Consider the following 57,671-nt stretch of genomic DNA (forward strand, 5'->3'; position numbering starts at 1 on the left):
AGCTTGGGCTGTCGCCACCAATTACTGCTAATTCTAGGGAGATATATTAGATTTATTTATAATATTTTAACATAACTACTCTGAGAGAGCCTTTTTTATTATTAATTTTTTGGTAGGGCAGCTTACCGTCGATACTGACTATTTTAGATTGGTTTACTGTATCGTTATGGCTTGGATTACCTTTCCTAAGAATAAGATACAGAATAGATATATTTTTATTGTTTGTGGGTTTTTGTTCGGTATCTTGGTAGGAATAATTTAATTAAGTAGAAAGCAGAAGGCAGAAGGGAAAAGGGAAAAGGCTTATCCTATCTACTTTCTTAGCGTGTGCATTTTATGTTTAATTATGTCTATCTACTTAATTATTCAAGCTCTTTCTCAGAATCCTGAGTTTGTTGCTGAACTTGTTTATGGCGGTTTTGCTTTTCAAAGAGTAACTTAAACCGCTCAAACTCTTCTTGAGTAATATTATTTACTATGATACTATAACTAGGATCATTATGACTTTTAGAAGCTACTAGCGCTTCTTGATTTTCTAAATCTGAATTTCTATCAAGAAAGAGGGTATTTGAATTATCTTCCAGTTTGATGCTAGCTGTGTACTTGTCACCCTGATAAACTATCGACCTATTTTCTGGCTTTCCTTCATTACTTAATACTTCTAAAAGTTTAGGAATTATTATTTGCTGAACATCTGAATGGTTAGCAATTACTACTTTTTTATCCTTAGTAATGGCTTCATTTTTACCATTTTTGTCATCATCTTTTTTATCGGTGCTGGAGGTTTGGCTTTCTATAGCAGTAGTTGTACCTTGGGCTTGATTTTGCTTTCCAGATTCAAAATTCTGGAAATTAATTGGCTCCATACTTTCGATACTGACTTGGAAAAGCATTACTTTTTCATCATGCATTGCGCTTGCTTTTTGAAAAAGTGCTTGTTTGGCTTTTTCTTCTTGCTCTGGGGTAACTAACCCAATTTCTTGTGCTTTTTTAGAAACACTTTCGTCTGTAATGCCGTATTTATTGATTAATTCCTGTAGGTTAGCATATGTCATTGCTTTTGTCATTTTTGTCATTATTTACCTCTCTATTAGTTCTTTTTTAACGTCTTGGAGACTATTTTCAATTTGGAAGTACATAAACCTAAAGTCGTTTATAACTTCTTCATTTAGATTATTTACTTGGATTTTATTTTCTCGAATATATAACAGCACATTATTATCTTTGTCTTTAATTAAATATGTTTGTTCTTGTGCTTTAGTTGCTATTTGATAATTTTTATAACTTTCAGTTTTAACACTCATTATACCGTTAACATCTTCTTGACCCAAGGTTTTAGCAACTTTTTGGGCAAGCTTTGTAATTTCATTAATTTGCTGTAGTTCCCTAATATCACGTGACATAGCTTTGAAAGCTTTTTCAAGATTGTAACTACTGTCAGTTTTATACTGGTTAGTTACTTCTTGAATTCGATTGATGTATTTTTCTGTTCTACCTAATTTTTTGGCAGCTTCATACCAATTCTGGAGGTTTTGAATAGTACTTTGTTTAATGGTATTAAGAGTCTTATCTATTGAGCTAGTGTGACTATTAACTGGTGTTAGTGACAATGATTGTTGAATATCCGCGTTTAGAGTTTGCGGACTCTGAGTTTGATTTTTAAGAGTGAAACTTGTTTGTTCTGTTTCCTTTGGCGTTGGCTGTGGTGCTTGGTTGGAAGTAAGCTGTATTGCTTCTGCTGATTGGTTTTCTACTACCTGTGAATTAATATTTTCTAGTGCTTTGGTATATCCTTGAGTTAATGCGCGGATGTAGGCTGATTCTAATTCCTTTCCTTCCCAGAAATTTTTTGTCTCACTGGATACTAAATAACTGCACTGTTTTAGCCATTCGACACCTCCCCTTTGGGTTACAGCTTCCGTAAGTTCGGGGTATTGTTCAAATCTTGTTTGCAGTATTTCTGCCATTAGCTGTACTCTTGGTTCGCCTAAAGGCAGAGTTTCCTTGTAGGCATAAAAAGCTTGCTCTGCTGATAGGAAAGGTTGTCCCTCCTCTTTAGATTTGGTGTAAGTTTCTAGCCCGTAGTTGCCGACGGGCATTGCTTTATTGTCCCGGAAGGATACCGGATACTCCTTATCTGTAGTGCCGATTTGTTTTGACTTGACCGTGGTGCTGGTGAGCGCTCCTCCCAAAGGATCGGGACTGCGGGAGGATAAGTTAATGCCGGGGGCTATTGTTTTGGATTGCAGGATAGTGGGAGTAGGGCAGGTAGGTACATCCTGACTGTTATCTTGGTTTTTCTGGTAGGCAAGTCCTATTTGTACGATTTCAGCTACCGCAGCTTGCAGCCCTGGGGCTTTGCTTTCCCGGTTGCCGGAGATATTAAGTGTTTGAATGTTGTTTTTCTCAACAAAATCACGCAGTTGTCGTGCGGCGGTGGGCTTGTCGTTAAGTGCAGTTTCTGTAGGTACGTGCAGTATGGGTTTGCCCATATCCTGTACAACTTTGGCTGTAAACCTGCTCCCAGGACTGTTGATATTGCCGAAGATTGCAGTACCATCAGAGTTGCGAATATTTTTGATAGTGCGCTTGTTGTATGTTTCGACAGCCGAACTCCCTTTTTCTCCCTCAATAAGTCCGTACTTTTGGAGGTTGGGATTTGCGCCGTTTTCCGTTACCCATTCTGCAGCAGCTGTACCTCCAGTGGGCAATCCCAATAATGCAGCACCAATAAGACCGCCCATATCAGCGCCTGTCTGCCCACCACTGATAACCGTAATGGGTTTTTTACCACGTTCGGCGATTGTATTTACTTCTGGTTGTATTTCTTTTGGTGTAACTGTACTAGCAATGCTTTCCTGGGTTGGTTGTGTTGCAGTTTGTACGTTAAATTTTTCGATAATGTTGGCATAAGCTTCCGAGAGCGCCCTGATAAATGCTGATTCCTTACCCTTACCCTCCCACTGTTTATCCTGGGCGTTAGTTATACTGGTGAGGCAGTGCGTTGCGGGGGTTTCCCCCGTTGTAGGCGGAACGCCTTCCCGTAGGGTAGGAACTGCCGAACCCGTAAGGGGGGTTTCCCCCCAACCCCACTCCGTGGGGGCCCCAAAGCCCCCCGTTGTAGCAACTGCCGTACAGTTTTCCAACCACTTAGTTCCTCCGCGTTTGGCGATCGCCTCAATTAGCCGGGGGTGTTGTTCGAGTTTGGCTTGAAGTACCTCCACCATTAGCTTGTATTCATCGGCTGATGGATTCAACTGCTTTTGGTGGTTAAATGCGTGTTCTGCGGATGCGTATGCTAGCCCTTCAGGTTTTTGGAAATGGGTTTCTACTCCATAACGTCCAGCTGCTGCTTCTGGGTTGTTATTAAATGAAACTTGGTAGTCGTTTTGCAGTTTCCCTTGTTCTTTGGCTAGTGCAGTGGCGTTGGCAAGTGCTGCTCCTAGCCCATCGTTGGAGTCAGGACTAACATTAATAGGTGTTGCAGTTTGCTTCTGGACGGTTGGGAACGGAACAATCTTGTCGTTGACATAATCCCCCAGGGGTTCCATGAACAACCCATATATTTTGCTTTTACTTGCTTGGGTTTGGGTAAGTTCTTTGACTGAATGTTTCTCCCAATTTGCCCAGGCTTTGGTATACGCTGGATTTTGAATCATTTGGGGGGTAATTTCGTATTGTTTGCCCACACGGAATGCTACCTGTTCACCATTCTTACCAAGGGCGATCGCAATATCTCCTTCCTTGATGCCATAGGTTTTTTGGTAGTCTACACCTCTGGTGGTGTGTATCCTACCGTACCCGCGCATGGCATCAATGGTTGTGTTGACTGGTACTTTGTCAGGTTCGCCGTGCGTGTGTAGCGAGTAAACCATTGGTACTGGTTTACCTGATATAGTAGGATTTTCTGGAATCTGGGGGTTTTGAGCGCGTGCTGCGGTTTGATTACCAATGGCAATAAGTTCTTCAACGATTGGTTGCTTTGGGGTATTGGGAAGGGGTGCGTTTCGAGTAGCATCTTTGAGGTCAGTATAGCTACGCTCTACTTTTATTTCGCCGCCAGGTATCCACTCGTTACTCTTGATAGTCAGGTCATCGTTACTGTTAATTACTGCACGAGGGGGTTGGTTTGAGGCGAGGAAATTCTCAAACTTTTGGCGAACACTATTCTCCCTACCGAGGTCATTTTTAATTGACCAGATGTTGATAGACCATCTCTTAGCTTCAGTATTGATAGCGGCGTGTTCGTTTTTGCAGTTAAACCGAGTGACTGTACCAGATTCAAGTTTAAACTCTTGGTAAGTCGCGTTTTTATTTTCTTCCCTAGTCCATGCCATTTGCTCCTTGGCAGCGCGATATCCCCACTCGGAGTTACCAATATTAATGCTGCGGGCTTCTGTTGCGGCGTAGGAGTCATCGCGGTGATAATTAATGCCAGCACCGGGTTGCTCTGAGTAAGTTACCAGTACAATATCTGCATCGGGGTAAACCTGCTTGACAAGTTGCATCAAGTTGTCGTCTTGTACCCCACTTTTGAAATCCTTGTCTTTTAAGTCCCACTTGGCACCAACCCAGGCTACTTGTCTACCAGGTGCATAGTTTGATTTATCGGTTTCAAGTACTGGTTTGATGTAGGTTTCGAGATGCGATCGCAATTGTTCGACTTTTTCGCTCGTGATGACACCCATAATTTCGATAGGCTTAGTATGGTCTGCTTCTTGAGTTGAAGGGAGTACAATTGGTTGTGCAGCAACTTTGCCTTCAATAGATTCTTGTCTAATAGGCTGGGCAGTCCAGGTTTGAGTATTTTGTGTTGATTGTGTTAATGGAGAATTGGGATTGCTGGCGCTGGCGATCGCATTCCTTATATTGCTTGCAGTTGCTTGTTTATCCAGATTGTAATTGAATGATTTATCTACTGGTAATTGCAGATTTTGAGTGTTATTTTCTTCTATACCAGCAGGTTTTGCAGGTGCAATTGGCAGGGGTATCTCTTCCTGACTTAATAACTTGGGACGATTCGGGAGTGATTGAAGTACCTGTCTGTACTCGCTTTGTTGTGGTGTAGAGCTTATTTCTAATAGACTACCTTGTTCTTTTACCTTTTGATAAAGCTCATTACTTAATTGTTCATATTGGTCAAATCCATCTACTTCACCAATATTGATAGCTTCTCCTAAGAGGGTGTTTAAATTTTCTTCCAATTCACTACTGACTGTATCTTTCTCAAGAATAAATATAGCTATACTGCTATCTTCTTCAATAATGTAATTACTATTTGCTCCTTTAGACTCCAACCAATAGTTGATAGCACCAACATCTTGGACTGGTGCTACTAATCCTATCGCTTCTTTGATAACTTGTGAGTTATCTTCTAGAGTATACTGCTGGTTGGGGTTGCTAAAATATATGGTTTGTTCTGGAATGATTGGAGCAGTTAGTGGTGGAGTAACATTACTCTTGATACCGCCAACTCTTTCTATAAATTGTTCTTTTATTTCGGGAGGAATTGTACTTTCATCTAGCATGAATACTGTCATGCCTTTTTTGATTTCCAATCGGCTTTCTGATTTGGGAAGTTGCTCGTATGTTATTCCTACTCTTTGTAAAAATTCTTTTGTTACTTCGGCTTTTTTACTATCAACAGCTAACCCGATTAATCCTACTAATTTATCTTCTTGGCTCTGAAACATAAGAGTAGGACGTTCAATAATTTTATCAAATAATTGGCTATTTTTTTGTTCTACTGGTGATACTTCTTTTTGTTGTTCAACTAATTGATAACGTTTAATCCAGTTTTCGGGATATTGTACTGATTCGGGGTTAATAGTTAATTTGCAGGTAGTTGCATTACTTGTGATAACAACCGGTATGGTTGTTTGAACTTTGTTTTCATTAATTATACCTGCTCTAATTAACTGTTCTGGTACGCTAGGTGTTTTATTGTATTTACTTTTTCCTTTATATACCCGCTCGCTATATTGTCCGATGATTCCTAATGATTTATCGCCGATTTTAGCAGTGTAATAGCAGAGTTTATCATAAGCCTTAATATTTATAGATAGTTCTTGACTTATGAATTCTTTATCTTTAAACTTATCATCTATTTCTATTCTTACAAGCTTTCCTTCTGGTGTTTCTCCAATCGCAAATGCATTTTTACCTGTAGTAATACTGGTAATTTTTAACTTTAATTGCTGTCCCTTCTGACCGGGCTTTTCTGCCAGCCATCCTGCTTCTATTCCTACCTTTACTGATTCTTTAGAAAGAGTACCTAATTTCTCTTCTTTACTGCCATTTTGAAAAGTGATAACATAATCTTCTCGCTCAAGTTTACCTTGAACTATGGTTAAATTTACTTGCTCGCCATTAAACCTTTGGTCTTTATATTGAAATTTTTGTAATTCTTTTACCTCGAAACTTACTTCGGGTAGTCCAGGTATTTTTGCTGTAACCGTTGCTGTATATACTTCACCCTTTTCAATAGTACCAGTTGCTGTTGTACCGATGTGGAGCTTACCATCGGTGGCGTTGATGTTAGCGAAGGTTTCATAATCCCCTGTTTCTGGATTTTTGACCTCAATGACATCTTTAATGACAGTATTACCTTTATTGTCTACTTGTTCGCTAATATTAAATCTAATTTCTTGAAGTTGACCCTGGTTTTCTGGCTTGATTATTTCACTTGTACGGTTATAACCCGTAAGGGTAAATCCAGTAAATTGCAGTGTATATATTTGTTTAATAATTTTATCAATGAAGGTAGCAAATACAAAATTTGATACTTTCTTTTGTCTTTCCACTTCTTGTTCAATTTCACTTTGACCTCTGGAATTAGAAGTTTCACGAGTTGTTGATACTGCCCAAGTTGCAGCAGCCATTCTTAGCTTTTGGTCATCAGGAATCGAATTATAGAAATCTTCGGCTATTTGGTAAGCTTTTTGGTACATCAACTTAATTTGTCCTTCACTCAATTCAGGTTGGAAGGATATCTTGGTTGATGTAATTTCTTGGTTGGGCGTAATTCCCAACTCTTGAAGTTTGGCTTCTTGCTCTTTGGATACTGTACCTAACGTTCTAAACTTGGGTTTACCATTTTCAGTTTCATCATTAATTTGAGCGTAGACTCGATACCGATGGGGCTTATCTTTCGAGCATTTCTCGGCTGGTATTTCTGATACTTTTAAGGTAATTTTTTGTGCATTCCAGATCAGAGGATGGTCATATCTGAGGAGGTTTGTAACATCGAGTTTCTTACCATTCCCGATATCGATACTTGCTGATGGCCCTTTTTCTACCTTTTTGCGCTGGCTGTAACGTGTAGCGTTGTTGAACTCCCTATCAAATTCTCTTTTGGCAAGGTTAGCTTGCAGGCGTTGTTCGTAGGTAAATTCTACTCCTTTGAATAGGTTTGAAAATTGAGCTAGTTCACGTGATTCAAGTTGTGCTTTCTCAAAGTACTGGTTAACCTTACTGATGAGGATTTCAACTGGCGAGTTACCAGTTGGTTTAATAGTACTGTCGAGGTAAAAATCTTTTTTCTTATCCCGAATATAGTTGACTTCTCGGTGGAGAATCTGACTGTTGTTGCGGATAATCTCTATTTCGGGTTTATTGGCACTTTTGAAGAGGTCAACCGCAATTTGGTTTTGAAATGCAGCTTCGGCAATCATTTCCCGATACATTCGGGTGTTGATGCCCATTGCAAAGAGTGCAGTTGCCTGGGTTAGGGGTTCTTGCCGAACGGTTTGGACAAACTCTTCCAAGGAAGCGCGATACTTATCGGGAACTTCTTTACCTTCGATACCCTTGGATTTTGCCCAGGCTTCTGTCTTGAACAAATCTTCGTAGTGTTTGGCTACTTGCTGTACGTACTCTATTTGCTCTTTTTCGCTACCAAATTTTTTCAGAATCGTAATTTCTGACTCTAACGCTTCAATTGACGTAAGGTGATTGTTGATAATACCGACGCTAATGCCATCACTCATGTGGATGGCGATTTCCTCAAACTCTGGCTGGCTACCATCTTCCTGATAAAATGACTGTTTCTTGAGTTTGACAGTTGGGTCGTAAGCGTTTTCGGGTAGGTTGCGCTCAAGAGCCTCTGCTGTAAGGTTTGGGTATTTACTTGCTTGCTCGAAGCCGATGCAATCACCATCATAGTCACGTGCCTGCCTCTCTTGTTCGGACTCTTGAGGAAGAATTTCTAGTTCATAACCAGCAGACTGAAGTTTTTGAATATACTCATTAAACTTGTTAATAAACTCTATTTTGTCTTTGGTTCCGAGCTTACCAATATTTTTATCTAAGTAATTTTCAATACCTTCTAACTGAATATTTTTACCTTGGGCTTCTAGAAGGATAGATAAAAGTTGTTTGTTGAGGCGGTTGTAAATGCGATCGCTTGTTTCATCAGAGACGGCGATAACACCTGCAAGGGGTTTGCCATCGGGTCCAAGGATGTCTTCTACTATTTTGTTGGTTGAGACGCACAGGCCATTAGAGTTTAGGAAGGGTGAGCGGAAATTGAGTACCTCCTCACCATCTTGGTAATGAGGAATGCAGACTTCACCATCTCTTAGGTTTTTTGACGGGATGACCATCGCCCGCTCAAAAGTGAGGGTTTTTCCAACGGAGATATCTTGCCACTCGCCTTGGACAAATCGAGCTAGTTCTCTTTGGATTTTCTCAGTTTCTAATAGTTGTCCCGACCCTTCGAGGTCTTTTTTGATGAGCTTGTAAATGCTTGTGTCAGTTGCTAACCGTTCTTGCAGCTTTTCAAATTCTTCGGTTACTTCTGGGTTGATGGTTGCTTCTTCCTCCAATTGGGCGGCTTGTTGTTCCAGGAAGGCTTTACGTTTTTCGTATTTCTCGCAATAGAGTTGGGCTATCTTGCGCGGGTCAGCCAACGCTTCTTTGAGTTTTGCTGCTTCGAGTTCTACCGTTTCAGCAAAATCCTTTAACCCATTGGGAAAGGATGCAATCATTTGAGAGATAGCAGTTTTACCTAACTCAGACTGAGATTTTTCCCCCAGCCAGATTTTTTGGCGATACAGCCCAGTTTTTATTTGGGGTTTGCTTGGCCCGTTGAGGTTATCTTTATCGGTTCCCTTGAAAGCTGATAAGGGAAGAATTAGGTCAACTTTAGCTTGGTTATTGGGGTCTTGATAATTGAGGATATGGTCGAGGTTAGCCGGGCGTAGAGTACCCTTTCCAAACCTAAATTTGCCATCTTCACCATCTTTATCCGTCCAACCAAAGCGGTGCTGGATAACCCGGTACTGGTTGCCTTCTTGGTGTCCGGTTAGCTGGTGGTATAACTCTGTGGAGATTTGTCCGTAGCAGTCCCCAGTGAGGCGATAGGCTTGGTTATTGTCGATAATGCCACCATTCTCCCCGGTGCTATCATCCACGACGAGGACATTTAATTCTGCGGCGATCGCATTTTTGCACGAACCGAGGAATATCGATCCATAAGCACCCCTGTCTTTGCTATCAGGACATAACTTGCTTATAGTTTCAAGACATTCCTCTGGGCCGTATAATAGTCGGCTTTTTGATGATAGTAATAGTTTGTGTCCTTCTGGGTGATTTTTTAATTGGTCGGCGGTAGCTTTCTCGTCCATATGTCCGAACGAGAACTCCACATTTGGGAAAAAGTATTCTAGCAGGCTATTTGTCAACTCCTCTTTCAACAGGGAGTCTGGATTGCTTGGGTTGTTATCGGTATGAATCCACTGATTTAGACGAGTGTCGAAATGCTTTGCCTCGATAACCATACCTACGTCTGAAAGCTTTCCCACTCGATTTTATTTTTTATAAACTGAGTTTACATCCAACTAGAATTTGATAATTATTACAATTACTTTATTTAACATGATATTATTATAAGTTTTTATTACTTTATGGTTTTAATTTAATATTTAGAAAATCTACCACTTATAGAATTAGCTTTTATGCTGAACTTTGGTAAGATACCTGAGTAGTTAATTCCAAATTGATGGTGGGGTAAAATTGGATTAACTTGGACTGAATATAAACCATGATGCTGTGGTAAAAAATAATTAAGACAAAAATTCTATATCTTTATTTTGAGTAAATGTTGATTGTTTATGAGTTAGTTTTTCCCAGTACTGTTTATCTTCATCTGTAGGATTGGCAGCTAATACTGTATTTTTTTCTAGGTTATATTTTGCTATTTCTCTATCATCTTGAAGTGACGAGATAGTTAATTCTTCACCCTTGATAGTAATTTTGTAATTTTTTCCTTTTAAGAGTTTAATTCCTCCATCCATTAACTTGATTTTTCCTGTTTGGTTTGCCAGATCCCAAATTTTACCGATGGTTGGTAATATACTCTCTGCCCAAGATTTATTCTCTGCTGATAGCTGGTTCTCTAAGTCGCTTGTTACTTCTGGTAAAGTGAGATTATCTCTGCGGTTAATTGCCTTTGTCTTAGCTTGTTCGAGTACGGCTATATCCCTTTTGTAATCATATGTTAATCCGTACTCGGACTGGAGTTTGTTCCAACTGTAGGGTTTGTATACCTGATAACCAGCAATTTTAATATTATTGTGGATGTAGGTAAAGCCGAGTAATTCCAAACCCCGCATCTTCGGTAATACCCTAATATTGTTTTCCTCTAGGCGTTGGATAAAGGTAGAGACGGTAGGGCTATTTTGAATGGCCTCTTCTATCTTCGAGCGAATAATCTCCTTACTTGTGGGGTTTTTGTGCTTGCTATTGATTTGTCTGATACTTTTACTGCGATTGGGACTTATAGGTGCAATAATTCCATACTCTTGTTTCAATCTAGAGGCGATCACCTCTGAAGTTGTTGGTGTAACCTCCAATCCCAGTTCTGCTGCGATGCGTCTGGTTGATACCTGACAGTTGAAATAGTCGTAGGAATCATTAACCAAACTGCCATCTAACCTAATACGGGAAGCTATTATATGTAAGTGTTCGTGGTCGCGGTCGTGATGGCGAACGACGACATACTGGGAAGGCGGAAGGTTTGTTTGTTCCCCTGGCAAGTATCCCATGTCTGCTAGATATTCTCTTGCCACATAGTTATACTGACTATCGGATAAATGCTCGTGATAACCTTCACGGTGTGCGATCGCAATAATTAAGTGGGCACATTGCCGCTTAACAGCCTTATTGGTATATTTGGTTGTGAGAAACTGCCTGTTAAATTCTTCTGGAGTTTTTCCCATCATGTTAGTATCTATAACTACAGCATTATCTTTTCCCAACACGTATTCTAAAGTGTCAAGGAAGCCAGCTTTTTTGTAGATGACGGGTATCACTTTACTAATTATGCTTGATGTCGGTTGGCTAATGCTGTGTGTATAGTTTTCCTCATCGGATCTGTATACTAACGTGCTGCAACTCCTCGGTCATTATTAACAGATACCATCTGTTTTGTTTTTGGTTTCTTCTTAGATTTAATTAACATGGGTGCTGGTTTCTGCTTTGGAGGCTTCGACGGTTTGCACCTAGAGCAATAGAGGGGATGTGAGGGATAGCATATCCGTTCCACTACTTGGTTACACTGTTTACAGACGAAGCGATAAACTCGTTGCTTGATGATGCGAACGTGAGCCTTAACAAAAACTTCCTTTGTGTCTAAGTGTTTATCCATTGCGATTCTATGATTACTATGCCTGATTATCTATTCGATTCTAAGGTTCCTAGAAGTAGAACGCTTGAGTTACCTTCCAAAGTGAGGCTGCCTTCTGATTTTGAGCTAGTCTAGTGGCATATTGAATGCAACCGCAATAGTTTTATCCACTTGAGCGATCGCCTTCTCGACTGGTTGGGCTAGTTGGGGATGACCTGTTTCTTTTACTAAATGTAATAGCATCATCAGTTCGCTTTTAGCCATACCTGCGGCGCTACGAATAGTTACTAAATCAGCTGGTGGTAAGTAAGCCAGTACTCGTTTCAACCCACAGGAGCGCAGGTACTCAGAGGCGGTTACTCCTGTAGCAGCAGCTTTCTCTTTAATGGTAGCTTTCTCATCCTCAAACAGGTACACTTTAATAGATTTGGTTCTCTTTGTAAGAATATTTATACTTTCCATTTAGTAAATTAATTTAAAATTCTATTCTTGAATGACCCTATTGGGCATACCTTGCCTTAGTGGTCTTAGTGGAAGAACAGTACTGTATGGGAATGTCATTCTGGGGAATGGAGGATACTGTGGTTATGCGAGAGTATGGTGGGAGTAGGCACAACCATACTATACCCATCGACAGTACTCTTGTACTAGGGATATTTGTACTATGTAGGAGGCTAGCTTGGGGCTAGTGTGGGATAGTTGGAGATGACATTTTCTCAGTATAGGTTTAAGGTATAGATGAATACTTTTTATTACTGATAATTTTTCCTTTATCGGTAAGGACATCGTACTTTGTAACTCAATCTTTTAATTAATGGTTTGGAGTTTGGATAATTTGGATGGGTGAGAAAGAATTTGCGGTGATCCCGCAGATTAAAAGGAGTGTAAACACACTTACGGGTAAGATGTTTGAGTACTTGGCATCTAGCCCAATTGAGATGGGGTTAGTGGAGACGGTGGTACATACCCTCAAGGCATTTTGGTTGCCCCTGGCGATGCATTCAGTTGGGGTGAGAGGTGAAGAGTTAAGAAAAGTTGCTATCTGGGCAATTGGGGTATTGGAGAGTCAGATATTATTGATTAAGCGCACTTGTGGCTTAGAGGAGATATCGCAGTTGGTACTAGTTACCCCAATAGTCGGTCAATCTTTTGCTGGGGTTGTACCTCCTACTTCCACACAGACACAACAGCAACCAAATGATAGTATTAATGCTTCTTCTTCTGTTATTGCACCTACCCAAGAAGATGAGTTAGGTGAAGATAACTTTTTCGATGTGGATGAGGATGACCCGATAGCTAAAGCAGAGATAGTAGCGGATGCTGGATTTTACTGGACTTTAGACTAAGAAACGACAAAACAGCGCAACAGAAAGAATTTGATGCGTATTAGTGTACAGATTAAAAAAACAAACTTTTTAAGCGGGCTTGGGTTGTTGCGGAGTAGGAGTTTTAGTTTGTTTTTTAACCACAGGGTAGTTAATTCTACGATGGAGTGTTGTTTCTGGTTTCCAACCAGGGGATTTTCCGCGTGGTTTTGGGGATTGAGCTGGTGTGTGAATCAGCGTTAAAATTGCACCCATAGATTGTGCAACCCTTCCCGGAGTTAGCTTTGGAGAGGTTTTTTGCCAAGGTAAAGGGTTATCTTTAACGATATCCCGTGCTAACCACAATTGCCAAGTTATCATCGGCATTAGGTCACTCCATCTATCAGATTGCTCCGGAGTTGAGAGTTTTGGCAATGTCCAATGTAGCCTTTGTTTAGCAAAACGATACCAATGGTCAACACCGAAGCGTCGTAAGTAAAATCGGAAAATTTTTGTACAAGGGAGCATGGACTTGCCAATAAAAGCCAACCACATTGGTTTTTGTACTCGTCTACTACCATTGGACTTCAAGCGTTCGACTAATATCACCGACATTGGGTGTAGTGGAGATTTACGTAGGTGTAGCTCATGCCACAAGCGAATTCTTAATCTCCCTAGTTGTGCATCTTCTAACTCTATTGTTTCTACAGGCTCATCCCAAGTAGATCCATCCAAAAGTTTAAATTTACTCCCGTGAATTCGTCTTCTGCCTCTGCCACCGTATGCTGGTGGTGCTGTCCACAAACACAAATTCGACCGTAAACGGATAATTTTATCAACTTCTATATCTGCTGTTTTGATTACGAATGGGGCACATCCATACTCAATATCCCAACATGAAATTGCCCTATGTGGTAGGTGTGGGCATACTTTTTTGAGTTGCCAGACTGCTTTGTCTATCGGTGTTTCCCAACTGGTTATCCTCTCATGTCTTAGAGGTAATGCCCAGCTCCCTTCTGCTTCCGGAATTAACGCTAGGGTACTGTACCCATAGCCAACAGTGACTGGTTTTCCTCCAAATCCTCCTTGGGTATAATGCTCGTAGGTTCTTTCCTTCACAGTAGGTGCATTTGGTCTTGACCATGCAGTATGGTCACCAGCTAGTAAAATATGTTCTTCTTGTTCTATTTGTTGAATATACAATTTCATCAACTTATTTCGTTGTGGTCGTGTATCTTGAAGCGATTCATAGGCACTTGACCATTTGCGGCGAAATACCGGGCATAATGATAAATCTGCTAAACTATCGGCTTTTCGGCTCAACATCATCGCATCCATTAGTTCAAATGTGGCATCCTTTGCTCGACCCAGATACGAGTACGCCTCTTGACGGAATGCTTTCAGTTTCGATACAAGTTCCATAGCGAAAGTTGAGGATTGGTAGTGCTTTTCTCATCTTCCGTCGGGAGATGCTTGTTTTTCACACAAGGATCTCTCTATTTTTGGCGTTGCTGATTTAAAGTATGAATTTGTCTCACGCAAAACCGCACAGTCGCAGAGAGTAAGAGTTTTAAATGTCTGATTTTTTAAATTTCATACCTCTATTCAGCAACGCCCTATTTTTTGATACAAGCTTTTTGTCCGCCGTGACCGCTATGCGCTCACGCGCTTTAGTCTAAAGTCCAGATTTTACGTTGATTGAAAAAATTAAACCCCACTTGGGAGTGGAGTTCGTATGAGGAGAGATTATTCTTTTGGCGGCGTCACCTCAATAACCCTCTTTTGTCACTATGATGAGAGAATAATAAGATAAAAACGACGAAACCGTTGCTGTGAGCATGATACAGTCTCGTTCCGCTGCACCAACAGTAAAATTTGTGGACGAATATTGCCAGTGGTATAAAAACCTGTTTTCAGATGTTAGGAATTTCGAGGCTTTTAAGTACCTTCATGTGGGTTGTGTTTCAGATATAAAACGTAAAACCCTACCAGCGAGCGCTAAGATTGTTGGGTTAGATAATCATCAAGGATTACATCATCTTTTAACTTCAGCACATTGGGAAGTAGAAAAGTTAAGAACCTTGCGGTTAGAACTAATTTTACAAGTGTTAAAGGGAAGACCGATCATTTTAATTATTGACGAAACAGGAGATAAGAAAAAAGGAACATCAACAGATTATGTCAAACGGTAGTACATAGGAAATTTGGGAAAAACCGAGAATGGGATTGTGGTGGTGACAGCATATGGTGTGTTCTATGGTTTAAAACAAAGTAAGAATGAATTAGGTTGGGCAGATTATCGTTTGACTCACTATCCAGATATTGAGCGATGGTGAGCCAGCGCGTTGCGGGGGTTCCCCCCGTTGTAGCGACTGGCGAACCCGAAGGGTGGGAGATTGTTTGTAGTAGCTATTTGATGGTTAGTCTTCATTCAGACCAAATGCGCTCTTCTCCGTCACAATCTCAATCAAAATTGGCTTCTCATCCCTGGTGGAATAATGGTAAAGGCTGGAAGAATATTCTGAACAATCTCCGTTTAATAGTTCAACCTTTTATCCTATTTAATTTAATTCAACCTTGGCTTACAGTTTTCCTTATCCCCCAATTATCTTTGGGATTTGCGCTCACTTCAATCCATTGTTAATTACCTTACTTATCCCATTTTTATCTTCCTGTCTCACCCTGATTTCTTTTTTTCCTCTGCCTAAAGTGACAAAAGAGCGATAAACAGCGTAAACGGGTAGAGGGTCACGGTTATCAAAGCGATAAGGTGTACGGAGGTTAATCTGACAAAACCTTATCGCCAGTTTTGTTTGCCGAGCAGGTCGCTGGCTCGTGGATGGTAATTCAATTTCCTGTTCAAAACTGATAGGTTGTGCTTCTAATTTCGACCAGAGACGCTCACTATCACGATCCAAACTACGGTTATGCGCCGCACGAATCAGAACTCCAGTGTGCTGAAGTTGACGAGTTTTATCAAAAACTTCTGTGATATCGCCTTCGCGGTCAAAAACATGAATTACCCGCGTATGCGGCTTACAAGGTTTTCGATAGTGGTGAGTGCTTCCACCCATTTATAAGATTCTTTTTGCTCAAAGGGTCGGTTTCGGGCTTCTTTACGGGCTGCTGCCTGTCGCTGTTTCTTCTGTGTTGGAGTTTCATCTAGCGGCGGTTTCAATTTTGGCTCCCGATTCCATAATTTTTGCCACAACAACCCAACAGATTGACCACTCTCAGGTTTTATAGAAGACAGCACTGTGCAATATTAAGCCGTTACCGCCTTTGCCAATTGGGCCATAACCTTCTTTTTTAGCTGTAATACTGCCATAACCCTTGAAAAGTCGTGTCTCCCACACACAGCACTACATCCTGTTCTGCAACAGTCTCCGCCGTCATCTGACAGTGCGGCTCAATCATGCTTGAAAATTGCACTTTTGGATTGGCAAAAACTCGTAAGCTCTTTTGAGTACTGTTCCATTGCTGAAGATTTCTGACAGTCCTTTGCCAAATCCAAGGCTTAGAGCATAGCCTATCGACATTGCACGCTCATTTAATCGGCGATCGCCCAGTTCTAGGGTTGCAAAATTCTTCTCCCACCAGTCCAGCATTGCTTATCACCTTTAGCACCCGATTTCAATTACCGTACCGTATATGTTGTGCTGTTTCTCAAATCCTTTACCACTAAGCCTTTCAAGACTTAACGGCAAAAGTCAGAACGCCTGTCTCCTTTTGCTGTTTGGCAAGCGCTCAGAACGAGTAATTCAAGTGCAGAATGCTGATTGTCCTTTTTTAATAGGAAGCTTAACTCCTGAACATTTATAGGACGATCCCAAGCTAAGATGAAGGTTCGCTCAGGATCGGAACTGAATTGTCCATGAGTAGACAGATGAATCACTGGAAGCAGATTGTCTTTAATTTTATCCTGAAAGCGACTGCTGGTGAATTCAGCGTTGAGTACTTGTGATACAGAAGCAGCGTTTCTTTTAATATTTTGAATCTCTACTTTTACTTCCGGTAAAGGATTTAAGTTTTTTGGAACTAAGGGATTTTTAAAACTAGGGCTTACTTCAGAGATTCCGGCGGCAAGTACCTTTAACTTTTCTGGTGTTAAAGCTTGGCTTTGCAAAAAATATGAATTTAATGTTATCGAAATACTATATGACTTAATTAGATAATTATTTCCATCATGTAACATACCAAGAGGTAGATTCTGAAAATAGCTATCTAAGACAAATACTAAATTTCCTGAGTCTGGAAGAAACTTTTTGATTGGGGTGAATAGCAATTGATATAAATCTTTAGAATAAATAAGATATTTATTTTCTTGAAAATCTATAAAATTTTGGTCTTGGATAAGTTTGATTAAATTATTAATAGAACTCTCAATTAACTTGAAGTTTAATGAGTGATGGTGAAGTGTTCCCTGCAAGTCTCTTACAATTACTTCAACTTTATTTCTAATCTTAATCAAATAAATAATAGGTGGTAATTTGGTTAAATTTTGATTATCGGTTAAAGAAAAGATAGGTAACTTACCGCATTTCAAAAAATTTTCTAATTCTGCTAATCTTAGCTGCTCGTGAATTTTGATTACTTGCTTCAAATCTGGCTGTCCTTGAGATAAAAGCATCTCCATATAGTCTTGATAAATAGGCTCAACTTTCTCCTTAAAAGAGAATTGAACTTCAGGATCAACTGATAAAAGATTTCCTCGCACTTGGTCAAGGCTGCTAATAGCAGCAGCATATGCTTCCAGTGATTTGTCAAACCTTCCTTCGTGCTGATATCTGCGTCCTAGCTGCCATTGCCATTGATATGCTAAATCCCAAGCTTGTACTGATTGAGCTAGTGCCATTGCTTGCTCTAAATATTGTTTTGATTGAACTGTTTCACCAAGAGCACCATAAATACTACTGATAGTTCCCATTGCATCAGATTTTGTTCGCTTATTGTCTATTTGTTGAGCTAGTAATAGAGCTTTTTGAGCAATTGAGAGCGCCGCTGATAATGCAGATTTACTGTCAGAGAAAATCAGTTTATCTAATTCATTATTTTGGGAAATTTGTACTAGAGACTGAGCAAAGCTAAGTCGAGCATTAATAGATTCAATCTCTGGTAGTTGCTGAAATTGTTGAGGTGAAGCTAATAATTGTTTTACTAAGTTTTGAAGAAGTTGCCTTCTAGCTTTAATCTCTTTGTCTAGTGGTAACCATTTCTCTCCATCTATCAACAAACCGATTTGGCTCAGTTGTGCTAAGAGCGTACTTTCATTTTGTTTTTCTGCTTCCACTGTTTGATAAAGTTGCAAAGCAGAATTAAATTTAGATTGGGCTGTAGAAAGTGCTTCTTGCTTGGCTATAGGCTCGTCTGTTAGCTGATATTCATTTTTAGCTTGCCTGTAAAAGTATCGTTCTGTATTAGCTAAACTCCTCAATAATTGATTATGGAAGTTTGAATCTTGTTCAAAAGACAAACTTTTAGCCATAGCAATAGCTTTGTGTAAAACAACTCTAGACGCTTCAGGCTTACCAATCAAACGTAGTAGCTCACCCAAGCTGCCAAGCCCGATCGCTCTAACTTTAAGTAGCGGCTGCTTGTGCACAGCAGCTTCCAAGTACTTTTGAGATTCATCAATAGACTGCGGCAATTGAATCTGATTTTTGCAAATCCAGTCTTCTAGCTCTAAGACTTCAGTGAGAGATAAGCAAGCGCGAAGATACAGCCCGCGCTCTCGAAGTGCCAGGCTTTGATTAATGCGGCTGCCAGTCATGCCTTCTTTATTTTTTAATTTGCGGTAGATCTGGTATGCCTTTTCCCATGTCTGGTAAGCAACTTCTGGATGACCTTGATTTAGTTGTGCAAATCCCTTTTGAGTAAGGCTTTGCGCTTGGGATTGTCCGGAAGTTTGGGTAACTTGAGATTTCGCTGCCTCTTGAAACAGAATTATCAGCAATGTCAAAGATAGTCCCAAAACAAGATGTTTTAAAACAATCGCTAGTTGCCGTTTTCTTGCCATGTTTAAGTCTGCGTTTGTCTCAAGGTTTATTGCTGACCTTGCTTGGTAAGCGACAAGGCTGTTTAGATAAAGATTCAGAAGAAGTTGTTTGTATTGGTGTAGTCGTTAAAATTACATTGCCGTCAGCATCGTACTTCCAGCCTTGTGCTTCTACAATTTCTTGTGTTGATTCGGTCTTAAGTTCCTGTGATTGTTCGATTGAGGAATAAGTGGAGTTTTCAGCCCATCTAAAAGTTACGTTGTCAGGTTCGCTCGATTTTCGGGGGCTTCCCCCAGTTCCAACGAGAGCAAATTCAGCAGTTGTCCCTTTTTTCGACGATGCGTTGCAGACTTGCGATAATTTGGGTTCGGCGACGGTCGGTGTGATTAATGCAGGTCTAGCAGGATCTGATTGAGTTGTATTGATTTGGACTGTTCCGTTTATTCCTTTCTGGGAACTTGCTGTAATTGTACTGTTGGGAGAAACAAACAGACCTTTGGTATTAATTCTAATATTGCCACCCCTCCCCTCAAATGCATTGGCGGTGATGCTGCTGTTTTCTACAGCAGTTAGGATATCTGTGTTGATAGTGATGTTGCCGCCGTCGCCATTACCTCCAGCAGTCGAAGTCATGACACTGTCACGTAACCGTAAGTCACCAGAATGTAAGAAAATGTCGCCTCCTTCGCCCTTTGTGCCGCCCTCTGTGCCAGCTGTGATAGTACCTCTGTCTAGATTGATACTGTCTGCGTTGATTTGGAGGCTTCCGGCATTTCCTTGTCCTGGCTGAAAGATAAGATTTTTTGCAGTTTTTTCACCACCAATATTTACTCTTCCACCATCAGTGACAGTTAATCTTCCTGTTTCGATGGCGTTGCATAATAGAGGGATGATATGTCCTCACTGTAAATCTAGCAAAATAAGTAAGAACGGTCACAGGCGTGGTAAACAAAACTACATCTGTCGTGACTGCGAGCGCCATTTCGTGGAATACTATTCCTCTGTAGGATATTCCGATGAAATAAAAGAGCGATGCTTAAAAATGTACGTTAATGGTACAGGTTTTCGTGCAATTGAACGACAGACTGGAGTGAATCATAACACGATAATTAATTGGGTGAGAAAAGCAGTAAAATCTTTGCCAGATGCTCCTGAATCTTCAGAGATACCAGAAATTACTCAAGTTGACGAACTTGAGACATTTATAGGTAAAAAAAACAAAAAATGGCTATGGACAGCAGCCAATAAGGACTATCCCGGAATTTTAGCTTGGGTTCTGGGCGACCGTAGTGCCGAAACATTTCAAAAATTATGGCAAGTGATTAAGTGTTGGCATAGTTTCTTTTATGTGACAGATGGTTATCCAGTTTATCCATGTTTTATTGACGATTGTGACCACATTGTTAAGAAAACTTACATGACACGAATAGAAGGGGAAAATACAAGACTAAGGCATTATTTGGCTCGGCTTCATCGCAAAACACTTTGCTATTCCAAAAGCGAGAATATGCTGAAAGCATCAATAAAATTGCTACTGCATTACCTTCATTATCGAGTTGTAGCCCTTCCTGCCTGATTCATCCCGCAAATATGCTACGCCAAATTTCTAGGTGCAAGTTGTTAAGTATATGTAAACCTGTTGCATGAACATTGCATAAAACGTATGTTCTTACTATCTTAGTTTATGACAATTTGCAATCATAGTAACCTGATACTAACCTGAGAATATAGTGGTATGTCCATACTTTTCCAATTAGGTGATAGTAAGTTTGCTACCGATGAAGTTGTATCAATGATGGCACAATACCAACTGGTTCCGCAGCTGGTAAAAGAAATGATTATTGATAAAGCGATCGCAGATATTGAGTATACGCCAGAGGAAGCGCAAATAGCTTGTCAACAATTAGCGAAAGACTATCAACTCTCCTCTGAAGTCATGCTTAAAGAGTGGTTGCAGAGAAATGCTATGGAATTTAAGCAGTTTGAAAGCATTGCTATTCGGCAACTCAAACTGGAAAAATTTAAACGCATTCAATGGGGAGGAGATATAGAATCTTATTTTCTGCAACGCAAGCCAATGTTAAATCGGGTTGTTTATTCACTAATTAGAACCTCTAATATTGGTATTGCTCAAGAACTTTGCTTTCGCATTCAAGAAGGAGAAGAATCTTTTGCTGAATTAGCAAGGAAATATACTGAAGGACCTGAAGCTGAAACAGATGGTTTAGTTGGGCCTGTGGAGTTACAAAAAATTTATCCAGGTTTAGCAAAAATTTTATCTTGCATTCAACCACAACAACTTTCACCACCGGTAAAAATAGGTGACTGGATAGTTATCGTTCGTCTAGAAAAATTTTTAGTAGCTAAGTTGGATCGCCCCATGCGTTATCGACTCTTGAACGAACGTTTTAATCATTGGCTACAAGAGCAAGTAGCAGCGCTAAACTGGCAAGTTTATCAAGAATGTCAGGAAGAATAGATAAGTAAGAGCAAAGGATTGTTAGAGAAATCTGAACGAAGGAAGTCATTAGCTATCAACAAGGAATAACCCTGTTATGTCACTCTCGAAAAACAATAATTGAAGCAAGACTCTAAAACTTTGATTTAATCAAGTCTTCAGCCTTTATTTTCTAAAAGTAACTAAAATTTATAGCCAAAATCCGAAAATTAAATCTCTGAAAGGCTTCCAGCGATTGGGTTCTCCTAAAATGACAGAACAGGGAGAATCAGGCAATTGAAACTAGGCGATCCCTGACTCCCGAAGAATATTAACAGATTATAGAATACTCTCTTGCAATAGAAAGATACTGTCTAAAAACACGAATAATGACTAACTTACAAGTTTGGTAAAAATAGAGGACTTTGCAATTTATTTGTCATGACTCATATCATTCAAAACTCTTTTCAAGAATTTCTTAGTACAACCAAGGAACTTGAGCAACTTCCAACAGAGGCGATCGCTGATTTACTACAACACATCCAACCTTGGCGTTATCATGTAGGTCAGAAAATTATTGGCAAAGAAAAAGATCCTGATAGCGTAACTATTGTTTATCAAGGTAAAGTCAGGCTTTTAGGCCATGACCAGCGTACTCCAATGCCCATTACTTTAAAATTATTGGAACCAGGAGCAATTCTGGGTGAAATTAGTTTGTTCCGAAACGTGCCCTGCGAGACTGCGATCGCTTCTAGCGAAGTAATATGTTTAAAGATCAATGCAACAGAGTATTTGCGTTTACTCGAACAATACTCAGCCTTTGCCAATGCCCGTAAAGGTCTTTGCCATCTCATAGAAGTTTTCGATGTTTTGGCTGTGCAAAAAGAGGTGCAAGTTCAAGGGAGTACAAATCTCAAACAACTCACTCAAACAGCACTACCACAAGCAAAGGTACATTATCTTCCACCAGGGAAAACACCATTCCAGCAGTTAGATGGGGAATACATCTGGTTTGTGAGTGGCGGTGGAATACTAACTGATTTTTCGCCTGGTTCTCGCTTGGAATTGAACGACGGTAAGAATATGCTTGAGGTCATCGGTCAAACTCCAGTGCGTTTGCTCGGTTTATGTCCATCCGATTTATCACTGCTCAATAGCGAGTGTATCCGATTGCAGACAAATGAAAGCATATCTAAAATCGGGGAAGATTTGGAAATCCCCTACGCACTAGAAGCGGAACCGGAAATACCCAACTATACTACTACCAATCAAGAAGGAAAAAGTAAAAAGTACTCATTTGTAAGCGGTAGGGGGCAATTAAAAACTATCATCGCTTGTTTGCAAATGCTATCTCAGCATTTGCAAATACCATTTCGACGGGAGGTAATTAGCCGCATCCTAACAGACCAAATAAAACGTCAAGGTAGTATATCTTTTCAGCTTTGTGCTTACTTGGCAGAGTTAATTGGACTCAAGGCACAATTAACAGATATACCTACCGCTAAGATAACGCGCATTCCTACTCCGGCACTGATTCGCTATGGTGAAAGTTTTGCAGTTATCTATGAAGCAGGAATAAGCACTGTAGTTTTAGGAATTCCAGAAAAAGGAATTGTACGCTATAAACCTGCAGAACTCATTTCCAAACTAGATGTTGAAGAAAGCTGTTATCCACCGCGAATCAAGGTATTGCTGCTGTCTGCTACTAATATCACACCTAAGCAGCGCTTCGGTTTGCAATCGTTTCTTCCCTATCTATCGCGCTATCGCCGCGTACTTTTAGAAGTCTTTATTGCTTCTTTTTTTGTACAGTTAGCAGCACTGGCAAATCCACTAGTTATTCAGTTAATCATCGATAAAGTTATAGCCCAAAATAGTATTAGCACCCTGCATATTTTGGGAGTCTTGCTATTAGCTATAAGTCTTTTTGAAGCTGTACTTACCACATTACGTACTTACTTATTTGTTGATACCACTAATCGCATTGATATGGGTTTGGGGTCAGAAATTATTGACCACTTACTACGCCTACCACTGCGCTATTTTGAGCGCCGCTCGGTGGGAGAACTTTCCACCCGTATTAATGAATTAGAAAATATCCGTAAGTTTCTCACAGGCACTGCTTTAACAGTAGGGTTAGATGCCTTATTTTCAGTAGTTTATATCATCGTCATGCTGATTTACAGCTGGCAACTTACCCTAGTTGGTTTAGCAACGATTCCGATATTTATAGTTATTACTTTGCTTGCCTCTCCTACAGTCGGCAAACAATTACGCACCCAAGCTGAACGCAACTCGCAAACCCAGTCTTATCTAGTTGAGGTAATGACCGGAATACAAACCGTAAAAGCACAAAATATTGAGTTGCGATCGCGCTTTTCTTGGCAAGAACGCTATGCTCGTTATGTCGTAGCTGGCTTTAAAACAGTAGTTACCTCTACTCTTGCTAATTCTACTAGTAACTTTCTCAACAAACTTAGTAGCTTATTAATCTTGTGGGTAGGAGCTTATTTAGTACTAAAAGGAGAATTAACTTTAGGAGAATTAATTGCCTTTAGAATTATCTCAGGTTACGCCACCAGTCCCATATTGCGGTTGGCACAACTATGGCAAAGCTTTCAACAAACTGCTTTATCTCTAGAGCGTTTAAGTGATATTATTGATACGCCACAAGAAGCCGAACAAGACCGCTGCAATATTCCCTTACCCGCTATTCAGGGATCGGTAAAATATGAAAATATTACTTTCCGTTTTAATACAGGAGGAGCATTGCAACTTTGCAATGTTAGTCTCGATATTCCGGCTGGTAAATTTATCGGAATTGTCGGACAAAGTGGTGCAGGTAAAAGCACTTTAACAAAGTTGTTAATCAGGCTATATGAACCAGAAGTAGGTAGAATTTTAATTGATGGTTATGACATTAGCAAAGTAGAACTTTATTCTTTACGAAGACAAATTGGTGTAGTTCCTCAAGATACACTTCTGTTTGATGGTACAGTACAAGAAAATATTGCTTTAACAAATCCAGAAGCAACAACAGAGGAAATAATTGAAGCTGCAAAAGTAGCAGTCGCTCATGAATTTATTATGAAATTGTCTAATGGTTACAATACTCAAGTAGGCGAACGAGGAGCTGCACTTTCGGGCGGACAAAGACAAAGAATAGCGATCGCGCGTTCAGTTTTACAAAAACCAAAACTACTAGTACTAGACGAAGCAACTAGTGCCTTAGATTATCCTACTGAACGGCAAGTTTGTCTGAATTTAGCGAAAGCATTTCAAGGAACTACCATCTTTTTTATCACCCACCGCATCAATACTGTTATGAATGCAGACATGATTGTAGTCATGGATAGTGGTAGGGTAATAGAGCAAGGAAATCATCATGAATTAATAGCATTAAAAGGTCATTATTACTACCTATATCAGCAACAAGAAGTGAATTTGTAGTTAGTCATTAATTACTAATTATTCCCTTCCATATCTCACTCTTCTCATTTTCCACTCTGATTACACTTCCTCACTCACTATCATCCCATTTAGGAACTAATATGAATCAAATAAATGGCACTAGTTCTAACGGTCATTATCGTAATGGCAATCACGCCAATGGAGCCAAATTAGAAAATACACAGGTATTAACACTTACAGAAATCACAGAAATCAAAGCTTCTCAACCTCCTTTAAATACTGCAAAATATCAGCAAGAACATAACTTTGAACAATCAGAAATTGTACTGCGCCAATCTCCATTTTGGTCACGTGCTATTATGCTGTCCTTAATTGGGATAGCCTCTTTTGGAATTACTTGGGCAAACTTTGCTAAAATGGAACAAGTAATTCCAGCAACAGGTCAATTAAAGCCGGAAGGAACTGTCAAAGAAATTCAAGCACCAGTCAATGGAGTAGTGAAAGCAGTTTATATTAAAGATGGGCAATCAGTAAAACCAGGAGATTTGTTGCTGATTTTTGATACTACTGCTAACAATGCTGAATTATTATCTTTAAAAAAGATTCGCGCTTCTTTATTTAAAGAGAATCAGATTTATCTCAGATTAATGAATTCGACTTCTGATTTAGCTGATATAATAGATTTGATGCAGGGTAAGTTACCAAAAGAAGTTGAATTCCTACTAAAAAATCGTATAGCGCTAATTGCAGAAAATGAATTGTTACGAACTGAATTTAAAAAAGGTAACGCCATTGGTTTGGCTGTTGATGAAAAACAGCGTTTAGAAGTATCTCAAAGAGAATCATATTCTCGAACACAGGCAGCGCGTTTGGCAGTTGAACAGATCAAAAAACAACTTGCTCAAAATCAAGTCAAAATTAACCAGAGTGAAGAAAATTTAAGTATTGAAAATCAAATTTTAAGTAAAATGAAAAACTTGGCTGAAGAAGGAGCAATCGCTCAACTTCAGTATCTCCAACAGCAACAAAATGTACAAGAAATCAAGGCGCAAATAGCACAATTAAATGAGGAGCAGCAACGTCTAAAATTTAATATTGAGCAAGGACAACAAGAAGTAAACAACACTATAGCAGTTATCGAGAAAAATATTTTGGATAAGATAGCTGAAAACAACAAACACATTGCACAGATAGACAGCCAATTTACTAAAATTTTACTAGATAACGAAAAGAAATTGGCTGAAATTAATAGTAAAATTTCTCAAACCCAACAAAACCTTAAATATCAAGAAGTTCGCGCACCTGTGAACGGCACAGTTTTTGATTTACAAGCTAAAAGCCCTGGTTTTGTAGTCAACACTACTCAAAATTTACTCAAGATTGTACCAAATGAAAGCTATGTTGCTGAGGTTTTCATCACTAATAAAGATATTGGTTTTATTCGAGAAGGAATGAAAGTTGATGTCCGTATTGACTCCTTTCCTTATAGTGAATTTGGTGATATCAAAGGAACAATTTCTTGGGTAGGATCGGATGCATTGCCACCGGATAATATCCATTCATATTATCGTTTCCCTGTTAAAGTTCGTTTAGAGAGTCAATCGCTAGATATTAAGGGTAAAACTCTCTCGTTGCAATCAGGAATGTCTATTAGCACTAATATTAAAGTGCGTGAAAAACGAACAGTAATCAGCTTATTCACAGAGTTATTTACCAAACAAATAGAGACTTTGAAAGAGGTTCGTTAAACTGTTGTGTTGCAAAGCAAAACAGATGGAATAGTTAAAGTAATGAAAATCATTACCTATTCTCTAAAATCCGGCAACACATTCAAACCTCGAAATCCACACCATATCTGAATTTCTTAATTGCGAATTACGAATTGATAATCATTTACTATGGTTTGAGGTATATTGACGCCAAAGGTAGCTTTGGTATTAGGTTTCACTTTTTTCAATCCAATTTACGCATCTATTGCATTATTTTCTTGAATTGGTATTCGTCAAGCTGATTGAATATGCATTCTTGGTTTTGTCAGTCAAAGTAATTTGCCTGCAATTCCTGTTAAATCGTTTTGTCTAAGAGGAAGTCATAGTCTTCAAGCAATCAGATTGTTGAAACGAAAGGACTCAAAAACAATGAATAAATTTGAACTCACTGTCTCATCATTTCTACTTGGCATCAATTTCGGCGAAGGCTCTTCTGACTCTAAATCAGCTAGTGCCATTGCCATAGACAAAAACGATAACTTTTACCTAACACAATTAGAGGAAATATGCCTTCAACTAACCACTCAGCATTTTCCGATGCTTCATTAATTGAGCATGACAGTAATGGCAATCTCTTGTCGGGTAAGCGCAAGCTCTTCTGACTCTAAATTAGCTAGTGCCATTGCCATAGACAACAACGTTAACTTTTACCTAACACAATTAGAGGAAATATGACAACTACCATCACATTAGGGACACCAGGCAGCGACCTACAATTAGGATTTCCTGCAAATATAGAATTGATTTTTGCCCGCGCTGGAAACGATCTGATTTACGGTTACGATCCTGTTAGTAGCAAAACTCAAACTCCAAATATTGATATATTGGCTGGTGACATATTTGACAGTTCGCCAGGAGAGTTCACACTTCTCAATCAGAATATATTATCCATTTTCCGAGGAAATATACCAGCATCAGCGTCGATATGGAAAGACACATTTGTTCTTGGAGATAACAATCAGGCTTACTATACCGATCAGGGTTTCTTGGGTATATTAAAGTTTGCCATCATTTTAGATTTCGATCCCAATCAAGATACCATACGACTGAACGGTAAACCGGAAGACTACAGATTAGTAGAAAATTTCTTAGGTTTTCCAGGAGAGGCTATATTTCGGGTAAAAGATGGATCTCGTGACCTCATTGCTTATGTGAATAAGCGTCCCAGTGAAAATTTAAATCTAACTGACACATATTTTCAGTATGTGAATGACACCCAAGAGAACCAGCCAGCGCAAAACGAAATTAAGCAATTCGGAACTGAGGGTATCGACTTCAGTACTGGTGTTGCTACAGATCCTTCGGGCAATTTCTATTTAACAGGATTTACAACTGGGGATTTGCAAGGAAGCAATCAAGGGCTTTTTGATGCCTGGATAGCAAAATATGATAGTGATGGCTATGAGTTGTGGGGTAAGCAGATTGGCACTTCTGCTAACGATAGAGCCTTTGCCATTGTCACAGATAATGATGGTAACTTCTACGTAACGGGAGCTACACAAGGAGATCTATTTTCCACTAACCAGTCAGAAGGTAATGATGCTTGGGTTGCTAAGTATAATACTAATGGCGACCTATTGTGGAGCAGGCAGTTTGCAGTTACAGGTGCTATTACTACTGAATCTAACAGCATTAATCTTAATATAGATGAAGGAGGCAACGTCTACTTATCAGGAACAGCAACTAAGCCTAATCAAAGACCAGACATTTTCCCTTTAGCCAATCAAGTTGATTCTTGGGTAAGTAAATTTGACTCTAATGGCAACCAGCAGTGGTTGACAGAATATGGGAACTTCGCTTTTGACGAAGCTTTTGATCTTGCCATCGATAATAATGGCAATACCTATACTACAGGATGGACTCAGGGATTATTAGAACCGGCAGATCCATCTCGAACTTTTTTGAATTACGATGCCTTCTTAGTAAAGACGGATACTAATAGTGATATACAGTGGATTAGACAATTTGGAAGTAACAACGATGGTCTTGAATTTCCATGGGGTGTTGAAACTGACAGCAAAAATAATGTCTATGTTACAGGATGGACTACAGGCTCTTTTGAGACAGGCGCTCCAAATACTAATCAACCGACAATTGGCAGTCAATCTTACGATATGTGGCTTGCAAAATATCTTCCGGATGGAACTCAGCAATGGGTTCAACAGTTTGGCACCCAAGGTGATGATGGCACCTACCTATCAGGCATGGAGATTGATGCAAACGATAATATCTTCTTGATAGGATACACTAATGCTCAGTTAGGAGAAGGTAGTCAAGATGAAGCTTATAACGCGTGGGTAGCAAAGTTCGACACTAATGGCAACGAGAAGTGGATTCGACAATTCGGAAGCCCAGAAAGATTGGATAACCCTACAGATATTATCGTTGGTAATGATGGTCATCTTTACGTGACTGGAATTACTGATGGCTCTTTAGGAAGTGAAAATGCCGGAGCTGTAGATGTCTGGGTGGCTAAATTAAATGCAAATATGGGAGATCTGCAAGAATTTAATTACGATTCAAAGGATAACGTCAGAATAGCCCATGCAAACGTCACTCCAACACTAGATGTAAGTGATGATATTATTACCACCGCTAATGTTGCTCCAACACTAGATGTAAGTGATGATATTATTACCACCGCTAATGTTGCTCCAACACTAGATGTAAGTGATGATATTATTACCACTGCTAATATCATTCCAACACTGAATGTAAGTCTAGTTGAGGGTATCAGTACAAGTAGTGATTTCTCAGATTATGGACAATTAGTTTCTACCCTTACTGGTATCCTCGAATCTTATGCCCAAAACTCTTTTTCTACAGCCCTAAGTGAGGAAACTCATAACTGTACTGTATAGCAATCCTAAATGGTTCGTGAAAATGAATCATATATAAACATTTTCTGAACATCCTGTGTGTCGTCATAGTTAAGCGCGGCAAAAATATACATCTTTTGCCGCTTTTTTAGTGTAGCTAATTCAATTGTTTTAGTCAATTTTTTCCCAAATTTCAGGCTTTTATAGCTGAAATAATAAGTGCCAATTTTCTGCTACTGCTCTGTATCTAACTCAATTAATTTTATCCCTCCTTGATTGTAAATTTCCTTGCCACAATTATTCACTTTATTGTTATTTTGATGAGCTAAAAGGTATCGAATTTTATAATGCTTAGTAATCTCGGAAGGACAGCCTTCTTTAAACAAATTATTCTTTAAGTTTAATAATTTATACCATCTCATGATTTCACTATTAGTACTTGGCATAAATTTATCTAAAACTAATGTTGGCCTGTTATATTTTCTTTCAAATGATAAAATTTTTATATTCCAGATTAGATCGGGATCTTTTTCTAAATTAGGATCGATGAGAAAAATATCAGTTGGATGGCTCTTTTTAATTATTTGCTCCAAATCAAAGTTATTTTTATGCTGAGATATCTTAAAAGAATTTAATGACTGAGCTTGTTTACTCAAGAACTTATAAGCAGTATGACCAGATAAAGATGGAATCGTTAAACAACTAATTAAAACCAAAGTGACGAAACTGAACTGTAGAGATATTTTTGATGATATGCTAAATTTACTAAATTTTTTTGATATTATATTTTGGAGAAATAATGCATATAAGCATAAGGTTAAAAATAAAGTGATACTTGCAGGTCTAAAGATGTAAAATTTTCCTAAAACTCCTTGCTTATCAAAGTAAGAAATAAATAAACTCAAAAACAAATAAATATTTAAAGTTAAAACAAGTTTAGAAAATTCTTTTTCAATTCTATTCTGGGAATACCGATATATAATAGCTGAAATAATGGTTAGACCTAACAATAAAATCACACCCTGATACCAGAACTCCATAAATACAGCTTTACTTGCAAAAGGAGCAACATGGTGAGGTGCTCGAAAGTGTGAATAAATCCAACTTACAGGTGGAGTTGAATTTATACTATCTTGAGTTTGTAGCTGACCAACTACAATTATAAAAAAGAGTGGTATACAAGGAATTAAGTACTTGAGAGAATTCATGAAAGTTTGCTTGAGATTCTTTGTCCAGTAAAGCTGAACTAACCATGTAATAAAAAACCAAAATCCTCCTACTAAAAAATGAAAGTATGTTGCAAGTGCAAGTAACAAGTAAGAACTACCAAATCTTTTTTTCAGCGAAGTAGAAAAACTAAAGAATACAAAGGGATAGGCTAGAGTTTTTGGTTCAAAACCTCTAAATAACCACTCCATACCTAATATGCTTTCACCGAGCCAAAAAAATATCAAAATAATTGTGCAGAAAGCTGTAGTTGATATTTTTAGATTTTTAAATAAAGAAACAAGTGATGCAGAGTAAAGTAAAGCAACAATGATACGTCCGAGTGCTTGTGTCCACTCAAATCCTATATTTTTAATACTAAAACCAGTTAAATACTCAAAGATAAAACGATGATTAGCCGTATCTCTTAAAGCACTGATTCTAGCTAAAGCTTCAGGACTGGACTTTCTCCATGCATATCCTAAATATTGTTCTTCATTACCATTCCAGATACCTGGTGTCATCATGAGCATAATCAGGGTAAATATTAGGAAAAAATTGAATATATAATTTTGCTTTTTCCATAAAATATCTTTGATGTTTAGCCATTTAGTGTGCATAAACTATCCTCTAATATAATTTGAGCCTTTTATACTTTAAACTCAAGATACTTAGTTAATGAATAAGTATCTATTTAAATCACAAGGGTAAAGGTTAGAAAGGTCAATCTTTTTGACAGTTTAGCTAGCACGCTCAGGAAATATAATTACACCTAATAATAATGTAAGTTGGCTACCGAAAATTATTTTGAGAAATTTTACTAACATCTTTTTCTCCCAACTAAAAGAATTGACTTACCAAATCTATACCCTAGAAGAGAATCAAGTCTTCTAGATATGGCAACCATAAATTTATCCCACAGTTTGACTTGCTTTGAAGTTGGCTTACTTTGCCTGAGGATTAGTTTATTCCCCAGACTAGCCAGCAAACCAACGCAATCTAAATAGGCAAAGTTTATGACTTCTATATCATTTGGCAGAATTGCCTTCAGTGTTTGCTTGTTGTAGCGACGGTAATGACCGATCGCTGCATCAAACGGTGTAAATAACCATTGATGAGCCGGACTTAAAATAATTAAATTTCCACCAGCCTTGAGATGTTTAGATGCTTTGATTAATTCTTCCTTATCATCATTGATGTGCTCTAAAACATCAATATATAAAATTGAATCAAATAATTGCTTACCATTTAACAATTCAATGGTTCCATTCTGGGCATAGTAGTTGGTCATATTAAATAGAGCAATAGAGTATTCTAGAGCATGAAAAAGCTTCTTGTCCGGTTCTAAGCATAACCAAGTAGTATATTGATAACTACAGAACAAACGTGTGTTGTTTCCTATCCCTGCTCCAACTTCTAACACATCACCTTTTATATATTTTCTCAATAGAGATTTTATGTATCCTTTCCAATTTTTTGCTTTAGAGAACAACTCTAATTCTGTCCCTACATACATGAATGTGCTCATAATTTTAAATTAAAGAAATTATCAACATAATCTTTATAGTCACGCCCTGGGATAATGTTGGAGTTATTACGATCGGACAAGATAATCATACTGAAAACAGCCCCAATTAAAATAAGCTGTAATAGAGATATCAAAACTAAACCGGATACATAAGTAGCCCAACCAGGTATCGCCAAATTGGTAAAGATTTTAATCAGTAAAACAATGCATAATATAAACAATAAAGTAACGAATAAAATAGCAGTGACTAATAGAATTCTTGTCGCAACAATGTCTCCATACACTGCAATAGAACTTAAGCCATGCGTGATGAGTGACACTAAGTTCATCTTAGGTTGTCCAGCTAATCGTCTTGTCCGGGGTACATTTACTTCTAGATATGGAATTCGAGACCGATAAATACCTGATGAGTAATGATTCCAAATTTCTGAAATGACTATAGCATTTCTCAACAAAGAAGCAGGTAATAAGCTGAAATTACCAACGCAAATTTCTCTCCCTGTTAGAAGCCGATAAAGCTGTTTGTAAATACAATACAAAAATTTAAAAGTATTGCTCTCAGAGCGTTTAGTGCGTTTAGCAAAAATAATTTTATCTCTACCTGTCTTGTCAAAGGCATTTAAAAGACGTTCTATTTCAAAAGGATTATCTTCTCCATCACCATCCATTACAACAACACAGTTACAGTTTAAGTGATGATATACATAAGATAAACCAACTGCTATAGCTCGCTGATGACCTAAATTACGACGAAGTCGAAGGATATTGATTGCTCTAATTTGGCGATGCTCTTGGTGAAGAAGTGAATGTGGAACTGGCTTAGTTGAATAATCATCAACAATAAGAACTTCTATATTGATTTCTTGTATAAACACAATCTCATCAATAAGTAACAGTAGCTTTTCTAAAGCCTCCCAATCATTCAATACAGGAATAACAATCACTAAATTTATTTTATTTAAAGGATATGTATCTAAAAATTGATTGTGGATTGGTAGTTTATCTAACTGTAGATCAAGTTGATATATACACTCTTCCATTTCCTCAATTAGCAGTTTGACGTTAGTTGGTGTTTTTCTCCAATCTTCAAGAGAGATTTGATAATGGAAAGCTTGCTGCTTATTCATTTTCTTTTCCTCAGATTTTTACGCAGAGCAAGTTCATCATTAGAGTAATCCAACAATCAAATTGCATTACAAGCACAATCACTTTTTGCGATAGTTCTATCTTTGGTAGATTAAACCCATTTAAAAATTGCAGCACCCCAAGTAAGTCCGGCTCCAAATCCAGCTATGGCTAGAGTATTATGAGGTTGAATTTGACCACAACGAATGGCTTCATCTAGAGCTAGGGGAATTGATGCTCCAGAGGTGTTGCCGTAATTTGCAACATTGCTAATGATTTTGCGAGCAGGGATATCTAAACGTGCAGCTACGGCTTCCAAAATCCGCTGATTCGCTTGATGCATTAGCAACCAGTCCACCTCAGCAGCTGTAATATCTGCTTGGAAAAGAGCTTTTTCAATCACTTCAGGAACTTTTTGGATAGCAAAGCGATAGATTTCTTTTCCATTCATCTTCAAGGGTTGATATTTACCTTGATCGATAAAGACACCATCAACAAGAGTGCGAGCTTGACCCTGATATCTCAAATTTAGATGGTGATTTTGAGTACCATCTGTATGCAGTTGAAATCCTAGCAAGTAGTCTTGTTCGTTAGCTTGTAAGACGACTGCTCCTGCTCCATCACCGAACAGAACACAAGTACTGCGATCTGACCAATCCACCCAGCGTGAGAGAACATCAGCCCCAATTACAAGTACATTACGATAAGCACCAGTGCGAATAAATTGAGCCGCTGTTATCAAACTATATACAAAACCGCTACAAGCAGCTGTTAAATCAAAAGCTACAGCTTGTCTTGCTCCCAATTGTGCTTGAATTAGACTGGCATTACCAAACAAATCATCTGGGGTAGACGTAGCCAAAATGATTAAATCTAGCTGCTGTGGAGTTAAACCTGCCATCATCATCGCTTTTTGAGCGGCACTAGTAGCTATGTTGGTGAGCGAATCCTTATGGGGAAGCAGGTGGCGACGGTAAATTCCTGTACGAGATGCGATCCACTCATCAGAGGTGACCACAATTTTACTAAGCTGATGGTTATCTAGATAAGTGGAAGGAACCGCAGAACCAGTCCCTGTCAAACGAATACCTGACATAAATTGTGACTTCATTCGATTCCATCTGCCTCTGCCATCAGTATTAGATAGCAACACAATTAGCAACTAACCATCAGCAATTAACAGCAATCCTCATATTTTTTGAAATTCAAAGTAACATTCTGACCTCTCGCTTTTGTGAGTTTGCAGACACGATTTATTACAGCGAATTTCAGAAGCAAAATAGCCTTTATAACTGGCTTTGAGAACTAGATTCATACCTCATCAACTTGGAATCCACTTTATCTAATTACTGAGTTGAATGAATGTTTTTGTTTTGCTCTATATTGTTACGCTGAATTTTAATGGAGGGCTATTTTACTTCAATTTGAAAACCCATCTGTCAGTCATATTATAAGTCATAGTTGAACCTAATGCAATACCTATTAAAGTATTAATTGAATAATGAACTTTTAGCCAATCAAGTAGAGGAAAAATCATGAATGTTCGACTAAAAATAGCTGCACTAACTGACATATGATAGCGAGCAAGTTGCCAAAAAATGGCTTCTTTTATTGTTGAACGTCCTATTCTCCAAACCCAGTGTTTATAAATAAAAAAACTAAATAGCAAAGAAATTTCTATTGCAATAATATTAGCAATATTCCGCATCATAGGTGTCTTAGCATTTAGTAGCTCAATGATGATAGCAAGAACTAAAATATTAAATACAGTTGATAAAACACCGCAAACTAGGTATCTGAATACCTTATGCTTGAAAATTTTTTGAAACACTAGCGTTAAACCGAGAAAAGACAACTTTGAACGTTTTCGATTACGAGCAGAGCTTCTGTACACTTCAGCCCTCCATCTTACGTAGAAGGTTATCCAGGAGGGACTGAGATTGAAAGACCATCGAAGCCCACTCCGAAATTAGCAAACAACAATATTTAATTTTCAGATTGACTCCTACTTTGTCCTACTGTTGATAGAAATAAGAGAATTCTTGCTAATTTGGTTAAAATTTGATCGAACAAATACTAGAATCAGTAATGCTCCAGCTAGCAGGGCAAAGCTAGCAACTAGTACAACTGTATGTAAACCTGAGACAAATGCATTACCTATCGCTTGATGCAAGACATACCCAGAAGGGAGATCGCTGGAAACTTTAGCTCCACCATGCAAAGCATTGGTGATGATTTGTTCATGGAGATGAGAAGGTATACCCCAAGCAGAGAGCGATCGCGCCAGATCTGAGGCAAACAGTTGTGTAAAAATCGTTCCCTGTAAGGCAATTCCCAAAACACTGCCAAAACGATTACTAATGCCTAGAACTGCTGAGGCAATTCCCGCTTTCTTAGTAGGTGCAGAACTGATACCTGCGGCTGTTAAGGGCGCTAGGGTCAAACCACAGCCAAAGCCTGAAAAAACAAGGCTCCACAGGAGTACCCTAAACTCCGTATCAACACTGGTTTGTATTAATAACAACGTCGCTATACTCGCTATGATTAGTCCCGTTGCGATCGTATAGCGCCATCCTAGCCGAACAGCGAACCATCCGGAAACGAGCGATGCAACAATAAAAGCGATATTCATCGGCAGGAAACGCAGTCCTGTCGCTACTGCTGAGTAACCCTGCACTTGCTGCAAAAACAGGCTGAAAATAAAAAGCAAGCTGACAACAGTAAAAAAAACTAAAACCCTGACAACATTGACTACAGCAAAAGTTGGATTTTTAAACAATTGTGGTGGCAGCATAGGGTGGCTGCTGTGGGATTCAACAACCAAAAAAGCCAAAAGACTGAATATGGCAACTGCTAGCAAAAAGACAACCAGGGGCGATCGCCAAATCCCAAACTTGGCTTCGGTGACTGCATAAGTAAGCGAAGCCAGCAAGATAATACTGAGTACCACACCTGGGACATCAAGACGCTGCTGATTTGGATTTTTACTTTCCTTAACAACACGAGAGATCGCCCAAAAAGCGATCGCGCCAAGTGGTATGTTCAAAAAGAACACACTTTGCCACCCCAAATTATCTACAAGCAGACCGCCCAACAACGGGCCAGCAACAAGAGCAATCCCTGATACCCCAGACCAGATACCAATTGCTTTTGTTTTCTCCTTCGGCTCTGGGAAGGTATCAGTAAGGATGGACAGAGAACCCGGAACCAAGGCAGCAGAACCGATTCCCTGAAGAATTCGTCCCGCAATCAACACACCCAAACTTGGAGCCAGACCGCAGATCGTAGAGGCAACCGTGAAAATAACCAGTCCCACAAGAAAGACTCGCTTGCGCCCGTAAATATCTCCTAATGTTCCACTCGGCAGCACTAAACTAGTTCCGGACAGAGTATAGGCATTGATAACCCACTGCAATCCCGATATCCCAGAACCCAGACTACTCTGGATTTTAGGAAGCGCCAAATTTACGACAGTTTCATCTAGGGAGGATAAGAAAAGAGCGAAACACATGACCGCCAGCGTGGCAGCTTTCACATGAGATTGGTTCTTCATTGCAGTTTTTGTTAAAAACACTCTCAGCGCTTTAGAGATATCCAACATGACACTAGAGTCATTGGATTTTTTAATTAGCCAATTGAAGTTTTGCTATCAAAAGATGAGAGTGAGACTTGAGAAGGATGGTGTTCAATTAATTGAATGTTGTAAGGATCTTTGATTTGATAAATTACACCCCGCCACTCAACTTTTCGTTTCAACATTGTTGATAGACCAGCCAGCGTAACAACCAATTGCATCAGCGGAATAGCCAGTAAAATTTTCGCTATGACTGGAAATGAAAAGTTCTGCGTCTTTTGACCGTTTGCCCGAATCACCCGCCGCACAGCTTGTTCTGCAAGTATAAGCAGTACAGCCATTGCAAGAATGTAGCCGACGATTCCGCTTCCAACCCAAGCTGCGGCAGTAAAATTGCTGCGAGCCACAGCAATTAGCAGCAGTGCTATTCCGACTGCGAGAGTTGATGTGAATGTTAATACTTGAAAGAAAGCCAGACGCCAGGTGGGGTGATAGAGTCGCGATACGAGTAATTGGCGTTGAATGAAGCGCCAGCATTGGGCTAAATCGCACTCCTCGCGATTGCTCATCATAACTGTAGGCACGAATTTCACTTTTAAACCAATGTTCTGCAAAGCTCCCCATACCGGAGAATCAACAGAAATGCTATGCCTCCATATCTTCAAAAGTTGGGCTTGCTGCAACACCGAGAGCCTCATTGCCATAGAGCCTCCCCAAGGATATTTGTTGATATACATGGAGACAACTGCTCCCAAGTTAAATAAATGTCGAATCAGTGAACCCCACTGTCCGATTTGCGGCATATACCAACGGTTTCCGGTAGTGGCTCCGATCCGCTCATCCACCAGGGGCGCAACCAGTTCGCGCAGCCAGGTGGAATGGGGGACAACGTCGGCATCTATGAAAGCCGCTACCTGATAAGAATCGTCTAGTGCATTAATAGCTTGCACTAACGCACTGCCTTTGAGACTACAAGTTTTGTGCCGAGCAATTAAAGGGCTGACTTGAACGTGTGTTGCTCCCAGTTGCTGGATGATTTGAGTGACAATATTCCAAGCAGGATCTTTTTGACTATCAACAATGATGTGTAACTTGTAGTCCGGATAGTTCTGCTGGAGCAGGGCGCGCACGCAGTCCCCTAAAAATGGATCTGCACATCGTAGGGGAAGGATCACTACTGCCTTAGGCAACCACTCGTCCGGCATCGCCTTCGAGCTTGGCAAACGGAATGACGATACTAAAGGCAGTACGTAAGACGTTTGAAGAACTACAAAAATAGCCAAAACTCCAAAAATAGCGATCGCTAACTCGTTCATTGATTTACCTCAAACTAATTAACTTTGCTTGGATTTTTTGTTAGCCATTCCTGCGTGCGTCGCATTCCTTCTTCTAGATCTATTTTTGGTTCATAACCCAACTGCATTCGTGCTTTAGCGATGGAATAAGCATAGGGACGAGTCACCATATCTATCGATTCTGGTAAAAGCTTGGGTGTTTGACCAAGAACAGTTTGAACCCAGCAGTGCAGCCAAGCGATAAACTTCATTACACCTGCTGGCAGAGAAATGGGTGTAGGGGCATTTCCTATTTCGGCTAGGCGTGTAAAATACTCCTTCCAGGAAGTTTCTTGTCCATCAGTGATATTAAAGACTTCTCCATAGGCTTCTTTTTCTACAGCAAGAAATATGGCCTCGATCAAATTGTCTATATATACGTGGTTTATAACTCCTCGCCCGCCATTAACCAATGCAAACATTCTTTGCCGCATTAATTGCAGTGGTCGAACTATCCAAGCTAAACTTCCAGGCCCGTAAACATCTCCCGGTCTGATGATAATGATGCCAAAAGCTGGCGGAGCGTTTAGTTTTAAGAGTTCCTTTTCGCTTTCTATTTTTGTTTGGCAGTAAGGATTGTTTTCTCCATACAGCGGCCCGTCTTCGGTGACTCCATTGGGGAAGTTGAAGCCGTACACCATCACGCTTGAGAGATGAACAAAAGTTTTCACACCAGCATTTTTTGCGGCTGTCGCCATATTAACGCTGCCACCAACGTTGACTTCATGAAAATATTTCGGCGAGCCACCCTCTTTAACAATGGCAGCTGTATGCAGAACTATGTCTACTCCCTGGCATACTTTTTGGGCAGCAGCCGGATCGGTTACACTACCAATAATTACTTCTGCGCCTAATCTTTGTGCCTCTTTAGCCTTATCTTCTGAACGTTGTAGCCCTCGAACTTTTATTCCCTGAGCTAAGGCTATTTCAGCAGTACGCAAGCCTATAAATCCACCAATTCCAGTAATGAGAAGGGTTTTGTTTTTAAGATTCATAGCTCGATGGGATGGTAGAAATTAAAGTTTAGCTCGTAGTTACGCTCTCTTTAAGGGAAGTGAAATGCTTCCCACCCAGTTCAATTTGTCCTTTTTCAACTCCAGTTTTGATTCTGGCAATTAAGTACTCCCAATCAGAGGTGATAATATTTGTGCCATGATCTGGCTCAACCAGACTGGCTAGGACAATGTTACTGTCATATTTATTCACTAAATTGTGTATACCTAGAAAATTGAAAACCCCTGATTCATAGGTTCCACAAGGAACTGAGGGATTGTCCACTCCGGTGCAGTATTCACCCGGCTGAAACCATTCTGGTGAAGAATATCCGTGAAAATGCACCATAGGTGCGCCTTTTTCAATCAGCTTCGGTGCGTACAAAGCAGATGCAAGAGCGATCGCAACCATAACATACGTATCGTAAGAAGGTTTAATATCTATTTCTGCCGGGTCGATTCCTTCCGGTAATTTTAGATGTAATTTATTTTTTAAACCCATTCTGAGAATATCACGTTCTAGGTTTAAATCTGTTTTATTTGCACCTGAGCGCGAGCATACCAGCCAAATATCAGGAATTTGTTTATAGGCATATTTGTTTTTTATTTTTGTTTTTACGTATCGCCTGCCTATCTCATTTTGACGAACTTCATCGCTACTATATCCTTCTATAGAAGATAAACTTTCCCATTCGCTTTCTGATATTTCAACAGCACCAACGTATTGTGGAGGTTCTGCATAGGCGACAAAGCCATAGGAAACACCTGTTCTGCCATTGACTATGCAATCCACAATATCTCTGTGAGATTTCCTTTTGATAATTTCACTAAGCTTAAAACCAGAAGGAAATAGTCCTGTTGATGCCAATTCTTGACTTAATCGCACTAATTTATGAGCATAATTAGACTGGTTAGGATTATATTTACCTACCTCAAATTGATTTATAGGTAGAGGGGCAATTGGTACATAAATTTTAGGAATTAAAGATTGAAAAACAAATTTATCGACTTTGTCTCTAGAAAAAAGCGAATCTGAAAGATTCATATTTAAAATTGAAATATTTTCAGTCGAGACACCAATCACAATCTCAGAGAAATTTCGCACTAATATATTTACACCAATCGTGATTTTCTTTTGATATGGCAGTTGCAAGTCAACAAAATTCTTATCTAGCTCTGAAATTAAGATAATTTGTGTAGATGTCGGGTCTTCAAGACGTTGGAGTGCATGGTCTTCAGCCCAACTAATTAACCGAGCAATTTTTGCAACTGATAATTTTTGATTTTTAGAGATAAAACGAGAATAAAATTTATAAATATTTTCAGCTATCAAGCTTTTAAATTTATCAATTACATCTGAAGGTCTTTCAACGTCGATAACTGCATGAATTTCGGATTTAACTACTCTTATTTTGACATTTTTCTTCCATTTAACTATGGGAATAAGAATTTCGTAGGAGAACTCTCTAGTGGCTTCTTGCCAAGAGACGATGTGAACGCCATAGCTTTGGAGTTTTAATTGTAATTCTTCTCTGAATTCTAGGATAGTTTTGTTCTTAAATTTTTTAGGTAATGGTCTAAAAGTCACTTTCAGTTTTTTTGCCATCACATTGGGATCAACAATTGGTGACTTAAAATGCATAGTAACTCGCTCAGAAAAGCCACCCATTAAACGACCAATTGTTTGGAGGCTTAAACCCAAACCTTCATGAATAAAGTTGTCGCAGGCAGCATTATTTTTACGTAGAAAAGTAAGAATTTCTGTTTTGCGTGCAGCAATATCAGCCTGAAGTTGTGGTGTCAGAATTCCTTGAGGAGAATTAATCCTGAGTTTGTCGTTATCAGCCCACAACTGAACACCCTGTTGATTTAGATTTGTTAACAGTTCTTTGACGTTCATACAAGTTCAACAATTACAACTAAAGAAGTAGTTTGCAGTTCTGTCAATTGTAGAACTGCTGGGCAGTTAAATTTCAAACACTTCTAATTTTGCTATTTTTAATTCTTCAACTAAATACTCAGATAACGACTCAATATTGGGATAATTCCAGAGCAAAAGCGGAGATAGCTGCAATCCAAAGTATTGTTTTCCTAAATTAGCAATACTCACGATCTGCACTGAGTCTAAACCATAGCTATCAAAGGGTACTTTAATGTCAATTTCATCAGGCTCAATTCCCAACTGTTCGGCAATTTGACTTGCTAACCAGTCTTGCATATCTTCTGCTGTCATTTGTACAGGACTGGTTTGGTTTTCTAAAGTCTGCTCTATCATTGGCATCACCTTAATTTTTCAACGGATTTTCCATTAGCTTCGTTTACCAGACGTCGTTGCTGTTTATCTAATATTTCCAACAATTCTGGTAGTAATTTAATTTGAGCTTCAGAAAAATTGCCTTTCTCCCTTAAGAATTGAATTATTTGTTGATTTTCTCTTTGATGTAGAAGATGAAAAAATTGAGTTTGAGTTTTATGTTGTGTTGTGGTTACTTCTTGATGCATATCGTCATCTGATTTAAACCAATAGCGCTGGCGCTGGAAGGGGTAAGTTGGTATTTGCAGACGACGACGGGGATAATCTTGGTCAAAGCTAAACCAGTCTATGACTGCACCACGCACAAATAATTCTGCTAAACTGTGGAGCATTTGCTGCCAATCGTCTTGTCCTTGACACAAGCTAGACAGACATACTGCAATTTCTTGTGGTAAAGAAGTTGGTTTTGAGGCGATCGCTAATACTACTTGACAACCTGCTAACTTTTCTACAGCAGCCGTCAATTTCTCTGGTTGCTGTAAATGAGAACACCAGTATTGAGGCGTAGCAATTTCTTTGGTTGTCAGTTCGTCATTGAGACTGGAAATTAACGGAATTTGTGGTTGAGAGTAGATAACTTCCTTCGCAACTTCCGCAAAAGCCTCTACCATATTTTCAGAACCAGCTTCAATTAAACGAGTTCGTTCAACAACCAGCATCAAAGCATCTTCCAGGTTAAATACGCCAGCTAAAGTTGCAGCCACATATTCTCCCACACCATAACCAGTCATTACCTTGGGTTGAACTCCCCAGTCCTGCCAGAGTTTGGCTAAGGCATACTGAATAGCAAACAGGATGGGTTGAGCTAATTTTAAATGTGCAGCAACAACATTTGAATTCAGAATCTTAGTTAAGGATCTATTAAGGTAAATTTGGAGAATTTCTGTACAGCGATCAAAAGCTTTGCGAAAAGTGGGTTGAGTTTCGTAGAGTTGCCTTCCCATTCCAAAATCTTCTAACTCTTCGCCAGAGAAGAAGAACGCAACTTTTGGGCGCTTTCTGCTTTTTAATTTACCTTGAAAAATTCTGTTAGTTTTCCGACCGACAATGAAAGCATTTAACTGTTGGCGTAACTGTACGATAGATTCTGTCGCTATACACAAACGATGGTCAAAATGCGTCCGTCCTGTATTAGCGGTAAAGCAAACATCCGCCAGCGATGCTTCAGGATGAGATCCTAAAAAGGCTTCATAACCTTGTGCGAGTTCTCGTAAAGCCAAATCGCTTTTTGCTGATAAGGTGATTAAATGTTGGGGGCGTTCCACATATTTCTGTACTGGCGCTGATACAGGTGCTTCTTCTAAGATAACGTGAGCATTGGTGCCGCCAAAACCAAATGCACTTACCGCAGCTAAACGGCTCTGGTTGCCACGGGGCCATTTTTGTAACTCGCTGGGAATAGAAAATGCAGTGTTTGTCAGAGAAATATAAGGATTGAGCTGCTTGAGATGCAGATGAGGAGGAATTTCTTCGTGTTGCAGCGCCAAGACGACTTTGATTAAAGCGGAAATTCCCGCAGCTCCTTCTAAATGCCCAATATTTGTCTTGACTGAGCCAATCAAACAAGGTTGGTTTGATTCGCGTCCCTCCATCAGGACTGCTTTTAGGGCTTTAAACTCTATGGCATCTCCTATAGAAGTACCAACGGCATGAGCATCAACATAGTTAATCTCTGTTGGCTCAACTTTCGCATTTGCTAAGGCTTGGCGGATCACTGCTTGTTGAGCCAGCCCATTAGGTGCAGTCAGGCTATTACTCAATCCATCTTGGTTCACTGCCGAGCCTCTGATGAGAGCAAGAATATTATCTCCATCTCTGACCGCATCATATAGACGTTTGAGTACAACTACACCACAACCCTCGCCTCTGACATAACCATCAGCATCGGCATCAAAAGTTTTACAGCGACCACTAGCCGACAGCAAACGTGTTTGTGAGGAGGAGATAGTCGAATCTGGGGATAAAATTAAGTTTACTCCTCCTGCTAGACACAAATCTGATTCACCGTTTCGCAAACTTTGGCAAGCTAGGTGAACTGTTACTAAGGAAGAGGAGCAAGCAGTATCTACAGCCATACTAGGGCCGCGCAAATCCAGGAAATAGGATAAGCGATTGGCAATTATGCAGGGAGTTGTGCCTATACCGCTATACTGTCCGATCTGAGAGAAATTTTTGTAGATCAGTCTGTGATAATCAATGGTACACAAACCTATAAATACCCCTGTCTGGCTACCAGCCAAGCTAGTTGGCACTATAGCTGCGTTTTCTAAAGCTTCCCAAGCTACTTCTAAAAATATCCTCTGTTGGGGATCTGTATGCTCAACCTCGTCTGCAGACATTCCAAAAAAGTCAGCATCGAACCAATCTACCTGTTCTAGAAAACCACCCCAACGGGTGTTCATTTTACCTGGTACTTCTGGATTGGGATCGTAAAAGTCATCAATATCCCATCGTTCTTTTGGCACGGGAGCGATCCCATCTACACCATTACGCAATAACTGCCAAAAAGATTGGGGATTTTTCGCTTTGGGAAAACGGCAGCCAATGCCTACAATTGCTATAGGTTCCATCTGAATAGTTTGCCCTATTAATTAATAACTGCTGACTAGGGAAATACTATCTCGCCTGTTTTGTCATGAAAGTATGGCTCTAGCTCTCCTGAGCCATAACCGATTGAGAGAACTGTCTAAAGGTTTTGGCATTGCGTGAAAGTGCTTTGCTAATAGAGCCTCCAGCTGCCATAATTCCCATTTCGCGGTTGATAGACCATTGATAGTCTAGACGACTGAATAATCTCCGCATCAATTCCAACAGATTTTGATGGTACTTGAGTCCTACATGGTAACCTTCGTGTTCTTGACAAAAGCACTTTTCCATCCAATTGAGTGCTTCTTTTGTCTCCATCCCAAATAGAGGAGATTTTAAGAGCTTGTAGTAAAAGAGCATTAACATCGGATCATCGTAAACACAGCGACCGGGTATCACCCCAGAAAGACCGCTCAAAAGATTGCGTTGCATCTTGTAAATCATCAAACCAGATATAAATTTCTCATAAGCTGTAGGTTTTGAGAAATCCTTATACATATCTCTGGCGATGGTTTGGGAAATGGTGGTATGGAAAGCCTCGTCTAATAAATGGTAGTAGGAGACAGCAGTTGGAGTTGGGATATATTCGCCTTTTTGCTCTAATTCTCGAAAATATCTGACATAGGGATATTCTTGGTTTTTGAGAATTGCATTAGCAGTGTAGCGCAAGGAATAGTACTGACACGCCATAAACGGCGACATACCCCAATGAATGGCAAAGAACCGCAACCAATAACGCGCCGCAATTCGCCCTCCTAAACCATCTGCTGGTGCGGGAATCGGCTCACCTTTTTCTTCTAAGCCTTGCAAATATGGAGAATAATACTGTTTTTTGTCTCTCAACATCGTTTTCGCGAGCGCGCTTAAGACATTGTCTCGATGTAGCGAAAATGGTGAACTTCCCTGAGTTGAGATGAAAAACTCCCGTACAGGCTGAGGGATTAAAAGCTTAAACCAGTGATTGCTGTCTTTATCTAATCTGCCATAGAGGGAATTTCCCAATATAGTTTTACCAACTATGCCCATTTTTGTTTTGAAACCGATTCTTTGAAAGGTGCGAATGTGATAGCTTTCCTGTTTGGTTTCAAATTCTAGTTCGTCACAAAGTGTTTCGTAACCGCCAACAGCACGAAAAACACCAGCCGTAATCGTGTTGTAAATGCTTGTCGTGGCTTCACTAACAGCAGTATGGTTATAGTTTCCTACCCAATAAAGATGGTTGAGAGCTAGCTTTTGCGTAGTCGAAGCAGCTTGATAAAGAGGGGTACCATACAGAAGTGAAAGTTCGGGAACTCCCCAGTAATAATTGCTGTTACTGGCATAGCTAAACTCGTTACCTAGCTCTGTGAGTTGTTCGGTATAGTCTGAATTAGTATTATTCTGATAAGTTTTTTCGATCAGTTGGAAATGCCTTGTTTCTTTTGCTGCTGCCAGAGCCGAAGATTGATTTTTTGGATCTAAAGTTTTGTTGACAGCTACCATGACTTTCTCCTGAAAGGGTTATTGAACAACGGCGACAATTTCTATTTCTATTCTTGTTGTTCCTGAAGTTGAGATAATTTAGACTAACTTTTAGCCTTTAATTCTGAGCTTAAATGGTTTACCAATGATTCAATAGTTGGGTAATCATAGAGTAGAGTTGGATCTACCTCTGTTCCTAACCAGTCTTCTAAATCGCCTGTCAAACCAACTGCTACTGAAGAATCTAAGCCGTAACGGTCAAAAGGTATTGTCACGTCTATTTCTCCTGAATCTACTTCCAACAATTCAGCTAGATAAGAAACAATCCATGCTTCAATCTGTGCTGCTGTTGGTATGTTTTTAACTGCAACTGTAGATGTGGTATTTGCAACAAAACTCTTCGTGGTCATTGTTCAATCCTTTGTACTAATTAATGAGTATGTTTTCAGAGCGAGTGTGATTCTTTTTCATAGCTGCTTAGTAGATATTAACTGCTGTAAAACAGAATCAACCTCAGCTTGCAGATGCATGAACTTGGCTTTATTTTGAGGATTTTCGCTCCAATCCTCTACAATATCTAAGCTCCCAGAAAGAAATGCAGTTCGACAAGCTTGACGGCGAATCTTGCCACTGGAAGTTTTGGGAATGCTTCCAGTCTTGACAAGTACCGTAGCGAAAATTTCTAGCCCGTGCTGCGCGATCGCCGCTTGTCTAATACTTCCAATAACTTCTTGAACATTTAACTTCCGCAGGTAACTCCGCTCTACTTCCTGAACAATAACTAGTCGCTCTGAACCTTTAAAATCTATGGCAAATGCTGCTCCACAATCAGGTCTAAGGGCGGGATGACTCTTCTGAACAGTCAATTCAATGTCTTGAGGATAATGATTTTGCCCTCTAATGATGATTACATCTTTGAGCCGCCCTGTAATAAACAGTTCCCCATTTTGTAAAAATCCTAGATCCCCGGTGCGAAGAAATGGCCCTTCGCCAGTATCTGCTAGATAGGCACGAAATATTTTCTCTGTTTCCTCAGGTTTATTCCAGTAGCCACTAGCAACACTTGGCCCTGCTACCCAAATTTCTCCGACTTGTTCGGGAGCACAAAGGGTTAAGGATTCAGGGTTGACTATGACGACTTTCTGCCCTTGAGGGCTTTTTCCACAGCCCACAATTGTCCGAGTATATTCCTGAGTTTCGTCACTCTTGACAATTCGGTTTTGCTCTAATGCTGCCCCTTCTACATTGTAAGTAATTGGTAAAGCTGTTTTCTCACCCCCAGACACTATGAGAGTGGTTTCTGCCATACCATAGCAGGGGTAGAATGCTTCACGGCGAAAGCCACAAGGTGCAAAAGTAGAGGCAAACTGTTCTAATGTTTCAACCCGGACAGGTTCAGCACCAGTAAATGCAACCTCCCAACTACTAAGATCGAGATTTGCTATCTGTTCGGGGGTAGCCTTGCGAACACAAAGCTCATAAGCAAAATTTGGCCCGCCGCTAGTTGTAGCTTGATAACGGGATATTGCCTGCAGCCAACGGATTGGCTTTTGCAGAAAATCTACAGAAGCCATCAACACAACAGGAGTATCAGCGTAGAGAGGCTGTAGAATGCCACCAATCAAGCCCATATCATGGTAAGGCGGTAACCAAATCACACCTTGGCTATTAGGTGTATGCCCAAATAATTTGTGGATTAAGGCTGAGTTGACAAGCAAGTTACGATGACTTACCATCACTCCTTTGGGATTACCTGTAGAGCCGGAGGTGTATTGGAGAAAAGCCACTGTGTCGGGATACAGTTCTTGCGGCTGCCATGCTTTTGCTAAGTTGCTACTCAGCCCATCGATAGCTAGCCAATGCAATCCAGAAATGTCTATACCCTCTTGATTGAAGCTAGTTTGGAGGTTATGCAAAAGAGATGTAGAGGTCAATACAATCTTGGCTTGAGCATCTTGGGCGATCGCCTGCAATCTCGATAGATTTTGATTTCGCCTGGGTGGATAAGCAGGAACAGCAATTACCCCCGCATATAAACATCCAAAGAAGGCACAAATGAAATCTAAACCAGGTTGAAAAAGGAGCAAGGCTCGTTCGCCAGAAATATTTAGAGATTGGAGAGAGGCAGCGATTGACTGTGCTTGCAGATGTAATTCTCCATATGTCAACTTTTCTGCTTCTGTTTCTCCACTCTTCAAAAATGTATATACTTTTTGTTCTGAGTTCTTCTCTGCCCTATGACTTAGGAGATCCACGAAAGTAGAGAAGTCGTACTCACTGTTAGTCGGCTCTTTACACCAAGCACCCATTCGCTCTTCCTCGCTATCGTTCACACTAATTCCTGTTATCCACTAAGCTTGTCTTGCTTTGTTCAATTACATAGCAACCCAGTTTCATTGCTTTACTTAACAAGTAAAAAATGTTTGCACTATATCAACTCTGGTAATATTTACCCCTTAGAAGTCTCTATTATGTGTTTGCTTACCAAATATTCATCTAAGCTATTTCTTTTTGCAATAATTCCTTGAGTGAGTTATTACCTTGAGTTATTACCTATTTTTTGCTCACTCTTTAATCAGATTCAGACTCTTTTATCGTATTTTACACAATTAATAGCTTCTAATCACCATCTTGGTTGTTTTCATAATAAAGTAAGTTTTATTCAAACTTCTTCTTTCACTATGGTGATATCCATTCAAACTTCTTCTTTCACTATGGTGATATCCATTCAAACTTCTTCTCTCACTATGGTGATATCCATTCAAACTTCTTCTTCAAACTTCTTCTCTCACCAAGATGACAAAAGATAAACAACAGTTCTCTTAACTAAATTACGTAGATATAATAAGTTTTTCTATCCTTCTAAAGGAATAGCTTACATATAAAATAAATATTACTTAAGTTAGATGCGTCTAACAAAATTATAATTGGATTCGCTTAATTAATGATTTATTTATGTCTTAAGATAGATTAGTGGGACTTTAACTAGTCTCACAAAAGTTAAAGTACATACTTATACATAAATAATTATTAAATAATTATGTTAAAAAATTGACAATTCCACTCAAATGTAACTCTATTGCAACTCAAATGCAACTTTCTAGTATCACTTAAAGTGTGATGATAGTAGCTTAAACTCTAACAGGTGCCAGTTTTATTGCTAATCACCGGAGTTAGCTAAAATGCATCATTACCTATTTAAGCTATATTTCTAAAAATGCTTGTAACGGTGTCAACGCTTCACTAGTAGTGTACCAAGCCAAAATTGCTACGTGGAGATAAGCACTTGTGCACTTGTGCAGGGGAGAAAGTTGCAGTAAGTCTTTCCCCCCTGCCCCTCTGCCCCTGTGCTCCTCTGCTGACCACAACGCAAAGTTTCCTTGGCGGACTACTAGGTATGACTCTTGCTTTGTTTTCTTCATCAAATCTTTATAGAGATTCCAGGCAATCTCCTATGCTTTTGAATTCTAAAAGCCTTACTGCAACAATTTGTCTCAATAATTATTAGCTGATTGACAATTATAGATTTTTTAAGATTTTACAAAGAAGATATAACAGTTCTTAATTGCCTATAGTACGAGAGCTAACTAGTAAATAGTTTGTTGTTAAACATACTATGCTTTTATTTTTAATACTCAACTGCAAACATAGTCACTTTCATGCTGTATAGCATTCAATTAGGAAATGTAATATTCAGCTATTGCAAAAACTTAAAGTTTATATAAATATAAATCGAGAACAGCTTTGAGCTTTTCTTCCTATTGCGCCATAGCAAAGTAGATAGGTATGTTCTAGAAAAATATGGCAAGCTGCTAGAAATATTATTTTTATTAGCTATCATATATCTGCTATATGCCTAAAGTGCGAATGAATCCAAAGCAGGGATGTCAATGGTGACGCTTGACCTAAATCTTCTCACTCAATTGAATTACAACAGATTTCACATCTCCACAACATCTTGAGAAAGACCACAGGTTGCTCAAAAATTTTAGTCAAGTCTGGAATAAGATGAAAATCATTTCATAACAACTACAGAAAAGCTTATTGACTACAAAACGATGAATATACTCAGTCAAGCGCAAGTGTGGGAAATCGAAAAAAGCGACGTGATTACTAACGACAATCTGATTTTAGATGATGCTGTTGCCCCTTTGATAGTTGAATCAACAGAACTAACACAAGAGGAACAAAGCTTACGCCTTCACCTCGAACAAAAAGTAGAAAAAGCATTTTATGAAGCTGGAAAGGCTCTAATGGAGTTGCGAAATAGAAGGCTTTACCGTTCTACTCACCGAACATTTGAAGAGTACTGTCGGGATCACTTTGGGTACAATCGCCGATATCCTTATCTTTTGATTGAGGCTGCCATTGTTGTTGATAACTTGTCTGAAGAATGCGATCCATTGGATCGCATTCTACCCACTAATGAGCGTCAAGTCAGACCATTGACCAAACTAAAACCTCAACAACAGTGTGAAGTATGGCAGCAAGCAGTAGCAGTAGCTGGTGGTAAAGTACCATCCAGTCGTATAGTGAAAGATATTGTGCAGCATATGATTGAAGATATCAAACAGCCCAATCCCTATCGCCCTGGTGAAGTTTGCCAAATTGTTGCCAAAGATAATTCCGAACTCAGAGGTTTAGGTGGGTGCTGGTGTATAGTTAGTCAAGTTAATAATTTCAACTGTACAGTTACTACCTGGAAGGGACAATATACTGTAAAGTTAAAACATCTACAGCCACTGGGTTATTCCAATACTGAATGCGAGCAGATACAAAAGATATGCGATCGCATCACCAGGGTTTATAATTGCGGCGATTTAGAAGGAGCAGCTGATGCAATTCTCAAACACTTGGGTGAGATTCAACGACCTTGTCTGACAGCATTAGAAGAAGAACTTTTAAGAGTTTTGGAACACAAGTATTTACTGAGTAGAGAGCAGAAGTAATCTAAAAATAGGTAGTTTTAATATTATCTGTATTAAAGGTAAAGTAAAAATTGGTGCGCAACTTTGACCAGTACTGATTTGAACCAGTGGTCTTTAACAAAAGAGCCATAAGTAAAAACCTTTGAGACTTTATCGGTTTTCTGGTCATGTGAGCGCTATTTGCTAAAGCAAAACATCAACGATATTGAAATAACGATCATAAAAGTTAATTAATTAACGTATATTATGTTGTCTGTTTAGAAAATCTTTTTTACCCTTGCTCGCTACACATCAATTTTAAAATTGGTATATCTTTTTTTCATGTATTACTCCAGGAGAGAAGAAAGCTCTTTCAATTAATTCAATTTTCCTTGGATTCTTTGTTCAAAATTTTTCGTTATTCAATTCCTCTAAAGTTTTTCAAACTTTATTTTTTAAATTTAATTTACTATTTTTAATTATTTTTAGTTGATAGATAAATATGAACTGTGAAAAGCTGTATGGAAACAGTTAGACAAATAGACCGCTTCTCAAGTCAAATTGTTTGCTGAATGGGAGGATTTACGTGAAATGGTGTTAGCTATTAGATTCTGGAGTTTTCTTACTAAATCAACCCTTCTGAAACCTCGTTTACTTGCGCCTCTGCAAACTAGCTTTTTTATGCTGGTGTTATTAATAGTAGGACAACAAGGGTTAAATCTCTGGCTTGGATTACTCATTCGTGAAACAGGTAATCGGGTAAGTCATTCTTTACTAGTAGACCATGAAGGAGAACGCCTGCTCAGTAAGAATAATAGGCAACAGCAGAACTCCTTTGGCAGTAGCATCAACCGTTTATATACCTTAGTAAAAGATAACCAAACCCAACTAAAACAACTAAATAAAATTAAAAATCTTCATGTCCTTCAGCAAAACCAGTTGCTTAAAAAGCCGCTCTTTGACTCTGCTGGCAAGTATGCCTTGCAGGAAAAGGACTTATTCAATTCCTTGCACGCCCAGAGTCGGGTGCTGCTTTTGTACGAAAAGAGACTTTTAAAAGAACAGCAACATCGATTGCAGCAGCTTTACTATATCAATACTACTGTTAACATCCTTTGCGCTGTAATTATCTTGACCGGAGCAGGGTTAATCCTCCGGCAGTTGCATCGACGAGTCGAGCTTCCGTTACGTAGTTTGATTAATATAGGCAATCTTTGGCAGGCAGGTCAACTAGAAGCCCAATTTCGCTATTCATCTGCTGACGAAATTGGTCATCTGACTACAGTTCTCAATGGAGTAGTAAGCAAGTTTGAACATCAATACAAAAGTCTTAAAGTACAAAATCAAGAGCTTAAAGACTTGATCGGTGCCCTCTCCCACGACCTACGCACCCCCCTGCTTGCTACCCGCAATACTCTCGATAGCATGAGTAAAGGAGTCTTTGGCCCTTTAAGCGACACCTGCAGAAAAATGTGTGAAGAATATCGCCAAGCTAACGAGGAACTTCTCAAGCTTGTGGAAGCTCTTTTAAACGTTTCGCGCTATGAGGCAGGTTACCGCAATCATCTAGACTGCGAACCTCTGAATTGGGAAAAAATTTTGGTCAAAACAATTGCTCACATTAAGGCTAGTGCAAAGCATGATCTCATTCTTACCTATAAAATTCCTAAATCGCTACCGACCGTTTACGGTGATGAGTTAGAGATTCAACGAGTTTTGCAAAACTTGCTTGATAATGCCGTGCGGGTTAGTGGGTCAAATAAAGAGATTTCCCTTGAAGTAAAGAACCTCGAAGAAACCAAAGTCAAGGTTTGTGTGTGCGATCGCGGCCCAGGAATTGCACCACAGGAGAAAAAACAGCTCTTCCGTCGCTTTGTCCAGGGACGATGCCAGCCTGGCAGATCCGGACTTGGTCTGTATTTGTGCAGTCGAATTATTGAGGCTCACAAAGGCACTATTGGTGTTGAAAGTTCCTTGGGAGAGGGCAGCACTTTCTGGTTTACCCTTCCAGTTTCTGCCAATCAGGTTAGGTATCAAAATGAATAGATGCAGGAGAAATCATGATGCCTGAGAATGATAAACAGAAAAATGTACAGATTCTACTGGTTGATGACCATACTTTGATACGCCGAAGTATGAAAAACCAATTTACTCTTGTGCCTAGTTTTAGCGTAGTTGGAGAGGCGGGTGACGGTGTAGAGGCTATTGAATTAGTGGCTCAACTCCAGCCCAATGTAGTTTTGATGGATATTGATATGCCAGTCATGGATGGGATCGCAGCCACTCAGTTGATTAAAAAGGATTATCCTGCTACTCGTGTACTTGCCTTGAGTGCGTTTGATAGTGATACCCACGTGATGGGGATGCTTGCAGCAGGTGCAGATGGTTACTGCCTTAAGACCATAGAATGGGAACAGCTCATTGTTGTGATTCAACTTATTCTCTCTGGCGGTGCTTATCTAGCTCCTCAAATCGCTCGGAAGATTGCTCAGATTTTCAAATCCACCCCCACTGTTGTCTCCAATCAGGTTTCTTCATCTGATGTGCTCGAAAAACGAAATCTCACCGAGCGCGAGCGCCAAATTCTGAAACTAATTGCCAAAGGATACTCAAATCAAGAGATTGCCGATCAAGTCTACCTCTCATTAGGAACCATTAAGTCCCACGTGCGTATTCTCCTTAATAAACTTAGCGTTGACGATCGCGTTCAAGCAGCAGCTTTTGCTGTACGCGAAGGGTTGGTTTAAAGCACTTTTCCAACCAATGTGGGTAGATAGGGAGTAGGGCAGAAGGAGAGCGATCGCACATATCTCTGTACTCGTGACATTTGAAGCAAATCATACTGCCTTGTTAGACTGAAGTAGGGTACTGATCATAATTTTTTTGCCCTTGCCACCCAAAATCCTCACTACCGCAATTAATATCGAGTTCGGATGAATACTTATAATTAAACTGCTCTTGTTTTCGGCCACCAAACTTGATATAAAAGGGGAAAAAGACCCTTTCCTTAATTCATTGAATCTTCTTCCCGCACTTTGTCTATTAACAAGCACCACTCCTATGCAAGACAACTCTTAAAGTTTTTAGTATCAATCCTATATCGTAACCAATAGACCATTTACGTTGATAACTTAGATCCATTTGCACAATCTCTTGAAAATCTTTAATCCTGGAGCGACCATGAGCCTGCCATTCCCCAGTAATGCCTGGTTTAACAGCCAATCGTTTCCAATGATAACTTGAGTAATGCATCACTTCATCTACAGTGGGAGGACGAGTACCAACTAGACTCATGTCTCCTAGTAATACATTCCAGAATTGCGGGAGTTCGTCTAAGCTAGTACGACGAAGAAATTTACCCACACAAGTAATTCGAGGATCGTTCTCATTTTTGAAAATGTAATTATCTTTAGATTCATTATTAACTAGATGTTTAAGCTGTTCAGCCCCGACTACCATAGAACGGAATTTCCAAATTCGGAAACGGCGGCCATTCAATCCACAGCGAATTTGACTATAAAAGATAGGGCCAGGGTTATCCAATTGAATGGCTATAGCAATAGGAATAACTACAACTGCTGTAATTGCTAGTCCTACCAATCCACCCATAATGTCAATCATACGCTTGGCTTTACTTGTAACAGAAGGATGAGGCGAAAGTGTGGTGAAGTGAGTAATATCGGCACAATCCAGAATTGGTAGGTTAATGGAATGAGACGTAGAAAGTTTAGACATGACAGTCAAATTTTCTTTCAGTGGGTAGGTTTATGAATCTATGCAGCTGAATTGTTGTTAGTGTAAGCAAACTTGGAGTTATCTGCAATCATGGCTTTCTCTATCAATGCTTTATGACTGAGCATTAACTGTGCACAGAACGGCATCATAACTCTCAAAAATTTCAAATACCGAATCCAACTGAGTCAGTTCAAAAATGATTTGGATAGATGGTTGTAAGTTACAAATTACTAAACGACAACCGATGGAGCGTGCAGCAGATAGTCCCTTTGTTAGGGCAAACAATCCTGAGCTATCCATAAAATCTACTTGAGCTAGATCAATTACCCAAAGGTGGTAAGGTTGAGGCACTAAGATAGCCAACTCTTCTCTAAGAGCTTTCGCATTCTGAGGTTGAAGCAAAATCATCTGACATTTGAGAAAAGATTGTTGCGTCATAGTCATAAATTTTGCTGTTGGTTACAGTATTCACCAAAGACTTCTGAAAACTGACAAACCTCATTGTCCGACTATTTGTCACCTTAACACGGCTAGAGGCCAGACGAAGGTAAACTTCGAGAATAAGCTGTAGAGGTTATCTTGAGTGAGCTTTCAGACGGGAGCTAGTAAGTAGTGGTCTTTGTTCTACGTGCAAAGAAAACTTATGGCTCTTAGCCAAGCCAAGGTGAAGTAAAAAAGCGGAATTACCAAGTAAATAGCGGGCTGCTAGACGTTTAGGTTCGTGGCATAAACGATACAGCCACTCTAAGCCCAAGTTTGCTATAAAGCTAGGACAGTCTGAGACAACACCCGCCAATCGGTCAATTACAGCTCCACCAGCCAAGATTGCATTGACATTAAGACAGCTACGATGCTGTCGAATCCAATTTTCTTGAATTGGCATCCCCATTCCTACTATCAAAATATTAGGTTTCATCAAGTTAATTTGCTCAATGACTGCTTCATTCTGATGGATATCTTCCTGGTCAAAATATCCGTGATGTCCAGCAAAATAAATATTGGGATATTGTGTTCTGAGGCGCTTGAGAGCTGTTTCTAAATACTGAGGCTTAGATCCCAACAAAAAAATTGAAAAACCTTCTTGATTGCAATGCTTTAGTAATTCTGGCATCAAGATTGTGTAGGACACGCGATACTGGATTGGTAAATTTAAACCCATGTATTGCAGACCTTTCAAAATGCCAAAGCCGTCACAATGAGCGACTTCAGCGCTTTGTAAAAAGTCATAAAACCAAGGGAGTTGCATCGAAAGATTAAAAGCATGAACATTGTAGTTTGCTACAATAATTTGTCTTCTTTCAATACAGGCAGCATGAATCATCTGAATAATAGTTGCTGGGGTCATGCATGTAATACGTCGACCTAACAAATACACATTCAGATTTGGCAGCTCTTCTAAGTTACGGTTCTTCTGTATCTTGGTTGGTTGATTAACACGATTGCTAATTTCCATCACTGACTCTTTTACGTTAATAGTAAATATTGACTTTCTGATTTCCTCTAGCATCTCTTTAAATCTCAAAAAGCAACACTATCTAATGACTATTTAGAGCCTTATATATGCCTATCCTAATTGCCTATCCTATATAGGGATATTTAATTGTCATGAGGATTATCCAATAAGTAAGAAGATATTGAATAAATAGAGACTATATCCAAGAAAGTGTCAAAGAACTAGAGGAGTTAGTTTGCCAACAGAAAAATATCTGTACCCAATTCAAAGAGTATTTACCAGTACTGTCTAGTTGCTCAGGTGCATTTTTTTTGCATTAGTATACTTTAGAATTAATTTTCTCGTGTGTTACTATGAAGAAGAGAAAAATAGTATGCTATTTTGAACCTTGAATATAAGTAATGAATTGAGCGATCGCATTTCCATGCACATCATTTCATGATTGTGATTGCATAAATATCTAAAAATCAAGATTATGGATTGTTCTCCGCCACAAGTGACAAAATCTAGACTGAGAGTGCCAGTTAAGTGTAGTATGAACCTTAGAATGTCTGCATACAAGAGCTAAGTGGATAATCTTAGAGACAATTTAATATACCTATTGAGGATAGGCAATTAGGATAAGTAATAAGGATAGGTGGATAGGTAATTAGGATAGGCACGTATAAGGCTATAAGTAGTCATTAGATACTGTTACTTTTTGAGATTTCAAGGGATGCTGGAAAAATAAACGGCACTAGTCGTCAGTCGCTCAAGCTCAACCTATACCTTTTAATTGTTGTTTATGCTACCAACTGAATCTCCAAACACCATAGATTTGGATTTGCAGAAGTACTGGTTAATTCTAAAACGGCGTTGGCTACCCGCAGTATGCGTTTTTAGCTCTATCTTAGTGCTTGCTACAGGGCTTGCATTTTTTAAGCCAGGCTATAAAGCAAGAGGAAAGCTTTTAATTAAGAAAATGAATCAGACTTCTGCTTTAACAGGACTGGGACAAAAAATAGGAGAACTCGATACTCTAACTTTACAAAGCAACCCTCTAAAGACAGAGTCAGAGGTAATTAGTTCCACGCCCCTTTTACAAAAAACTGTAGATACACTCCAACTTAAAAATGATGATGGTAGCTCCATCGATATTGAGAAATTTGCAAAAAAGATTAAGTTGAAAGCTATCGGGGCAACCGATGTTTTGGAAATTTCCTATATAGCTAGCGACGCCGAAAAAAGCGCAGCAGTAGTCAACCAGCTCATGAGGCTATATATAGAGAATAGTATACAAACAAACCGGGCTGAGGCATCTGGGACGATTGATTTCATTGCCAAGCAGCTGCCTCAAACAGAGGCAAGAGTTCGTCAAGCCGATTTAGCTTTGCGGCGCTTTAAACAACAAAATCAGGTTGTTGACTTAGCTAAAGAAGCCGAAGCAGCAGTGGAGACTATTAGTAACTTGGACAAGCAAATTGTTGAAACTCAAGCTGCACTTAAAGACGTAAACGCTAGGTTAGACAATCTTCAGAACAAAGTAGGAGTGGGTGTAAGTTCAAAGCAAGCTATTGACCTAAATTCTCTAAACCAATCTTCTGGCGTGCAGAAGGCGCTTCAAGAATTTCAACAGGTCGAAGCCCAATTAAAAGTTGAACGAACCCGCTTGCAAGACACAAATCCTACAATAGTAAATTTGACAGAGAAAAGAGACGCTCTCAAAACCATACTACAGGAACGGGTAAAAGAGGTATATAAAAGCCAGCAACAAGTACCTAGCGAAAACTTGGAGATTGGAGAGAGTAAACAAAGACTGAACGATAACTTTGTCAAATTAGAGGAGGAACGCTCAGGTTTGGCTAGTCGATTGGTTTTACTGTCTAGTGCCCGAAGCAACTATCAAAAACGGTTAAGTATTTTACCCAAATTGGAGGAAAAACAACGGCAATTAGAGCGCCAGTTGGAAGCTGCCCAGTCTACATATCAAACTCTTTTGAAGAAGCTCCAAGAAATACGAGTTGCAGAAAACTTCAACACGGGTAACGCTCGTATTATTCAGCCGGCCTTAATTCCTGTAAGAATCTCGCTTAGAAAACCGGCGATAATTATAGG

39 protein-coding genes and 1 pseudogene (1 of these 40 running past the window's edge) are annotated in these 57,671 nt (G+C 39.4%); 11 read left to right on the top strand and 29 right to left on the bottom strand.

The genetic code is table 11. The features are described 5' to 3' along the window. Positions 1-362: 362 nt before the first annotated feature. The 5 genes from QUB80_RS22310 to QUB80_RS22330 all read right to left on the bottom strand — a co-directional run bounded on the left by QUB80_RS22310 (position 363) and on the right by QUB80_RS22330 (position 12,088). Entirely contained in the window at positions 363-1,076 is a 714-nt protein-coding gene (locus QUB80_RS22310; protein ID WP_289791707.1) for a hypothetical protein, read from the bottom strand. Between the two features lie 3 nt (positions 1,077-1,079). After that, a complete protein-coding gene (locus QUB80_RS22315) occupies positions 1,080-9,779 on the bottom strand; it encodes a YpsA SLOG family protein (RefSeq protein ID WP_289791708.1) in 8,700 nt (2,899 codons plus the stop codon). Positions 9,780-10,064: 285 nt separating this feature from the next. Next, positions 10,065-11,312, bottom strand: a complete 1,248-nt coding sequence (locus QUB80_RS22320; protein ID WP_289791709.1) for a relaxase/mobilization nuclease domain-containing protein — start codon at positions 11,310-11,312, stop codon at positions 10,065-10,067. 68 nt (positions 11,313-11,380) lie between these two features. Beyond that, positions 11,381-11,647: a hypothetical protein gene (locus QUB80_RS22325; RefSeq protein ID WP_289791710.1), complete on the bottom strand. Its 267-nt coding sequence runs from the start codon at positions 11,645-11,647 to the stop codon at positions 11,381-11,383. A gap of 105 nt (positions 11,648-11,752) precedes the next feature. Beyond that, a complete protein-coding gene (locus tag QUB80_RS22330) occupies positions 11,753-12,088 on the bottom strand; it encodes a plasmid mobilization protein (RefSeq protein ID WP_502875308.1) in 336 nt (111 codons plus the stop codon). 377 nt (positions 12,089-12,465) lie between these two features. Here QUB80_RS22330 and QUB80_RS22335 point away from each other — a divergent pair, with 377 nt between their 5' ends. After that, positions 12,466-12,972 (top strand): hypothetical protein, encoded by a 507-nt coding sequence (locus tag QUB80_RS22335; RefSeq protein WP_289791712.1) that lies wholly within the window; start codon positions 12,466-12,468, stop codon positions 12,970-12,972. 69 nt (positions 12,973-13,041) lie between these two features. On the opposite strand, the gene QUB80_RS22340 is transcribed toward QUB80_RS22335, so the two are convergent. After that, on the bottom strand, positions 13,042-14,352 hold the full coding sequence (locus QUB80_RS22340; RefSeq protein ID WP_289791713.1) for an NF041680 family putative transposase: 1,311 nt from the start codon (positions 14,350-14,352) through the stop codon (positions 13,042-13,044). Between the two features lie 416 nt (positions 14,353-14,768). On the opposite strand from QUB80_RS22340, the pseudogene QUB80_RS22345 reads away from it, so the two are divergent. After that, a pseudogene (locus QUB80_RS22345) lies at positions 14,769-15,638 on the top strand (transposase). Here the strand turns inward: QUB80_RS22345 and QUB80_RS22350 are convergent. From QUB80_RS22350 to QUB80_RS22370, 5 genes are all read right to left on the bottom strand, one after another. Further along, complete coding sequence (locus QUB80_RS22350) at positions 15,555-16,004, bottom strand: hypothetical protein (protein WP_289791714.1); 450 nt, start codon at positions 16,002-16,004, stop codon at positions 15,555-15,557. The pseudogene QUB80_RS22345 and the gene QUB80_RS22350 overlap by 84 nt on opposite strands. Next, a complete protein-coding gene (locus QUB80_RS22355; RefSeq protein WP_289791715.1) occupies positions 15,950-16,186 on the bottom strand; it encodes a hypothetical protein in 237 nt (78 codons plus the stop codon). Before QUB80_RS22355 ends, QUB80_RS22350 begins: the two co-directional genes overlap by 55 nt. A gap of 157 nt (positions 16,187-16,343) precedes the next feature. Then, positions 16,344-16,538: an IS4/Tn5 family transposase DNA-binding protein gene (locus tag QUB80_RS22360; RefSeq protein ID WP_289791716.1), complete on the bottom strand. Its 195-nt coding sequence runs from the start codon at positions 16,536-16,538 to the stop codon at positions 16,344-16,346. Positions 16,539-16,627: 89 nt separating this feature from the next. Beyond that, a complete protein-coding gene (locus tag QUB80_RS22365; protein ID WP_289791717.1) occupies positions 16,628-18,946 on the bottom strand; it encodes a CHAT domain-containing protein in 2,319 nt (772 codons plus the stop codon). 19 nt (positions 18,947-18,965) lie between these two features. Then, positions 18,966-19,559: a hypothetical protein gene (locus QUB80_RS22370; RefSeq protein WP_289791718.1), complete on the bottom strand. Its 594-nt coding sequence runs from the start codon at positions 19,557-19,559 to the stop codon at positions 18,966-18,968. A 256-nt stretch (positions 19,560-19,815) separates the two neighbouring features. On the opposite strand from QUB80_RS22370, the gene QUB80_RS22375 reads away from it, so the two are divergent. The 5 genes from QUB80_RS22375 (at position 19,816) to QUB80_RS22395 (ending at position 29,404) form a co-directional block, all read left to right on the top strand. Next, complete coding sequence (locus QUB80_RS22375) at positions 19,816-20,502, top strand: IS1 family transposase (protein ID WP_289791913.1); 687 nt, start codon at positions 19,816-19,818, stop codon at positions 20,500-20,502. Between the two features lie 159 nt (positions 20,503-20,661). Beyond that, entirely contained in the window at positions 20,662-21,405 is a 744-nt protein-coding gene (locus QUB80_RS22380) for a peptidylprolyl isomerase (RefSeq protein WP_289791719.1), read from the top strand. A 399-nt stretch (positions 21,406-21,804) separates the two neighbouring features. Then, positions 21,805-24,813: a peptidase domain-containing ABC transporter gene (locus tag QUB80_RS22385; protein WP_289791720.1), complete on the top strand. Its 3,009-nt coding sequence runs from the start codon at positions 21,805-21,807 to the stop codon at positions 24,811-24,813. 101 nt (positions 24,814-24,914) lie between these two features. Then, positions 24,915-26,522, top strand: a complete 1,608-nt coding sequence (locus tag QUB80_RS22390; protein WP_289791721.1) for a beta-barrel domain-containing protein — start codon at positions 24,915-24,917, stop codon at positions 26,520-26,522. 692 nt (positions 26,523-27,214) lie between these two features. After that, a complete protein-coding gene (locus tag QUB80_RS22395) occupies positions 27,215-29,404 on the top strand; it encodes an SBBP repeat-containing protein (protein ID WP_289791722.1) in 2,190 nt (729 codons plus the stop codon). 191 nt (positions 29,405-29,595) lie between these two features. On the opposite strand, the gene QUB80_RS22400 is transcribed toward QUB80_RS22395, so the two are convergent. The 15 genes from QUB80_RS22400 to QUB80_RS22470 form a co-directional block, all read right to left on the bottom strand. Further along, on the bottom strand, positions 29,596-31,188 hold the full coding sequence (locus QUB80_RS22400; RefSeq protein WP_289791723.1) for a hypothetical protein: 1,593 nt from the start codon (positions 31,186-31,188) through the stop codon (positions 29,596-29,598). Positions 31,189-31,388: 200 nt separating this feature from the next. Then, the gene (locus QUB80_RS22405; protein WP_289791724.1) at positions 31,389-32,096 is read right to left on the bottom strand and encodes a class I SAM-dependent methyltransferase; all 708 of its coding nucleotides are present in this window, start codon (positions 32,094-32,096) and stop codon (positions 31,389-31,391) included. Beyond that, positions 32,093-33,223, bottom strand: coding sequence for a glycosyltransferase (locus tag QUB80_RS22410; protein ID WP_289791725.1), 1,131 nt, complete (start codon positions 33,221-33,223; stop codon positions 32,093-32,095). Before QUB80_RS22410 ends, QUB80_RS22405 begins: the two co-directional genes overlap by 4 nt. 110 nt (positions 33,224-33,333) lie before the next feature. Then, the gene (locus tag QUB80_RS22415) at positions 33,334-34,332 is read right to left on the bottom strand and encodes a beta-ketoacyl-ACP synthase 3 (protein ID WP_289791726.1); all 999 of its coding nucleotides are present in this window, start codon (positions 34,330-34,332) and stop codon (positions 33,334-33,336) included. Positions 34,333-34,635: 303 nt separating this feature from the next. Next, positions 34,636-35,052 carry a GtrA family protein gene (locus QUB80_RS22420; RefSeq protein ID WP_289791727.1) on the bottom strand — a complete coding sequence of 139 codons (417 nt, stop codon included), beginning with the start codon at positions 35,050-35,052 and terminating at the stop codon, positions 34,636-34,638. Between the two features lie 174 nt (positions 35,053-35,226). Further along, positions 35,227-36,774, bottom strand: coding sequence for an MFS transporter (locus QUB80_RS22425; RefSeq protein ID WP_289791728.1), 1,548 nt, complete (start codon positions 36,772-36,774; stop codon positions 35,227-35,229). 74 nt (positions 36,775-36,848) lie between these two features. After that, complete coding sequence (locus QUB80_RS22430; protein ID WP_289791729.1) at positions 36,849-38,111, bottom strand: glycosyltransferase family 2 protein; 1,263 nt, start codon at positions 38,109-38,111, stop codon at positions 36,849-36,851. 14 nt (positions 38,112-38,125) lie between these two features. Continuing rightward, entirely contained in the window at positions 38,126-39,124 is a 999-nt protein-coding gene (locus tag QUB80_RS22435; protein ID WP_289791730.1) for an NAD-dependent epimerase/dehydratase family protein, read from the bottom strand. 28 nt (positions 39,125-39,152) lie between these two features. Continuing rightward, positions 39,153-41,021: a TubC N-terminal docking domain-related protein gene (locus QUB80_RS22440; RefSeq protein WP_289791731.1), complete on the bottom strand. Its 1,869-nt coding sequence runs from the start codon at positions 41,019-41,021 to the stop codon at positions 39,153-39,155. A gap of 66 nt (positions 41,022-41,087) precedes the next feature. Beyond that, positions 41,088-41,396 carry an acyl carrier protein gene (locus QUB80_RS22445; RefSeq protein WP_289791732.1) on the bottom strand — a complete coding sequence of 103 codons (309 nt, stop codon included), beginning with the start codon at positions 41,394-41,396 and terminating at the stop codon, positions 41,088-41,090. A 5-nt stretch (positions 41,397-41,401) separates the two neighbouring features. Then, a complete protein-coding gene (locus QUB80_RS22450; RefSeq protein ID WP_289791733.1) occupies positions 41,402-44,005 on the bottom strand; it encodes a type I polyketide synthase in 2,604 nt (867 codons plus the stop codon). Positions 44,006-44,084: 79 nt separating this feature from the next. Further along, positions 44,085-45,503 carry a hypothetical protein gene (locus tag QUB80_RS22455; protein WP_289791734.1) on the bottom strand — a complete coding sequence of 473 codons (1,419 nt, stop codon included), beginning with the start codon at positions 45,501-45,503 and terminating at the stop codon, positions 44,085-44,087. Positions 45,504-45,586: 83 nt separating this feature from the next. Further along, positions 45,587-45,892, bottom strand: coding sequence for an acyl carrier protein (locus tag QUB80_RS22460; protein ID WP_289791735.1), 306 nt, complete (start codon positions 45,890-45,892; stop codon positions 45,587-45,589). Between the two features lie 57 nt (positions 45,893-45,949). Then, complete coding sequence (locus QUB80_RS22465) at positions 45,950-47,815, bottom strand: fatty acyl-AMP ligase (RefSeq protein WP_502875309.1); 1,866 nt, start codon at positions 47,813-47,815, stop codon at positions 45,950-45,952. Positions 47,816-48,685: 870 nt separating this feature from the next. Continuing rightward, the gene (locus QUB80_RS22470) at positions 48,686-48,904 is read right to left on the bottom strand and encodes a hypothetical protein (protein ID WP_289791736.1); all 219 of its coding nucleotides are present in this window, start codon (positions 48,902-48,904) and stop codon (positions 48,686-48,688) included. A gap of 636 nt (positions 48,905-49,540) precedes the next feature. On the opposite strand from QUB80_RS22470, the gene QUB80_RS22475 reads away from it, so the two are divergent. From QUB80_RS22475 to QUB80_RS22485, 3 genes are all read left to right on the top strand, one after another. Next, entirely contained in the window at positions 49,541-50,431 is an 891-nt protein-coding gene (locus QUB80_RS22475) for a hypothetical protein (protein ID WP_289791737.1), read from the top strand. 549 nt (positions 50,432-50,980) lie between these two features. Next, a complete protein-coding gene (locus tag QUB80_RS22480; protein WP_289791738.1) occupies positions 50,981-52,435 on the top strand; it encodes a sensor histidine kinase in 1,455 nt (484 codons plus the stop codon). A 17-nt stretch (positions 52,436-52,452) separates the two neighbouring features. Continuing rightward, a complete protein-coding gene (locus QUB80_RS22485; RefSeq protein WP_502875317.1) occupies positions 52,453-53,136 on the top strand; it encodes a response regulator in 684 nt (227 codons plus the stop codon). A gap of 295 nt (positions 53,137-53,431) precedes the next feature. On the opposite strand, the gene QUB80_RS22490 is transcribed toward QUB80_RS22485, so the two are convergent. The 3 genes from QUB80_RS22490 to QUB80_RS22500 all read right to left on the bottom strand — a co-directional run bounded on the left by QUB80_RS22490 (position 53,432) and on the right by QUB80_RS22500 (position 55,631). Further along, complete coding sequence (locus QUB80_RS22490) at positions 53,432-54,124, bottom strand: sugar transferase (RefSeq protein WP_289791740.1); 693 nt, start codon at positions 54,122-54,124, stop codon at positions 53,432-53,434. 111 nt (positions 54,125-54,235) lie between these two features. Then, positions 54,236-54,568: an STAS domain-containing protein gene (locus QUB80_RS22495; RefSeq protein ID WP_289791741.1), complete on the bottom strand. Its 333-nt coding sequence runs from the start codon at positions 54,566-54,568 to the stop codon at positions 54,236-54,238. Positions 54,569-54,698: 130 nt separating this feature from the next. Then, positions 54,699-55,631: a WecB/TagA/CpsF family glycosyltransferase gene (locus QUB80_RS22500; protein WP_502875310.1), complete on the bottom strand. Its 933-nt coding sequence runs from the start codon at positions 55,629-55,631 to the stop codon at positions 54,699-54,701. 730 nt (positions 55,632-56,361) lie between these two features. Between QUB80_RS22500 and QUB80_RS22505 the strand changes: the two genes are divergently transcribed. After that, positions 56,362-57,671, top strand: the 5' portion of a protein-coding gene (locus QUB80_RS22505; protein WP_289791743.1) for a GumC family protein. It continues 907 nt past the right edge of the window; only the first 1,310 of its 2,217 coding nucleotides appear in the window; the start codon lies at positions 56,362-56,364; its stop codon lies off the right edge, out of view.

Source organism: Chlorogloeopsis sp. ULAP01, from assembly GCF_030381805.1.
Lineage (GTDB): Bacteria > Cyanobacteriota > Cyanobacteriia > Cyanobacteriales > Nostocaceae > Chlorogloeopsis.

Coding starts and splice junctions, on each gene's coding strand:
- QUB80_RS22310 (WP_289791707.1), bottom strand. CDS start 1,076: ATGACAAAAATGACAAAAGCAATGACATATGCTAACCTACAGGAATTA.
- QUB80_RS22315 (WP_289791708.1), bottom strand. CDS start 9,779: ATGGTTATCGAGGCAAAGCATTTCGACACTCGTCTAAATCAGTGGATT.
- QUB80_RS22325 (WP_289791710.1), bottom strand. CDS start 11,647: ATGGATAAACACTTAGACACAAAGGAAGTTTTTGTTAAGGCTCACGTT.
- QUB80_RS22330 (WP_502875308.1), bottom strand. CDS start 12,088: ATGGAAAGTATAAATATTCTTACAAAGAGAACCAAATCTATTAAAGTG.
- QUB80_RS22335 (WP_289791712.1), top strand. CDS start 12,466: ATGGGTGAGAAAGAATTTGCGGTGATCCCGCAGATTAAAAGGAGTGTA.
- QUB80_RS22340 (WP_289791713.1), bottom strand. CDS start 14,352: ATGGAACTTGTATCGAAACTGAAAGCATTCCGTCAAGAGGCGTACTCG.
- QUB80_RS22350 (WP_289791714.1), bottom strand. CDS start 16,004: ATGGGTGGAAGCACTCACCACTATCGAAAACCTTGTAAGCCGCATACG.
- QUB80_RS22360 (WP_289791716.1), bottom strand. CDS start 16,538: ATGCTGGACTGGTGGGAGAAGAATTTTGCAACCCTAGAACTGGGCGAT.
- QUB80_RS22365 (WP_289791717.1), bottom strand. CDS start 18,946: ATGGCAAGAAAACGGCAACTAGCGATTGTTTTAAAACATCTTGTTTTG.
- QUB80_RS22370 (WP_289791718.1), bottom strand. CDS start 19,559: ATGACTTCGACTGCTGGAGGTAATGGCGACGGCGGCAACATCACTATC.
- QUB80_RS22375 (WP_289791913.1), top strand. CDS start 19,816: ATGATATGTCCTCACTGTAAATCTAGCAAAATAAGTAAGAACGGTCAC.
- QUB80_RS22380 (WP_289791719.1), top strand. CDS start 20,662: ATGTCCATACTTTTCCAATTAGGTGATAGTAAGTTTGCTACCGATGAA.
- QUB80_RS22385 (WP_289791720.1), top strand. CDS start 21,805: ATGACTCATATCATTCAAAACTCTTTTCAAGAATTTCTTAGTACAACC.
- QUB80_RS22390 (WP_289791721.1), top strand. CDS start 24,915: ATGAATCAAATAAATGGCACTAGTTCTAACGGTCATTATCGTAATGGC.
- QUB80_RS22395 (WP_289791722.1), top strand. CDS start 27,215: ATGACAACTACCATCACATTAGGGACACCAGGCAGCGACCTACAATTA.
- QUB80_RS22400 (WP_289791723.1), bottom strand. CDS start 31,188: ATGCACACTAAATGGCTAAACATCAAAGATATTTTATGGAAAAAGCAA.
- QUB80_RS22405 (WP_289791724.1), bottom strand. CDS start 32,096: ATGAGCACATTCATGTATGTAGGGACAGAATTAGAGTTGTTCTCTAAA.
- QUB80_RS22410 (WP_289791725.1), bottom strand. CDS start 33,223: ATGAATAAGCAGCAAGCTTTCCATTATCAAATCTCTCTTGAAGATTGG.
- QUB80_RS22415 (WP_289791726.1), bottom strand. CDS start 34,332: ATGAAGTCACAATTTATGTCAGGTATTCGTTTGACAGGGACTGGTTCT.
- QUB80_RS22425 (WP_289791728.1), bottom strand. CDS start 36,774: ATGAAGAACCAATCTCATGTGAAAGCTGCCACGCTGGCGGTCATGTGT.
- QUB80_RS22430 (WP_289791729.1), bottom strand. CDS start 38,111: ATGAACGAGTTAGCGATCGCTATTTTTGGAGTTTTGGCTATTTTTGTA.
- QUB80_RS22435 (WP_289791730.1), bottom strand. CDS start 39,124: ATGAATCTTAAAAACAAAACCCTTCTCATTACTGGAATTGGTGGATTT.
- QUB80_RS22440 (WP_289791731.1), bottom strand. CDS start 41,021: ATGAACGTCAAAGAACTGTTAACAAATCTAAATCAACAGGGTGTTCAG.
- QUB80_RS22445 (WP_289791732.1), bottom strand. CDS start 41,396: ATGATAGAGCAGACTTTAGAAAACCAAACCAGTCCTGTACAAATGACA.
- QUB80_RS22450 (WP_289791733.1), bottom strand. CDS start 44,005: ATGGAACCTATAGCAATTGTAGGCATTGGCTGCCGTTTTCCCAAAGCG.
- QUB80_RS22455 (WP_289791734.1), bottom strand. CDS start 45,503: ATGGTAGCTGTCAACAAAACTTTAGATCCAAAAAATCAATCTTCGGCT.
- QUB80_RS22460 (WP_289791735.1), bottom strand. CDS start 45,892: ATGACCACGAAGAGTTTTGTTGCAAATACCACATCTACAGTTGCAGTT.
- QUB80_RS22470 (WP_289791736.1), bottom strand. CDS start 48,904: ATGAAGAAAACAAAGCAAGAGTCATACCTAGTAGTCCGCCAAGGAAAC.
- QUB80_RS22475 (WP_289791737.1), top strand. CDS start 49,541: ATGAATATACTCAGTCAAGCGCAAGTGTGGGAAATCGAAAAAAGCGAC.
- QUB80_RS22480 (WP_289791738.1), top strand. CDS start 50,981: ATGGTGTTAGCTATTAGATTCTGGAGTTTTCTTACTAAATCAACCCTT.
- QUB80_RS22485 (WP_502875317.1), top strand. CDS start 52,453: ATGCCTGAGAATGATAAACAGAAAAATGTACAGATTCTACTGGTTGAT.
- QUB80_RS22490 (WP_289791740.1), bottom strand. CDS start 54,124: ATGTCTAAACTTTCTACGTCTCATTCCATTAACCTACCAATTCTGGAT.
- QUB80_RS22495 (WP_289791741.1), bottom strand. CDS start 54,568: ATGACTATGACGCAACAATCTTTTCTCAAATGTCAGATGATTTTGCTT.
- QUB80_RS22500 (WP_502875310.1), bottom strand. CDS start 55,631: ATGCTAGAGGAAATCAGAAAGTCAATATTTACTATTAACGTAAAAGAG.